Genomic DNA, 54,175 nt, shown 5'->3' on the forward strand with positions numbered 1-54,175 from the left:
GGTTACGGTGAGCTGACCACGGGTCTGAAGCAGGCTGTGGATGGTATCAACGACATGTCGGAGTCGCTGCTGGGCATGATGCGTGCGATCCAGGACCTGGATCAGCAGCTCGCCGGCAGCTGAACCACACGAATGTCGTGAAGGCGTCGCTCACTGCGAGCGACGCCTTCAGCCACTCACATCCACTAGGGGAAGCCGATGGCGGACGGAATCTGGGTCAAGTACACCGAGTTGAGCCATATCAATGATCAGCTGAAGTCGATCGTCTCAGAGCTCGAGGAAGCCGGAGAGCGCACGGACGCCGTCGAGGAAGCGGTCGGCTCGCCGTACGGCCTGACGCGTCTGCGAGACAGGGTTCACGACTTCGAGGGCCGCTGGAATGACAAGCGCAAAGAGCTGATGACCGACATCGACAAGGTTCAGCAGCACGTGCAGGGCGTCCTGGACGGCCTGGAGAAGTGGGACGACGAGACCGCATCCAAGATGGAGATCGACGTCACCGCCGAGAACGCTCCGCGGCGCACGGCCTGATCGGAGGAAGGACCGACATGTACTCTCCGAAAGGCCGATGGGTCGAAGAACTCGAAGGCGATTCCGCAGCCATCCGCCGACGTGGCAACCAGATCACCCGGCTGGGCGGACAGATGTCGCACAGCGCGTCATTCCTGCAGTCACTCGCGGGTCAGGCCGACGGTATGAAGGGCGAAGCTGTCGACAAGCTGCGCGAGGTCGTCGGTGACTCGTACAAGCAACTCGGCCAGGCCGCCGACCTCTACGCGCCAACAGGGCCGATCTTGGTCGACTACGCCGATGAGCTGAGCGGTTTCCAGACCATCATCCGCACTCGCGTACAGGACTGCAACGATGCGAAGTCCGGCTACGACGATGCCCCCGGCTACCGTGAGGGAGCCCGTCCCTTCTGGGCTCAGCCTGCGCCTTGGCGCAGCGACGAGGAGAAGGAGCAGATGGGTGACCAGAACGACGTGGACGACCGGGCGAAGGAGCGGCTGCATGAGGCCTATCAGGATGCGCTGAAGGCCTTCGACCACGATGTCGACTCCTGGGAGGAGGTCTTCGACAGCACGGCCGGCAAGATCGAGGACGGCTTCAAGGGCAAGATCAAGGACGGCTTCTGGGACAACGTCGACGGCGTCGTCTCGGTGATCGTCACGGTGCTGCAGTACGCGGGCATGGTGATTGCGATCGCCGCGATCATCATCGGCGGCCCGATCATCGGTGCGATCGCCGCGGTCGTCGCCGTCGCCACACTCGCACTGGTCGCCTACCAGTTCTTCCGAGGTGATGCGAGCGGTTGGGATCTCGCCCTGGCCGTCGTCGCCGTCATACCGTTCGGCAGCCTCGGGAAGTTCGCGCAGGGCAAGTCGGGTGTGGTGAGCATCCTCGGCGACACGTTCAAGGCGTTCAAGCCGTCCACCTATTCCGCCGCGGCCGGACAGCTGCGGAACATGTCGATGGCGAGCCATTTCGCGGGCGGAGGCTTCAAGGGGTTCCTGCAGGGCGGCCGGACCATGTGGGAACTGAGCAACCCGAAGGGGATCGGTGACATCGTGAGCCGGCTCATGCTCGGCAAGGACACGACGAAGTTGAGCGAGTTGGCGGAGAGCATGGCTGCGGGCGGCCGTGGCTGGCAGGCGTCGTCGATCGTGCCCGGCGCCTGGGAGTTCACGCACACCGTGCTGTACGCCCCGGTCACGACGATCGACAACGTCATGAAGCTGACCGGCAACCAGGACAAGGCACTCACCACGCAGTATCCGTGGCTGAAGGTGTTCAAGTGAGTGCGGCCGCGGGCGAGCGGATGCCGGGGGCCTGGCAGGTCACTGGCACATCGAGCGACGCCGGATGGATGCCGATCCCGACCGGCCTGGATACCGACGGCGCCGAGGCCTGGGTCGCGGCGAACACGGCGGCCATGCGCACCGAGTGGGGCGAGGACTGGTCGCCCGATGCGGAGCAGTTGATCCCCGCGATCATCGAGGCGGCGCCGGCGCGTCGTCGTGAGGAGGACTCACTCGCGTTCCTCCTCTGGGCGGGGCATCGGCCCCTCGGTGTCTTCGTGCACGTCGCCATCGGCACGCGCTCACCGGGAGACGCGCTGCCCGGTCCCGGGGACGGCGTCCTGTTCGAATCCAGCGGCCTCGGGCCAGGCGTCCTGGTTCCACGGACCGAGCAGATCGGCGACGCGTTCGTCGTGGGTTACGACACCGTGTTCGCCTTCGCCGAGGATGTCGTGCTGATCGTGTCGGTCGAGCCGACGTTCCAGGACCTGCTCGGGCTGGTCTCGCCTTCCGTGCAGCTGTTCATGGACTCCCTCGAACTCACCGGGCCGGATGGTACGGCGAGACGAGCGAACACGCCTGCGCTGCTCGAGGCGCAGGCCGTGAACACCTGGGTTGATAGCCTGGCGAGACCATGACTCCGGTTGCACGATGACTCTCGCTCACCCTGATGCGCAGTCCTGGGCGCGCGCTCGTTCCGCGTCGGATCGGCCCCGGCTCGGGATGCTGGAAGCCGTGGCCTTCCAGTCACACCCTGAGACCGTGGCGACGTTCGGCGACGACGGCGCGGCGGTCGCGGAGCTGCTCGGACGCAGGCAGCCCAGTGGCGGGCGCCGTGTGATGACGTGGATCGTCGGCGTCCTCGCCGTGCTCGGGTTCCTCGCGCCGATCTCCGGCGTCGCGGCGATCGGCGCCGACTCCTACTTGATCGAGGGATTTCCGGCATCCGTCTCGGTGCCGATCGCAATGGTGTCGTTCACGTTCGCGGCGATCGCCCAGCTCATCGCGATCGTGGTCTGGTGGCGTGCCGGGGCGTACTGGTCCGGGATGCTGTGCGGCATCGGCGTGGTGTCGGCGATCTGCGCCGGACTTGCACTGATCAGCATGCCGAACGTCGCCCGCCATGACGACTACGAGCTTCCGCCGTTCGCGCTCGGCACGGTCTGGGCGACGATGATCACCAGCATCCTGCTGATCGTATTCGTGCTGCTGCGCTTCCGAGTTCGCGTGCCGGAGCCGACGGATGCCGCCGTGCGTACGGTGCCCACGGTCACGGCCGCGCACTCGGCCGAGCAGGCGGTGCGTGCGCTCCCGGCCGACGAGCGGAACGTGATGGTCGCCGATCGGGACGCGGCCCTGCGCATTCTCGCCGGACGGGGGCTCATCGACGACGCTCTGCTCGGCCGCGCACTCGCCGCAGCCCCGGGAACGCTCTTCACACTCGACGGAGGAACATCCGCATGACCGATTCTCCCACCGAAGGAGCACAGGCCAGGGTCAGCCTGCGCGAAGCACTCGGCGGTGCGCCCGATCCCGACTTCGGGCTGGTGCTGCCCCCCGGGTGGGAGCGGCGGAGTGTCACGGATGCCGAGCAGACGCGCATGCTTTCGCAGATTCGCGGTCGGCTGATGGAGGCGCACCGCCCCGACCTGTACGCCCGGATGAGAGTGCTTGTCGGTGACGCCTTCGCGCAGATGCGCAAGGTGTCGACGGTCGCGATGTTCACCCCGGGGGACGCCCCGGATGCCGTGTTCATACCGGCATCCTTGACCGCATCGATCCAGCACGCCGACCCCGGGGAGAACCTCGACGGCTACGTGCGGTCGGCGATCCAGCGGGATGGAGCGACGCCGCTTCTGGGCGACAAGCGCGTGATGCGGGTCGAGCGCGAGACCACGGACACTCTCGACGGCGAGCAGGTGCTGGTCACGACCGTGGCGTACCTCACGCCGGTGCCCGGGAGCCAGCGGCGGCGCGCGCTGCTGCTGACCCTCGTGATCATGCGGCCCCTCGATGTGCCTGCTGATGACGCTCCCCTTGTGCAGATGAAGGCGCTGTTCGATCTGTGCGTCTCGACGTTGACCTGGTTCCCGCGCGGCTGAAGTGAGTGCCGGCTCGGGTCCGTTGGGCATCCAGGAGGACGACGGCTGGACAGCCAGTTGGAGCACGTCATGACCCCAGGGGACCCGCAGAGCTGGGCGAGAGCAGTCGAGAACCAGTCATTCCGCATCTCCGAGGTGGAGCGCATCGTCTTCCGCGCGCACCCCGAGGTGATACAGGCGATCGACGCCGATGAGGCAGACGATCACGCGCCGCGCCGCGGCAGTACATGGATGTGGATCCGGGTCGGTCTCGTCCCCCTGTTCGCACCGCCCGTAGTGGCGATGAAGGCCCTGTTCGACCTGTGCGTCTCCACGCTGACCTGGGTGCCCGCAGGCGCACGCTGAGGCGGTTCCCGGCATGGGTAGTTGTACCCATCGACTGTTTTTGAGGGTGTCTCGTAGGGTGGTTGTTGTCGGGCCGGTTCGGGTCCGGTCCAACCGTTTTACCGGAGGTGTTGACGATGGCCGATTTCGGTGCGTCTTATGCGGAGATGGAGCAGGTGGCGTCGTCGCTGTCGCAGGCTCGTGATGACATTCAGGGTCAGCTGGACACTCTGAAGGGGCAGGTGGACAACCTGTTGGGTGAGGACTTCAAGACGCAGCACGCGTCGGGCAAGTTCGGTGAGGGTTACGGTGAGCTGACCACGGGTCTGAAGCAGGCTGTGGATGGTATCAACGACATGTCGGAGTCGCTGCTGGGCATGATGCGTGCGATCCAGGATCTGGATCAGCAGCTCGCCGGCAGCTGACAGCCGAAGAGCGTTTCCGCACGGGCGGCCGGTGCCGATGGCGCCGGCCGCCCGTCGCATCCGAGGGGGAATGACATGTCGGACGACAGGGTGAGGGAAGCGCTCGACGGGCTGCGCGTGCGCGTGCCCGAGACTGCGGAGGATGCCGCGGCGCTTCGCGCCGAGGTGCAGGCGGCGGATGCTGCGCTCGGGGAGCTGCTGCGGCGCGCAACGACGCGGGACGGCGGAGCAGCATGACCGACGTCAGGATGGATCTCGACCGCCTGGAGTCCACCGCGCATACGGCCAAGGGGCTGGCGACGACCTTCGACGACGCCGAGGACTTCGCGGACGACATCGGCGGACTCACCGGTCACGGCGGACTCGCGGACAAGATCGAGGACTTCGGCGGCAAATGGGACATCGCCCGCGAGGCGCTGCGCGACAACCTGCGCTCGCAGGCCGACTTCATGCAGGCGATCGTCGACACCTTCCGTGACCTCGACGACAAGATGGCCCAGGACGGGGAGTAGAAGAGCATGAGCGTCCTTCCCGGCCAGCCGGCCGAACTGACCTCCCGTGCGGCGGGGCTCGTGGCATCCGCCGAGGTCATCCTCAGCGTCATCCAGGACCTGCGCGGCATCGTGCAGGACGACGAGGGCAAGGCCGTACGGGCCCTCTACGAGCAGAACGAGCAGATCTCGTCGGATCTCGAGCGGATCCATCCGCGCTACAAGGGCACCGCCGACGCGATCACCGAGTACGCGGTCGCCCTCACGGCGGCCCACGAGGATGCGCATCGCGCGCAGGACGACCTCGACGACGCGCTGGTCGCGCAGAGCCGCGCCGACCGCGCGCTCGAGGACCTCAACGATCGGGTGAACGCCGCGGACGACCCCGCGCCGTCGCTCACCGATCAGGTTCCCGGCGCGCAGCGCGCCGCCGACAACGCCCTCGCCGACGTCGGCTCGGCCTGTGCACGGATCGACGCCGCACGCGAGGCCATGGATGCCGCGGCCGAGGCGGCGATCCGCAAGATCGACGCCGCGATCGACTCCACCAACGAGGGGTTCTGGGACAAGGTCGGCGACTTCTTCTCCGACATCGGGGACTTCCTCTCCGGCATCGCCGACTGGGTCGACGACTTCCTTCAGGACGTCGTCAACCTGCTCAAGAAGATCGCCGACACCATCGTCGCGATCCTCGGGGCGCTCGTCGTGCTGCTCCTCATCGTCGCGATCGGGGCGCTCTTCGGCACGATCGGTCTCATCATCGGTGCGGTGATCGCAGGCGTCCTCGCCGCCTTCCTGATCTGGAGCGTGCTGTCCGACGTGCTGAAGGACACCCCGAAGGTGAGCGAGACGGACCCCTACGCGAACCCGGAGGACAAGCCGAACGATCCGACGCTGGCCACCGTGCTCAACGGCACCGGTGAGGTGGACGGGCTCGGCGGAGAGACCGACACGGTCGTCAAGATCACCAAGGTGCTGGGGCCCGACGGCTGGTACTACACCGTCACCCTGCCGAGCACGCAGGAGTGGCTGTCTCGGTTCGGCGATCAGGGGGCGGTGAACGACCTGGACAGCAACCTTGCGCTCATGCTGACTCCCGCGCTGCAGACGCAGTACGAGCGCGCGGTGCTGGATGCCATGGCGCAGGAGGGGATCGGCCCGGACGACCCGGTCATGCTCGTCGGGTTCAGCCAGGGCGGCATCATGGCCGGCCACCTCGCCGCGTACAACTCGGACTACAACTGGCAGGCAGTCGTCGCCTCCGGCGCGCCGATCGATCACATGCCCATCCCCGACGACATCGATGTGGTGTCGGTGCAGCACAACGGCGACCCGGTGCCTCGCCTTGACGCGATCGCCGGAGACTTCGACAGCGTCGAGCACGGATCGAACTGGACGTCGATCCGCGTCGATCCGCCCGACCCGAACCCCGTGCTCGGGGTGGATGCCGGAGCGCACAACGCGGACGATTATTCGACGACCTATCAGGACCACATCGCCGAGGTGCAGGCGAACCATCCCGACCTCGCGAACTTCTTCAACGAGGATGGGTACGTGGACACCTCCTACTACCACTGGACCGAATGATGGCGAAGAGACTGGGAGCCGCCGGGCGCGGGCTGTTCACCGTCGTGCTGGCAGGATCGCTCATGGGCGGCGCGCTGACCGGGTGCGGCGTCCCCCAGCAGACCCCCGACCATTCAGAGGAGGCGACCGTGGACTTCGGAGACGTGTCGAGCGCGGTGACGGAAGCAGTGCCCAGGGTTGTGGCGGTCCGTGATCCCGCGCGGTCCAAGAACGGCTTCGGATATCGGTTCAGCCTCGGATTGGTGACGGACTCCGCCGACCCGTTCACCCCCGAGGAGCTGGACGCGGTCGTGGAGGCGATCTGGAAGTCGCTGCCGTGGGAGCCGAACACGATAAAGCTCACCGCGGGAGCGGACACGGCCGACGGACACGAGATCGTCGACCTCCGGGCGGCGGCCGCCGAGCTCAGCCCACTCCGTGCCAACGATGCCGGCCAGGCCGGCGTCAGCCTGACCGGCATGAAGTCCCGCTACGGCGCCTGGACGGCGCCGAAGTGACCGCCACTGGATCTCACCTCCGACGCCGCCTCTTCGCTGTCACGTTGATGGGTGCGCTGCTGAGCAGCGCACTCGTGGGGTGCGGCGCCCTGAATGAGGCCATCAAGGCGGAGAAGGGGCCGGCGGACTATGGCGACGTGGCGGCTGCAGTGACGGAGGCGGTGCCGCGGGTCGTGGAGGTGGACGACCTCGGACGTTCGCGCAACGGGTTCGGCTACCGGCTCAGCGTCGGCTTCGTCACGGACTCCGCGGAGCCGTTCACGAGTGACGAGCTCGACGCGGTCGTCGAGACGATCTGGCAGACGCTGCCGTGGGAGCCGAACACGATCGAGCTGATCGCCGGGACGGCTGACGGTGAGGGTGTCGATCTGCGGGCCGCGGCCGAGGAGCTCGGCCCGCTGAGCGCCACCGAAGCGGGCCAGGCCGGTGTCAGTCTGACCGGCATGACCGACCGCTACGGCGACTGGAAGGCCCCCGAATGAGCCGCCCAGAACTGCGCTTCCGCCTGCCGGGGCGGTGGTTCTCGGTCGACCTCTCCAGCGAGGATGCCACTGCGGGATCCATCCGCCGGATCGCGAAGGACGCCGTCGGCGCCGCCGACGACCGCGCCGCCGAGCGTGCGCGGGTGCGTCGCGGGCTGGAGCAGGCCGTCGCGGCCGGTGCGCAGGGCGACGTGCGCGCGATCATGTTCGCGACCGAGATCGCCGCGGGCACACCGCTGCCGGTGACGCTGCTCGTGTTCGAGCCGGCCGACCTGCGGATGAGTCCCGCGATCGGCACCGCATCGCAGACGGTGCTGAAGGTCATGGCCGAGGCGCTGATGAGGATCGACCCGGTCGCGCACGCATCGATGATCGAGGTGCGCGGACCATCCGTCCAGGCGCTGCGCACGCACCGCGTGGAGCCCGTCCAGGACGGCACCGAGGCCGACGGGACCCTGAGGTTGACCGCCGACTACTGGATTCCGGTCCCCGGCACCAAGCAGATGGTGATGGCACGCTTCTCCACGCCGCTGGGCGAGCTGGAGAACATGATGTGCGCGCTGTTCGACGAGTTCGTCGCGGCGTCTTACTTCAATGCGGAGCATCCGCCGTCGCTGCGCGACGAACTGCTCGCCTCGAAGGGCTGACCGCGGTCTCAGCGCCCCGCGTCGGCGAGGTGGCGCGCGTGGTGGTTCAGCACCTTCACCATGATGCCGCGGCGGCGCAGCTCGGCGACGGTGCGGGTCTCCTCATCGATGTCGCGGCCCAGCGCGTGGATCGTCGCGACGACCAGCACGTCGCCGGGGACCAGGGTGTCGATCAGCCGGGCGAGGCGGTCGCCCCAGCTCTCCAGGATCTCAGGAGCCGGATGCCGGAACCCCTCGATCGGCACGCCGAAACGGGTGAGATCGTCACGCTGCTCGACCACGGACGGCATGCCGTCGCGGCTCACGACCAGGCCGACCAGCTTCGCCCCGTCGGGACGAGCGGACCACCAGTTGTCGTTCTGCTGCAGCTCTGTGAAGCACTTCGGGCACTGAGCGGCCGCGTGCGGCAGATTCAGTGGGCTGGTCAGCGCGTCCTCGATCGCCGCCGATCGCCCGGGGCTGCTCGTCACGTCGTCCATCGCCGTACCTCCTCCCCCTATTCTGCCTGACTCGCGGGAGAACGGCCGCCGCTCAGATCAGACCGAGGGCGCGCACCGCCTCGCGCTCGTCTGCGAGCTCTGCGACGGAGGCGTCGATGCGCGTCCTCGAGCGGTGGTCGATCTCCAACCCCTCGATGACCTGCCATCGGCCGCCGACGGAGCGCACCGGGAACGATGACACGAGGCCCTGGGGCACGCCGTACTCGCCACGCGACACGACGGCGGCGCTGGTCCACTCGGTGCCCCGCACCCAGTCGCGCGTGTGATCGATGGTCGCGCTCGCCGCGGAGGCGACCGAGGACGACCCCCTGACCTCGATGATCTCGGCGCCGCGCTTCGCGACTCTGGGGATGAAGGTGTCGTCCAGCCACGCGTCCACGTCGCCCACACGCTCGGCGAGGGCATCCGCCACGGGGCGACCTGCGACGGTCGCATGCGAGACGTCGGGGTACTGGGTCGCCGAGTGGTTGCCCCAGATCGTCACACCCCGAATGCCGGCGACCGGGGCGTCGAGCGCCGCTGCCAGCTGTGCTCTGGCCCGGTTCTCGTCGAGTCGGGTGAGCGCACTGAACTGCTCGGCGGGCACGCCGTCGGCCGCGGCCGCGGCGATCAGGGCGTTCGTGTTGGCGGGGTTGCCCACCACGCTCACGCGCACGTCCGATGCCGCATGCGCCGCGATCGCACGCCCCTGGGGCGCGAAGATGCCGCCGTTCGCCGCCAGCAGGTCGCCGCGCTCCATCCCCGGGCCGCGCGGCCGGGCGCCGACCAGCAGTGCGAGGTTCGCGCCGTCGAAGCCCACCGATGCGTCGTCGGTGACCTCCACGTCGTCGAGCAGCCCGAATGCGGCATCCTGCAGTTCGAGAGCCGCGCCCTCGGCCGCCTTCAGACCCTGCGGGATCTCCAGCAGTCGCAGCCGGACGTGCTCGTCCGGGCCGAGCAGGTCGCCCGCCGCGATGCGGAAGAGCAGTGCATAGCCGATCTGTCCGCCGGCTCCGGTGAGGGTGATGGTGGTCGCCATGGAATGAGCCTATGCCGTATGCGCAGAGCAGGTCCCGCGGTACGTTTTCCCCATGACGTTCAATCCCGATGCCGACATCTCCGGCAACAAGACGCGCCGGCGGGGGCGGACGACGGCGATCGCCGGCGGCGGCGCCGTCGGCATCGTCGCGATCATCGCGCTGCTCGCCGGGCCGCTGTTCGGCATCGACCTGTCCGGTCTGGTCGGCGGCCTCTCCGGCGGGGAGCAGCAGCCTGCGGCATCCGACGGCGGCACGCTGACGGAGTGCAAGACCGGCGAGGACGCGAACACGAACGACGACTGCCGCATGGCCGGCGCCGAGGTCGTGCTGAACGACTACTGGGCGCAGCACGTGAAGGGCTACGTCGCGCCGACGATGAACGTCGTCGACGGGCAGACATCCACCCAGTGCGGCACCGCGTCGAACGCGGTCGGTCCGTTCTACTGCCCGCCCGAGCAGGGCGTGTACCTCGATCCGACCTTCTTCCAACTGATGAGGCAGCAGTTCGGGGCATCCGCCGAGGGCCTCGCGCAGCTGTACATCGTGGGCCACGAGTGGGGGCACCACATCCAGAACATCACCGGCACGATGGACAAGTACCCGAACAACGGCACGGGGCCTTCGAGCAACGGGGTGCGCACCGAACTGCAGGCGGACTGCTACGCCGGAGCCTGGCTCGGCGACGTCACCGAGCAGCGAGACAAGAACGGCAGACCCTACCTCGAGAAGCCGACCGAGACGCAGATCAAGGATGCCCTGAACGCGGCGTTCACCGTCGGTGACGACCACATCCAGGAGCAGTCCGGCTTCGTCAACCCGGAGAGCTTCACGCACGGCACCAGCGCGCAGCGCCAGGCGTGGTTCGCCGACGGGTACAAGAACGGCCTCGGCGTGTGCGACACCTTCTCGGTGCCGGGGAACAAGCTGTAGCCCTCGCGGCACTAGGTTGAAGGGGACGCAGTCCGAACGACCGGGGGGTTGAAGGATGGATCTGGACGCGCTGTATCCGCCGATCGAGCCGTACGGCACCGGCGAGCTCATCGTGGGCGACGGCAATCGCATCTACTGGGAGCAGAGCGGAAATCCCGATGGCAAGCCCGTGGTGTTCCTGCACGGCGGGCCGGGCAGCGGCACCTCGCCGTGGCAGCGCCGGTTCTTCGACCCCGAGGTCTACCGGATCGTGCTCTTCGACCAGCGCGGGTGCGGCCGAAGCACCCCGCACGTCAGCGATCCGGCCGCCGACCTGCGGTTCAACACCACCTGGCACCTCGTCGCCGACATGGAGCTGCTGCGGCGCAACCTCGGCATCAAGGGGTGGCAGGTGTTCGGCGGCTCATGGGGCAGTGCGCTCGCGCTCGCCTACGCGCAGACCCATCCCGATGCGGTGACCGAGCTGGTGCTGCGCGGCATCTTCACCCTGCGCAGGCACGAACTGGAGTGGTTCTACGAGGGCGGGGCATCGGCGATCTTCCCCGACCTCTGGGAGGACTATCTCGCGCAGATCCCGGTGCTCGAGCGCAATCGCCTGATCCAGGCCTATCACCGCCGGCTCAGCGACCCCGACCCCGCGGTGCACGTGCCCGCGGCGGTCGCGTGGACGCGCTGGGAAGCGTCGACGGTCACGCTGCGACCGGATGCCGCGCAGATCGCGTCCGCCACCGAGGCGGAGCACGCGACGGCGTTCGCGCGCATCGAGAACCACTACTTCCTGCACGGCGGATGGATGCGGGAGGGGCAGCTCATCGAGGACGTCGACGTCATCCGTCACATCCCCGCCGTCATCGTGCAGGGCCGGCACGACGTGTGCACGCCGATGATGACGGCCTGGGATCTGCACACCGCTTGGCCTGAAGCGGAGTTCGTGGTCGTGGACGACGCCGGCCACTCGGCATCCGAGCCGGGCAATGCCGCAGCGCTGCGCGCCGCGACGGACCGCTTCCGGCCCTGACACACGTTGAACCCCACCCGGGGTCCTGAGCGAGCGCCCTTCGTCACTTCGTCTCGCTCCGCTCGCTCAGCACGGCGCTCGCTGCGCTCGCTCAGGACCCGAGGAGCTCAGCTTCGCATCCTGAGCGAGGAGCGCAGCGACGAGACGAAGGACGTCGCCCCTGATCTCAGGCGCGGAGCGCCGCGAGCAGCGTCTTCACGAGCGTTCCGACGCCCCCGTTCGCTCGGAAGCGGGTCAGGCCCTCGCTGACGGTCGCGGCGGTGCGGGCCGAGACGAACCACGGCGGCTTCGGCAGGATCGTGACCCGGCCACCGCCGTTCGCGACGGGCAGCGACCGCGGGAAGGGGCGGAACGGTCCTCGGACCACCGAGCGCTCCACGCCGTCGAGCAGCAGCGCGTTGTGCACGACGCCGAGGCCGCTGCCGACGTCCTCGATGCTGTTGCCGGGGAATGCGCCCCAGGTCATCGTCGGGGTGATGAACCCGAACGCCGTCCAGGTGTTCACCGCGATCGAGCCGTAGCGCAGATCGGCGATCGCGCGCCCGAACCCGCTGCCGAGCTTCTTCTCGGTGGCCGGATCGATGATCACGTTGGCGCCGAGCGTTCCCTGCAGCTTGTCGTTCGCGTGCGCGACCGCTCCGTCGAGGAACTCCTGGCCCAGGCCCGGCAGCTCCTCCACACCCAGCACCGGCGCGAAGTACTCGGTGTTCTCCAGCGCCGTCGGTTCGTCGTCGGCGCCGATCTCGACCAGCAGGCGGTCGGCGAGCTGCAGTGCGTCGGGGTAGTCCCCGGCGGCCTGCGACATCCGGGCATCCGAGTTCGGATACCAGATCGGGCGATCAGGAGCCGCGGCGTACGCGCGGCGCAGCGCGGCGCGGAACTGCTCCTTCTGCGGCCAGTCCGCCGACATCAGCACGACCTGACCCGCGATGCAGTTGTGGCCGCAGTTCTGCAGCCGCATGGTCGCGACGTGCTCGGCCTGGAAGGTGAGATCGGCGTCGGACCACTCGCCGGGCACCACGATGATCGGCGAGACGCCACCGAGCTCGGCGGTGATCGGCTTCTTCAGCTGCGGGCGGTTCTCGCGGCGGCGGCGCTTCGCGTCACGCCCCCAGACGATCGCGTCGAAGGTCGCGGCGGAACCGGTGATGTGCACGTGCACCAGGTCGTCGTGACCGGTGAGGTAGGCGCCGGCCGCAGGGCCGCCCTTCACGATGCGCAACAGACCGGGCTCGATGAGCGGCGCGAACGCCCGCTCGTACACCGGCACCAGGGCATCCTGCGTGGGGTTGACCTTCAGCAGCGCGACGCGGTTGTGCGCGAGCATCTCGTACAGCACGTCGAGCACGGGGATCGAGGTGATGTTGCCGGCACCGAGCACCAGGCCGACGCCGCCGTTCTCACCGGGGGAGAGCTGACCGAGACCGGCGTCGCGGCGCGCGGCGTTCGGCGTGATGCCCGGTTCGAGCCAGACCTGCCCGGTGAAGCCCTGCAGCAGGAACTTGTCCATGCCGGTCAGCGGGAACGCGTCGACCGCGACCCGTCCGCCGGGCGCGCGACCCAGACGGATGCCGTCGAGAGCTCCGCGCCCCTCGGCGATCTTCGTGAGCGTGTCGATATAGGCGTCCAGCGCGCCGAGCACGCTGTACGGGCCGCTCAGCCACTCCTCACCGCGCAGCGGATGCGCGGCGTTCAGGCCCTTGGACTCGGCGGCGACGAGTGCCCAGTCCGCGATGTTCGCGGCGGTCGCGGTGCGCACCGCGCGCAGCAGTGTCACACGCTGCGCGACAGTGAGGGCGGCCCAGGTGCGCGATCCCGCCTGCAGGTCGCGGATCGCGACATCGAGTCGCTCGCGCTCGGCGTCGTCGAGGGTGGATGCCGCGGGGGCGGCCTTCTTCGCGGGGGCAGCAGAAGTCATCGTCGTCTCCTTCGGGGGCGTCGTCTCAGCCTACGCCGCAGTCTCGCTCGATGTGAGACCGAGTTTCAGGATCGCGGTCGCCGAGCGTTCTTCGTCTCGTCGCTGCGCTCCTCGCTCAGGATCCGAGTAGCCGAGCCCCGCACCCTGAGCGAGCGAGGCGAGACGAAGGGCGCCACGACTCGCTCAGATCAGGGAGAGCTCGCGCAGCTTCGACTCGACGTCGGCGTTCGAGGGCTCGACGTGGTGCGAGGCATCCGGGTACAGGACCACGGGGATGTTGGTGCGGCCGGAGATCTCCTTGGCGACATCCGCTGCTGCCGGGTCGGCCACCAGGTCGACGTAGGTGTACTCGACACCCAGCTCGTCGAGCTGCTTCTTGGTGCGGATGCAGTCACGGCACCAGTCGGCGCCGAACATCGTGATGCTGTCGGATGCGGGAGTCGTCATGCTTCCAGCGTAAGGCCGCCCAGCTGGGCGGGCGCCGTGCCCGCCCGGGCGTTCAGAGCACCTTGGACAGGAAGTCCCGGGTGCGAGCCTCCTTCGGATCGTCGAACAGCTCGGCCGGTGTCGAGCTCTCCACCACCTTGCCGTCGGCCATGAACACCACTCGGTCGGCGACCTCGCGGGCGAAGCCCATCTCGTGCGTGACGAGCACCATGGTCATGCCCGACGCCGCCAGGTCGCGGATCACCTGCAGCACCTCGCCGACCATCTCGGGGTCCAGCGCACTCGTGGCCTCGTCGAAGAGCATGATCTCGGGGCTCATCGCCAGCGCTCGTGCGATCGCCACACGCTGCTTCTGACCACCGGAGAGGGATGCCGGCCGGGCATCCGCCTTGTCGGCGAGGCCCACCCGGGTGAGCAGCTCGAGGGCGCGCTCGCGCGCCTTCGCCTTGCTGAGGCGGCGCAGCTCGGTCGGGGCGAGCATCACGTTCTCGAGGGCCGTCATGTGCGGGAACAGGTTGAAGTGCTGGAACACCATGCCGACGCGCTGCCGCACGGCATCCAGCTCCTTGCCCTTCGCGGTGGCGATGTTCTCGCCGACGATGAGCACCTCGCCGCTGGTGACCTCCTCGAGGCGGTTCAGGCAGCGCAGCAGCGTCGACTTGCCCGAGCCGGACGGGCCGATCACGGCGATGACCTCACCGTTGGCGACCGTCAGATCGATGCCGAGGAGAACCTCGTTCTTGCCGAACGACTTGTGCAGGTCGCGCACCTCGATCGGGTTGCCGGTGGTGGAGACCGGACGCGTGTATGCGGGTTCGCTGTTCGTCATGGTCATCCCTTACTTGTTGAACTTGCGGTCGAACCAGTTGGACAGCACCGTGAGCAGCCAGATCACGATGAAGTACATCGCGCCGACGACGATCCAGATCTCGAAGGATCGGAAGGTCGAGGCGATCACGATGCGGCCCTGATAGGTCAGCTCCGCGAAACCGAGCACCGACAGCAGCGAGGTGTCCTTCAGGGTGATGATGAACTGGTTGATGAGGTTCGGCGTCATGATCTTGAACGCCTGCGGCATCACCACGCGCCGCATCGACGCGCCCCAGCCGAGGCCGAGCGAGCGCGCGGCCTCCATCTGCCCCGGATCCACCGACTGCACGCCGCCGCGGACGATCTCGGTGATGTAGGCGCCCGCGTTCAGCGAGAGCGTGATCACACCGGCGGTGAGCGCGTCCAGCGGCTGACCGGTGACGGCCGGGACGCCGAAGTAGAAGAAGAACGCCTGCACCAGCACCGGAGTGCCGCGGAAGATGTTCACGTAGGCGCTTGCGAGGAACCGCACGAAGCCGTTCGTGGACAGCTTCATGATGCCGAAGAGGATGCCGAGCACCATCGCGAACACGATCGACAGCGCCGTCGCGAGTAGCGTCAGCAGCAGACCCTGCATCAGCGGCGGGAAGGAAGCCTGCAGCAGCGTCCAGAACGAGTTGTCCGAGGTGTCCGCGTCGTCGATCGCGAGGTAGCGGTCGATGATCTGCTGGTAGGCGCCGGATTCCTTGGCGTTCTTCAGGCCCTCATCGAACATGGCCAGCAGCTCGGCGTTCTCGCCCTTCTTCACGGCGAAGCCGTAGTCGGCGCCGGACTCGGGAGCGGTGACGATCTTCAGCGGGACGTTGCCGGAGGCGATGCCGAACTGCAGCACCGGGGCGTCCTCGAAGGTCGCCGCCGAGTTGCCGGTGGCGACGTCGTTGTACATGTCGGCCGAGTCCTGGAATGCGTTGACCTTGAAGCCGATCTTCGCGCCCAGCTCCTTGGCGAAGTCGTAGCCGACGGTGCCGGTCTTCACAGCGACCCGCTCGCCCTTCAGATCTTCGTACGAGCTGATGTCGCTGTCCTTGGCGACGGCCATCTGCACGCCCGAGGAGTAGTACGGGTCGGAGAAGTCGAAGACCTTCTTGCGCTCGTCGGTGATGCTCATGCCGGCGATCACGCCGTCGGCCTGACCCGCCGTCAGCGCGGCGAGTGCGGCGTCGAAGCCGAGCGTCTTGACCTCGACCTCGAAGCCCTGGTTCGCGGCGATCGCGCGGAGCAGGTCCATGTCGATTCCGACGTTCTTCCCCTCCAGCTGATAGATGAACGGCGCGAAGGTGGTGTCGGTCGCGACGGTGAACGTGCCGTGCGTGACCGGGGTGTCGGTGGCGAAGTTCGGGTTCATCGGAAGGGCGCCGGGCTTGCCCGGGTCGAGCTTCTCGTTGCCGAGGGCGGCCTTGCCGCCGCCGATGGTCGCAGCGTCCGGGGCATCCTCGCCGAGGTAGTCGTCGAGGATCTTCTGGTAGGTGCCGTCGGCGATGACGTTCTTCAGGCCGGCGTTGAAGGCGAGGCGCAGCGCCTCATCGTCCCCCTTCTTCACGGCCATGCCGTAACTGGAGGCCTTCTCCTGGTCGGTGACGGTCTTCAGCGCCACGTTGCCGGTGGCGATGCCGTAGGCGAGGATCGGGTAGTCGTCGAAGGTGGCGACGGAGTTGCCCGAGGTCACGTCGCTGTAGGCGTCGGCCGCGTCCTGGAATCCGGTGACGGTGAAGCCGATCTCCTTGCCGAGCTTCTCCGCGAACGCGTAGCCCTCGGTGCCGGTCTTGGCCGAGACCGTCTTGCCCTTCAGATCGTCGTAGCCCGTGATGGTGTCGTCGTCCGCGGCGACCGCCATCTGGATGCCGGAGTCGAAGTACGGGTTGGAGAAGTCGAAGGTCTTCTCGCGCTCGTCGGTGATCGACATTCCCGCCATGACTGCGTCGGCCTGCCCCGCGGTGACGGCGGCGAGAGCACCGTCGAAGCCGAGTACGTCGACCTTGACGTCGAAGCCCTGATCCTCCGCGACCGCCCTGATGAGGTCGATGTCGATGCCGCGCAGCTCACCGTCGCGCTGGAACTCGAACGGCGCCCAGGTGGTGTCGGTGGCGATCGTGAAGGTCTTGCCCTTCACCGAGGCCGAGTCGTCGGCGGCTTTGGCGGCGCCGACCGCGCCGCCGACAGTGAACACCAGCATGAACAGGGCCATCAGGCCCGCGGCGGCGGCGAGACGGTTCTCCCTCCACCAGTGTGCGGAATGTCTGAGAAGGGTCATCGCGTCCTCGTTCGTCTTCATATGCAGCGTGCGTTCCTTGGCCCGTGCCACCTTACACAGGCGGCCGTGACACCATGGAGTGCCGTATGCCCGCGCGACAGGAGGGGACGCTGGTGGCTGAAGCCGTCACGGTGATCGTGCCGACGTTCAACGAACGCGACAACGTCGCCGAGCTCGTCGAACGCACTGTCCGGGCGCTCGAGGGCAGGGAAGCCGAGATCCTCTTCGTCGACGACAGCTCGGACGACACGATGGCCGAGATCGAGCGGGTCGCGGCCTCCGCGCAGATCCCGGTGCGCGGCATCCATCGCGAGCAGAACACCGGCGGCCTCGGCGGCGCGGTCGTGGTGGGCCTGCAGCAGGCCGCGCACGACGTCTGCATCGTGATGGACGGCGATCTGCAGCATCCGCCCGAACTGCTGCCCGAGCTGGTCGCCCGGCACGAGAAGGGCGACGCCGATGTCGTCGCGGCCTCGCGGTACGTGGGCGGCGGCGACTCAGACGGCCTGGGCACCGCCGTGCGCTTCGGCGTCTCGCGCGGAGCGACCTGGCTGACCAAGGCGATGTTCCCCCGCCGGCTGTGGCGCAGCACCGACCCGATGACCGGGTACTTCCTCGTCGACCGTCGCCGCATCGACGTCGACGAGCTGCGGCCTCAGGGGTTCAAGATCCTGCTCGAGATCCTGGTGCGCTCCGACGTGCGCATCGCCGAGGTGCCGATGTCGTTCGGTGAGCGGCGGCACGGAACATCCAAGGCATCGCTGCGGCAGGGGGCGACGTTCATCGCGCACCTGGCGCGGCTGCGGTTCGGCAAGATGAGCCTGTTCGCGCTGATCGGTCTGCTCGGCGCGGTGGCGAACATCGGCATCATGTGGGTGCTGACCCGGGCCGGGATGCCGTACATCTGGGCGGCGATCATCGGAGCCGAGGCCACGATCATCGGCAACTTCCTGCTGCAGGAGCGGTTCGTGTTCGCCGACCTGCGCGCCGACGCGCGCGGGGTGTGGGTGCGGTTCGCGGCATCCTTCGCCTTCAACAACGTCGAGGCCGCGGTGCGCATCCCGGTGATGGCGCTGATGGTCGAGAGCTGGCACATCTCCAGCGTGCTCGCGACGGCCGTCTCGCTCGTGGTCGCGTTCTTCGCACGCTTCCTGTTCCACGCGCTCGTCGTCTACGCGCCCCGAGGCGCGAAGAAGACGGATGCCGCGACAGCGGAGCCCTCCACCGACACCGCCGGCCAGCGGATCATCCGCGCGATCGACGCCGAGGCGATGCGGCCGGGCGAGCTGTAGCCGCTACTCTGTCGCCGTGAGCGACACCACGACGACCCGGTTCCGGCTGAGCAGGATGCTGCCGCGCGACCCCGATCAGCCGCATCGCGCGGCCAGCTCGCTCGAGCTGTTCTTCGACCTGGTGTTCGTGGTCGCGGTGAGCATCGCCTCGGCCGATCTGCATCACGAGCTCGCTGCCGGGCACCTCGCCAACGGCGTCCTCACCTACGTGCTGGTGTTCTTCGGCATCTGGTGGGCCTGGATGAACTTCACCTGGTTCGCCACCTCGTTCGACAATGACGACTGGTTGTACCGGGTCATGACGATCGTGCAGATGAGCGGCGTGCTCGTGCTGGCGGCGGGCATCGGGCCGGCCTACAAGTCCGGCGATTACGTGGTGCTGGTGCTGGGCTACGTGATCATGCGCGTGGCGATGATCTCGCAGTGGCTGCGCGCAGCGCGCGCGAATCCCGACTACCGGCGCACCGCCCTGTTCTACGCGGTGGGCATCGGCATCGCCCAAGTGCTCTGGCTGCTGTTCCTGCTGCTGCCGTCGGCGTGGCAGATGCCGGTGTTCTTCGTGCTCGCCGGCGCCGAGCTCGCCGTGCCGGTGATCGCGGAGTCGCAGAACAAGACCCCGTGGCATCCGCACCACATCACCGAGCGCTACTCGCTGTTCACGCTGATCGTGCTCGGTGAGACGATCCTCGCGTCGGCGAACGCCGTCATCGGCGCGCTCGACAAGGTCGAGTCGACGTGGTCCCTGATCTCGATCGCCGCGCTGACACTGATCTCGGCGGCGTCGATGTGGTGGATCTACTTCTGGCCGCCCCATCACCGGGCGATCACCACGCTGCGCGGCTCGATCCGCTACGGCTACGTGCACTACTTCGTGCTGGCCGCGGCCGCGGCGTTCTCGGTGGGGATCGAGCTGCAGATCGACATGCTCACCAAGCCCGGAGAGGTGGAACCGCTGGTCGCGGCGTTCGCCGTGGCGATCCCGATCGCGGTGTTTCTGCTGGCGATCTGGTGGATCGCGATCCGCGCGAACGCCGACCGGCTGGTGAACATCGTGGTGCCGGGAGGAGCGGTGCTGGTGCTCGTCGACGCCCTGCTGCCGCTGCCCGTGGCGCTGACCACCGTGATCCTCGTCGCCGTGGTCGTGGTGCTGGTGATCCGGCAGCCCGTGCGGCGGTAGAAGGGCTGCCGGCATCGGTCATCGCTGACCCCCGGTCGCGGACCTGGCGGCGCTCCGTCGGAGCTTCGCCGTCGCCAGCGCGACGACGAGGCACGCCCCGAGGAGACCGAGGCCGAGCGATTGCCAGCCGGAGACGCTCGACATCGCGCCGGCGCTGAAGGACCCGATGACCTGGAACGCGCCGGTGATCGCTTCCGCGATGGGCTGGACCCGGCCGCGTTCTTCGGGGTTGTAGGCGCCGGTGATCATCGCGCTGCCTCCGCTGTAGGCGAGGTTCCACCCCACCCCGATGGCCAGCATCGCCGTCAAGAACGCCCACTCCGCGGTGCTGAAGGCCGCCACAGTACCCGAGACGAGAATCAGTGCGATCCCGATGAAGGTGATCGCACGTTCGCCGGTTCGCTCGATGATCCGCGCCACGACGAATCCGGGCGCGAACATGCCGACCATGTGCAGTTGGACAGCGAACGCCGTCGCCGTCTCACCGTGGCCCATCGCCATCCCCGCAATGGGCCCGGCGGTCATCATCGCGTTCATCGCGACTGCAGAGAATGCCGTCGTCAGCACCCCTGCCAGCAGGAGGGGCTGTCGCCACAGCACTCGCCGGGGTCGAGCGCCCGAGCTCGACGCCGGAACACCTTGGATGCGCCCCAGTTCCGCAGGGAGCATCGCGTTCCACGCGGCGGCGATCGCTCCGAAGAGCGCGACCAGGAGATAGCTCGCCACGTAGGTCACGGGCAGGAGGTTCGCCGTCCAGGTGGCGAGGAACGGTCCGATCAGGGCGGCGACGAGTCCGCCGGCCAGCACGGTCGTGACAGCCGCCGCGCGAGCCCCTTCGGCAGAGTCGGCGGCGGCATAGCGGTAGTACCCCGTCGCCGCACCGTACAGGCCGATGAGGAACGTTCCCGCGCACAACAACCAGAAGGAGCCCCAGTGCACGGCCAGTGCCGAGATCAGCCCGGAAGCCACCGCGGCACCGGAGAACAGCACGAACGTCCTGCGGTAGCCGAGTCGTCCGATCAGCCGCGACACGAGGAAGGTCGACGACAGTGCGCCGACGGCGATCAGACTGAACGGCAGTGTCGCGAGCGTATCCGTCGGGGCGAGGTGATGCCCCACGATCGCGGTGAGGGTGAGATCGATGGAGCTTCCGAAGACGGCAAGCGCCTGTGAAGGTGCCAGCCGTCGCGCGATCCGAAGGTTCGCATGTCGGGTCGGGATCGTCGAAGTGTCGGCCATGCCATCGATGATGCTGAGCGGGTGGCAGATCAACCAGTGGCAAGAACGACCATGTTGATAAGATTCCTGCCATGTCGGCACGTACCACGCCGCGCGGGCCCGCCCGCCACCGGATCGCCGTGCTCGCCTTGGAGCGCGTGCAGCCGATGGAAGTGGGCATCCCGTTCCAGATCTTCGACCGCGAGGAACTCCCCTACGAAGTGGTGCTCTGCGCTCGCGAGGCGGGGCCCGTCAAGACCGCGAACGGGTGGCAGCTGATCGCACCGTCGGGCCTCGACGCCCTGAATGATGCGGACACGGTGATCATTCCGGCGTTCGGGCGGATCGACACGCTCCCCGAGGATGTCGCACGCGCGCTGCGTCGCGCGCATGCTCGAGGGGCACGGTTGGTGTCCATCTGCGCAGGAGCATTCGCTCTCGCGCACGCCGGGGTCCTCGACGGCAGGAGAGCGACCACGCACTGGCGTCACGCCGAGAGGCTCGTGCGACAGCACCCCCGCATCACCGTCGATCCCGATGCTCTCTACGTCGACGAGGGGGATGTCGTCACCTCTGCGGGAGTCTCGAGCGGAATCGACGTCTGCCTGCATCTGCTGCGCCAGGACCACGGGGCGGCCGTGGCGAACGCGATCGCCCGCGAGATCGTCGCGGCACCGCGCCGTGACGGCGGACAGGCCCAGTTCATCCAACGGCCGACCATCGCCGCGGATGAACCGTCGAGCCTCGCCCCGACCCTCGAGTGGGCGCTCCGCCGGCTGGAGCTCCCCCTCACGGTGGCGGGCCTCGCACAGCACGCCAGGATGTCTCCCCGCACCTTCGCGCGCATGTTCGCGACCATGACGGGCACGACACCGCTGAAATGGCTGAACACCGCTCGAGTCGACCGCGCCCGCGAACTGCTCGAGACCAGCGACCTCCCCGTCGAGCAGCTGGCACCGCTCTGCGGCCTCGGCACGCCGACCAACCTCCGAGATCACTTCCGCCGCGTCACGGGCACGACCCCCACTGCATACCGGCGCGCCTTCCGTGCCGACGGGTAGGCAGAACCCCGAGCAGCGTCTGCGGGCTGCGGGCAGGCGTCGATCCTAGGAGGACGAACGCGAGCCGAGCACGCCGGCGACGGCGGCGTGCAGCATCGAGCCGCGGGCCTGGGAGTCGCCCCAGCGCACCAGGCTCTGCGCGTTCAGCCCGTCCACCATGCCCAGGATCTGCCAGGCGGCGGCGGTCGGATCCGGGGTGCGGAACTCGCCGGAGTCGACACCGCGCATGATCACGTCGCGGATCAGGTCGCGCCAGGCATCCATCTCGGTGCGCACCGCCTGCGCGAGCGGCTCGTTGCGCAGGCCGTGCGCCCACGCTTCGACCCACACCAGGGTGACGTCGTCGCGGGTGCCGTCGATCATCGTGTCGAGCAGTGCGTCCATGCTCGCCGCAGCGGTGTCGGGAACGGCGACCAGGGATGCCACCTCACGGCGCTCGTCGGCGACGATGCGCTGGAACACGTCGGCGACGAGCCGGTCCATGCCATCGGAGTAGTGCGCGACGAGCGCGGGGGTGACTCCGGCGCGAGTGGCGACGCCGCGCAGCGTGACGGCGCTGATTCCGGCCTCCAGAGCGAGTGCGCGCGCGGCATCCGAGATCTCGGCGGCGCGCTCCTGGGGCGCCTTGCGTCGGGCGCGGGGGCGTTCGGCGGTTGACATGATGCGGTCAGCCTACTACTGTCGCCTAAAGTTATTGATCGCACGATCAATATGTCGAGGAGGACAGTATGGGTTGGCGGATGCCGCACGAGGGCGACCCGCACGAGCGCACCTGGATGGCCTTCCCGCGCGCCGGCATCACGCTGGGCACGGGGGAGGAGCACCAGGAGAGCGGCTACCGCGCCTGGGCCGAGACGGCCCTCGCCGTCGCCGAGTTCGAACCCGTCACCCTGCTCGTCGACCCGACCGAGACCGCTCGCGCTCGCCGCATGCTCGGCAGTGCCGTCGACATCATCGAGGCCCCGGTCGACGAGTTCTGGCTGCGCGACTCCGGCCCCACATTCGTCGTGGACGCCGAACGCCCGGGTGTGCTCGGCGCCGTCGACTGGATCTTCAACGGCTGGGGCGCACCCGCCTGGGCCGAGTGGCAGAAGTCGGCCGAGCACGCCCGCATCGTCGCCGGCGCAGTCGGCGCCGAGCTCGTCTCCAGCCTGCTCGTGAACGAGGGCGGCGGCATCCACGTGGACGGCGAGGGCACCGTGCTCGCCACCGAGACCGTGCAGCTCGACCCTCGACGCAACCCGCTCGCCGACAGGGCACGCGTCGAGGCGGAGTTCGCCCGCACGATCGGTGCGGAGAAGGTCGTCTGGCTGCCGCGCGGCCTCACCGCCGACTACGAGGAGCTCGGCACCAACGGGCACGTCGACATCGTCGCCACCATCACTTCGCCCGGACGCCTGCTGCTGCACTCCCAGCAGGATGCCGCGCACCCCGACCACGCCGTCACCCGCGAGCTGCGCGAGCACCTCGCCGCCCAGACGGATGCCGCGGGCCGCTTCTTCGAGATCGTCGACCTGCCCGCGCCCGCCGCGCTGCGCGCCGACGGCGAGTTCGTCGACTACAGCTACGTCAACCATCTCGTGGTCAACGGCGGCGTCATCGCCTGCGGCTTCGGCGAGCCGGAGGCGGATGCCCGGGCCCGAGGCATCCTCGAGGACGCCTACCCCGGCCGCCGCGTCGTGACCGTCGACGCCCGCCCGATCTTCGCCCGCGGCGGCGGCATCCACTGCATCACCCAGCAGCAGCCGGCGATGCCCAGCCACCCCCGGGTCCTGAGCGCCCTTCGTCTCGCTCCGCTCGCTCAGGACCCGCTGACTCCGGCGAAGGGCGTGCCCCATGTTTGACGTCGTCGAGGCATCCATCGCCGACCTCCGCGCCGCTCTCGAGAGCGGTGCCGCGACCGCGGTCGAGCTGGTCGACGCCTACCTCGCACGCATCGACGCCTACGACGGCCCCGGGACCGAGACCGCCCTGAACGCGATCGTCGTCCGCAACCCCGCCGCGCGCGCCGAGGCCGCCGCGGCCGACGCCCGGCGCGCCGCCGGCGAGACCAGAGGCCCCTTGGACGGCATCCCGTACACGGCGAAGGACAGCTACCTCGTCACCGGCCTCACGGCGGCATCCGGTTCACCGGCCTTCGCCGACCTGGTCGCCCGGCGCGACGCGTTCACGATCGAGCGGCTGCGCGCCGCCGGCGCGATCTGTCTGGGACTGACGAACATGCCGCCGATGGCCAACGGCGGCATGCAGCGCGGCGTCTACGGCCGCGCCGAGAGCCCCTACAGCGCCGACTGGCTGACCAGCGCCTTCGGCTCAGGGTCGTCGAACGGATCCGGCACCGCGACCGCGGCCAGCTTCGCCGCCTTCGGCCTCGGCGAGGAGACCTGGTCGAGCGGCCGCGCACCCGCCTCGAACAACGCCCTGTGCGCGTACACGCCCTCGCGCGGCGTGATCTCGGTGCGCGGCAACTGGCCCCTCGTGCCGACAATGGACGTCGTCGTGCCGCACACCCGCAGCATGGCCGACCTGTTCGAGGTGCTCGACACGGTCGTCGCCGACGACGCGGACGCGCGCGGCGACTTCTGGCGCGGGCAGCCGTGGGTGCGGATCCCCGCGGCATCCGAGGTGCGGCCGGAGTCTTACGCGGCGCTGGCATCCGGCAGCGGTGCCCTCCGGGGTCGCCGGTTCGGCGTGCCGAGGATGTACATCAACGCCGACCCGGATGCGGGGACGGGGACCACGATCGGCGGTCCGACCGGGCAGCGCATCGAGACCAGGGCCACCGTCATCGCTCTCTGGGAGCAAGCGCGACGCGACCTCGAGGCCGCCGGTGCCGAGGTGATCGAGGTCGATTTCCCCGCGGTGACGAACTACGAGGGCGACCGCGCCGGTGCCCCGACGCTGAAGAACCGCGGCCTGGTCAGCGAGCGGTTCCTGCGCTCCGAGATCGAGGACCTCTCGGCGTGGGCGTGGGACGACTTCCTGCGCGCCAACGGCGACCCGGCGCTCGACCGGCTCGAACTCGTCGACGGCGCCCGCATCTTCCCGCAGCCCGAGGGTGCGCTGCCCGACCGGTACACCGGGTTCGACGACGACATCGCCGAGTACCCCGGTTTCGTGCGGGCGCGCCCGCACGCGTCGTTCACCGGCATTCCGCACCTCGAGGAGGGCGTGCGCGGGCTCGAGGAGACCCGGCGGGTCGACCTCGAGGAGTGGATGGACGGCCTCGGCCTCGACGCCGTCGTGTTCCCCGCCGTCGCCGACATCGGCCCCGCCGACATGGACGTGAACCCGGCATCGGCCGACGCCGGCTGGCGCAACGGCGTCTGGGTCGCCAACGGCAACCTCGCGATCCGCCACCTCGGCATCCCGACGGTCACCGTGCCGATGGGCACCCTCGCCGACATCGGGATGCCGGTGGGCCTGACATTCGCCGGACGCGGCTGGGACGACACCGAACTGCTCCGCCTGGCCGCCGCCTTCGAGGCCACAGGCGACCGCCGCACCTCACCGCCGCGCACGCCTGCTCTTCCTGGAGAGGAACTCTCATGACATCGCCGTTCCCCCGCCCCGATCAGCGACTGCAGATCGTCGCCTCGTCCAAGGATGCCTTCGAGCGCGGCGCCTCCCGCGGCCGGCAGCTGCGAGAGAGCCTGCCCGGCACGATCGAGGCGTACGACGAGCTGTTCCGGCTCGGCGGCATCGACGAGCAGGTCGTGCGCGACGACGCCGAGCGGCTGCTCGACGCGATCGGCGCGCACCGCCCCGGCCTGCGCGCGCAGATCGAGGGCATCGCCTCGGGCTCAGGGTCGGAGCTGTGGCGCATCGCCGCGCTGAACGGCCGCACCGAGATCCTGTCCCGCAGCGTGACCGTGCCGCCGGGGGAGTGCTCGACGATCGTGCGCTCCATCCGTGACGCGGAGGGCCACGCGCACACGATGGGTGTGCAGACCTGGGACTGGCACATGGAGATCGCGCCGTACTGGCACACGATCGTCTCCCGCGGCGGCGTCCACGACTACGCCGGGCTCACCGAGTGCGGCATCCTCGGCAAGATCGGCGTGAACAGCGCCGGCGTCGCGCTGCACTTCAACATCCTCGGGCACCGCGCCGATCGGCCGGAGGGCATGCCGATGCACGTGCTCGCCGCGCTCGTGCTCGAAGAGGCGACCAGCGTCGCGCACGCCGTCGAGCTCGTCCGCGAGGCGCCGGTGACGAGCTCCGGCTCCTTCGCGCTGTTCGACGAGGCCGGCGCGGCGGTGCTGCTCGACATCAGCCCGGAGGGGGTGTTCGAGGCGCCCGCCATCACCGACGGCACCTGGCTGCGCACCAACCACTTCCTCACCGCCGAGCCCGCCGCGGAGGAGAAGACCTGGCTGTACCAACCAGACTCCGGCCAGCGCTGGGACTTCCTGCGCGACCGCCTGACGCAGGGCGCAGCGCCGGCCGACGCCGCGCAGCTGCGCGCCGCCCTCGTCACCGGCGACGGCGAGCCGCCCGTGACCTGCGTGCCCGACCTGGCTCTGCCGATGGGGCAGCGCTGGGCCAGCCTCGCGACCGTCGTGCTCGACCCGGCCGCCCGCCGCGCCGACATCCTCGACGGCACCCCCGCCGAGAACGCCACCCGTCCGCACATCGAGCTCGCGCTCTGACCGTTCGCACCCTGACCGTTCGCACTCTGATCGAAGAGGATCCCGCCATGACCGAGACCACCGTCTACCGCAATGCCGTCGTCTTCGACGGGCTGGCGGATGCTCCGCTCCAGACCGCGTTCGCGGTCCGCGGCGATCGCATCCTCGCTGTCGGCACGGAGGCCGACGTGCGCGCGGCGGCGGGCGCGGATGCCGCGGTCGTCGACCTCGAGGGCGCGTTCGCGATGCCCGGCGTGATCGAGGCGCACGCCCACCTGGCGATGTTCGGCCACGCGCAGGGCAAGGTGCAGCTGCGTGACTGCACCTCGGTCGCGCAGATCCAGCAGCGACTGCGCGAGGCGCGCGAGGCGAACCCGGATGCCACGATCATCGAGGGTGTCAGCTGGCTGTTCGATGCGCTGCCCGAGGGCATCACGCAGCCGACGGCGGCGATGATCGACGCCGTGATCGACGATATCCCGGTGTTCCTCGACGCGAACGATCTGCACAGCACCTGGGTGAACACCGCCGCGCTGCGCGCCGCAGGCATCGACCGCGACACCGTCGACCCGATCGGCGGCGAGGTGGTGCGCGACGAGAACGGCGACGCGACCGGATTCCTGCTCGAGACCGCCGCGATGGACCTGCTCGGCGACTACCTGGACGGCATCCGCACCGACGAGGAGGTGGACGGGCACCTCGATCGCGCCTTCGACGCGTATCTGGCGGCCGGCGTCACCGGTGCCGCCGACATGGGCATGACCGAGCAGTCGATGGCGGCGCTGCGGCGCAGGCTGGACCGCGACGGCCGGCTGCCGTTCCCGGTCACCGCGCACTGGTGGCTGAGCTCCACCGGCGACACCGAGGCCGACCTCGCCCAGGTCGAGCGCGCCGTGGCGCTGCGCGACGAGCTGGCGGCCACCGGCACGCCCTGGTTGAAGGTCGTCGGGGTGAAGTTCATCCTCGACGGCGTGATCGACGCCTGCACCGCCGCCATGGTGCGCCCCTACGCCGACGGCTCGAACGCCGACCCGATCTGGAGCCGCGAGGCCGCGACGCCCGTCGCGATCGCCGCGGACCGCGCAGGTCTGCAGCTCGCGATGCACGCGATCGGCGATGCCGCCAGCGCCCTCGCGGTCGACCTCGTCGAGGCCTGCGAGCAGGCGAACGGCACGGACACCGGGCGACGTCCGCGCATCGAGCACCTCGAGTCGGTCGCCCCCGAGACGGTCGCACGGATGCGGGAGCACGGTGTCGCGGCATCCATGCAGCCCGTGCACTGCGACCCCGCCATCCTGGACAACTGGATGGCGGTGCTCGGCGACCAGCGCGCCGAGGACGGCTTCCCGTGGAACTGGTTCCGCGACGTCGACGTCCCCGTCGCCCTGGGCACCGACGCCCCCACCGCACCCCACGAGGCTCTGCACAACCTGTTCATCGCGATGTCCGGCCGCTCGTCGATCGACTCCGCGCTGCCCGCGTACCACCCCGAGCGCGCGTTCACCGCTGCCCAGGCGCTCGCCGCGGCGACATCCGGTGCGGCGCACGTCGGCGCGATCGACGATGCCTACGGGCGGATCGCCCCCGGCTTCTTCGCGAACGTCGCCGTGCTCGACATCGACCCGCTGTCCGCACCGACCGACGACCTGCTCACCGGCGCCGTGCTCCTCACCCTGGTGCACGGCGAGGCCGCCTACCGGCGGCCGTAGCCCTCAACCCCCTGAAACCCGAACGCCCTCTGCAGCGACGCAGGCGGGTGACTGTCCTGGAAGGACCTCCAATGTCCGAAGCATCCGCCGTTCCCCTCCTGCGCGACGCCGCGCAGGGGCCCGGAACCGAGTTCGTCGACGCGGCGAACACCCCCGAGACCCGCGGCATCGAGCTCATCGACGACGCGCAGCGGCACGGCAGGGCCCGCGATCTGTTCTTCGTGTGGTCGGCGCCGGGCGTCAGTGTGCTGAACATCACCGTCGGCGCATCGCTGACCCTTGTGCTGGGACTCGAGATCTGGCAGGCGCTGCTGGTCGTGCTGGCCTCGAGCGTCCTGGCGATCCTGCCGGGGATCGTCGCGATCTCCGGACCGGCCGCCGGCACCTCGGGGTCTGTGATCCAGCGTGCGATCTACGGCATCCACGGCAACAAGATCGTCATCGCGTTCTACGGGTGGTTCATCTCCGGAGTCTTCCTCGCGCTGAACTGGGTCGCGGCGTCGTTCATCGGCGGTGAGCTGCTCAAGCGCTGGGGCTTCCCCGATCCGGTGCTGGCGCCGATCCTGGTGGCCGTCGTGGTCTCGGCGATCACCGTGGTCGTCGCGGTGTACGGCCACGCGCTGATCCTGAAGGCGTACATGGCGATCTCGATCGGCCTGTTCGTGATCTTCGCGCTGGTGATCGGCTTCATCGCGCCGACGCTGGACTGGGGCTTCGCGCAGCCCGCGCCGCTCGACGGGATGCCGCTGTGGGCGAGCATCACGATCGCGTTCGCCCTGATGGCGTCGTCGCCCCTGTCGTTCAGCAACAGTGCCGACATGGCCCGCTACCTGCCGCGCGAGACCAAGGCGTCCGGCATCATCGGCGCGACCGCGCTGGGGCAGCTCTTCCCCGCGATTCTGATCACGGCGTTCGGCGTCGTGCTGGGCGGCACGGTCGGGCCGGAGACGCTCGCGAACGGCATCGAGTACTCCCTGCTGGAGAACCTGCCGATCTGGCTCGCCCCGCTGTTCGTGCTCGGCGTGCTGGTGAACTGCATCTCGTTGAACGGCATGACCACCTACACGGCCAGCATGGCGCTGCAGTCGATCGGCGTTCCGATCCGCCGCATCCCCTCGGCGATCCTCATCGGCGCACTCGGCTGCGCGTTCACGATCGTTCTCGTGCTGGCATCCGATCTGATCAGCGCCGTCAACCTGATGCTGCAGTTCCTGCTGATCATCTCGGTTCCGACGATAGGCGTCTACGTCGCCGACATCGTGCTGCGCCGCAACCGGTACGACGGCGACGACCTGTTCGACGAGCGACCCGGTGGCATGTTCTGGTACCTCGGCGGATTCGGCGTCGCAGGGCTCGTCTCGGTCGTCGTCGGCGGCTTCGCCACCGCGATGTTCCTGTCCACCACGGTGTGGTCCGGCCCCTGGGGCGCGGCGCTCGGTGGCCTCGACCTGTCGGTGCCGGTCGGACTGCTCGTCTCGATCGGCCTCTACGCCCTGCTCGCCGGACGGAAGGTGCGCGCGCAGATCGGGGCGTGAACCTCCTGCATCCCGCGAGAAACCACTTCCCGCTCGAGAAACCATGTGGCGCATGGTTTCTGCGGCTGGAGGTGGTTTTTCGCTGCGGCGGCTACGGGACGATGACGAGCTTGCCGCGCGTATGACCCGAGGCGCTGGCGCGGAAGGCGTCGGGGACCTCGTCGAGGGAGTACGTGCCGGCGATCTCGACCTGGAGCGCGCCCTGCTCGACCATGGCGGCGAGGCGCGCGGTCTCGGCACCGTCGGGGCGCACCCAGATGTGCCGGCCGCCGTGCGCGACCACACCGGGGTCGGCGACGGACACCTGCGCGCCGCCCTCTCGCAGCACCGCGAGCGTGGTCTCGAGCTGGCCGCCCACGAAGTCGGCGACCGCGTCGACCGGGCCGTCGGCCAGCGCGAGCACGCGCTCGGCGAGGCCGTCGCCGTAGGTGACCGGCTCGGCCCCATAGCTGCGCAGGGTGTCGTGGTTGTGCTCCGATGCCGTGCCGATCACACGCGCGCCGCGCGCGACGGCGATCTGCACGGCGAAGCTGCCCACGCCGCCCGCCGCGCCGTGGATGAGCACCGTGCGACCGTCGAGGTCGCCGAGCGCGTCGACCGAGCGCAGCGCGGTGCCGCCGGCGAGGGGGAGTGCACCGGCCTGCTCCCAGGACAGGGATGCCGGCTTGTGCGCGACCGCGCGGACGGGCACGTCGACCCGCTCGGCGAAGGTGCCGCCGCCGACGACGTCGGGGCGCGCGTAGGCCAGCACCTCGTCGCCGACCTGGAACTCGGGGGTGTCCATGCCGACCGCGACGACCACGCCCGCGACATCCCAGCCGGGGATCACGGGGAACATCGTCGGCATGATCGGATCGAGCCCGCCGGCCATGAGCTTCCAGTCCACCGGGTTCACGCCGGCGGCGCGCACCTCGATGAGGACGGATGCCGGGGTCACCTTCGGTTCCGGGAGTTCCCGCACCTCGAGTGAGTCGAAGTCGCGGGTGAATCGGTCGTAGACGACGGCGCGCATGGGGAACCCTTCGGTCGGAGCTGTCAGACGGTGGCGGTGGTGCCCTGCAGGGCGTGCACGACGGGGGCGAGCTCGGGCTGCTCCTCGGCTTCGCCGAGAACGCGCTCCAGCGTCTCGTCGTGGATCGGATGCGCGCGCTCGTAGAGTTCCTGCCCGGCGGGGGTGAGCTCCGTGTAGATGCCGCGGCGGTCGTCCACGCACAGGATGCGGGTCAGCAGACCACGGTCCTCGAGCCGGGTCACCAGGCGGGTGGTCGCGCTCGGGCTCAGGGCGGTGGCGCGCGCGAGCTGCTGCATGCGCATGTGCCAGCCGTCCTGACGGTTCAGCGCGTCGAGCACGGTGTACTCGACGACCGAGAGTCCCTCGGCGCCCAGCGCCCGCTCCAGCTCGACGTCGATGAGGTTGTGCAGGGCGGCGAGGGTGCGCCAGCCGCGCGCCCGGATCTCGACGGCGTCATCGGCGATGCCCATCATGCCTCCAAAGTAGTTGCTTGCGCGGGATAGTTGCGTGTGCAATGATTGTGTTCATTAACGCAATATCCCGCGTTTGCAACTATCTTAGCAGGAGGCATCGGATGCCACTCGGACTTCTCGCTCTCGCCATCGGAGCGTTCGGCATCGGACTCACTGAGTTCGTCATCATGGGGCTGCTGCCCGAGGTGGCGGCCGACTTCGGAGTCACCGAGGCCACCGCCGGCTGGCTGATCTCGGGCTACGCCCTCGCAGTCGTGGTGGGCGCCCTCGGCATCACCGCCGCCACGGTCCGCCTTCCGCGCAAGCCCGTGCTGCTGGGGCTGGTCGTGCTGTTCATCGTCGGCAACGCGCTCACCGCGGTCGCGCCCGACTACGGCACAGCGCTCTCGGGCCGCATCATCGCGGCACTCTGCCACGGAGCGTTCTTCGGCATCGGCTCGGTGGTCGCGACCGGTCTCGTCGAGCCCGCCAAGAAGGCCCGCGCCATCGCGATCATGTTCACCGGGCTCACCACGGCGAACGTGCTCGGCGTACCGTTCGGCACCTTCCTCGGGCAGCAGCTCGGCTGGCGCTCCACCTTCTGGGCGATCTCGATCATCGGCGTCGTCGCGTTCCTCGGCATCCTCCTCCTGGTGCCGAGCAGCCCTGAGGGCGAGGTGCAGGTCAGCCTGCGTCGCGAGCTGAGCGCGTTCCGCTCCGGTCAGGTCTGGTTTTCGCTGGTCGTCACCGTGCTCGGCTTCGGGGGCATGTTCGGTGCCTTCACCTACATCGCCTACACGCTGACCGGGGTCTCCGGCTTCGCGGCATCCGCCGTTCCGTGGCTGCTCGTGCTGTTCGGTGCGGGACTCGTCGTCGGCAACTGGGCCGGCGGGCGCCTCGCCGACCGGTCGATCGACGGCACGATCGTCGCCTTCCTCGCCGCCCTGACCGTCGTGCTCGTGGCCTTCGGTCTGCTGGCCGGATCGCCGGTCGCGACCGCGATCACCCTGCCGCTCATGGGCGGATTCGGATTCGGCACCGTGCCCGGCCTGCAGAGCCGCATCATGAACTACGCCGGCGGTGCGCCCACGCTCGCCTCCGGCGCGAACATCGGCGCCTTCAACGTCGGCAACGCGCTCGGCGCCTGGGCCGGCGGCCTCGGCATCGCTGCCGGTCTCGGCTACACCTCGCCGATCTGGATCGGCGCCGCTTTCACCGTCGTCGCCCTCGCCGTGATGATCGTCGCCGCCGCCCTCGCCGCCCGCACCCGCACGGATGCCGCAGACGCACCCTCCCTCGACACCGGCGCGCTCGCCGCCGCCCACTGACCCCCACCCCTACCCGCGAGAAACGCCTCCGCGCCCGAGAAACGTCACCTCGCGCCGTTTCTCGCGCCGGCAAGCGTTTCTCACCGATGAAAGAGAGAGCCCATGAACGCTCAGATTCCCCAGATCACCCTCAACAACGGCATCCGGATGCCGCAGCTCGGCTTCGGCGTCTTCCAGGTGCCGGATGCCGAGACCACTGTCGCGGTGGCCGCGGCGCTGCAGGCGGGCTACCGCAGCATCGACACCGCCGCCGTCTACGGCAACGAGGCGGGCGTCGGCCGCGCGATCGCCGAGTCCGGTCTTCCCCGCGAGGAGTTGTTCATCACCTCGAAGGTGTGGGTCAGCGACCACGGCTACGACAACGCGCTGCGCGCCTACGACGAGGCGCTCGAGCGACTCGGACTGGAGTACCTCGACCTGTTCCTGGTGCACTGGCCCACCCCGGCGAGCGGTCTGTACCCCGAGACCTGGCGCGCGCTGGAGAAGCTGTACGCCGACGGACGCGTCCGGGCGATCGGCGTCTCGAACTTCGAGCCGGCGCACCTGGCGCAGATCTCGGGCGAGGGCCGGATGGTCCCGGCCGTGAACCAGGTCGAGCTGCACCCCGCTCTGCAGAACCGGGCCGTCGTCGCGGCGAACGAGGCGCGCGGCATCGTCACCGAGGCGTGGAGCCCGCTCGCCCAGGGAGCCGTCCTCGGCGACGACGCAGTGCTGGCCGCGGCCGCAGCACACGGCAAGAGCCCGGCCCAGGTCGTGCTGCGCTGGCACCTGCAGCAGGGCCGCGTCGTGATCCCCAAGTCGGTGACGCCGTCTCGCATCGCCGAGAACCTCGACGTGTTCGACTTCGAGCTGACCGCCGACGAGCTGGCCGCGATCGACGGCCTCGAGCGCGACGGCCGCACCGGCCCGCACCCGGACAGCTTCAACGGCTGAGGTCTCGAATCGCCTGAATTGCCGCATCCGGGGGTGGAAAACGGCAAGTCGCGCGATTCGAACGGGGGGGAAGGAGGCGCGGCGTCTGCGGATGCCGCGCCTCCTCTGCGTCCGAGCGCGACGCCCGCCCACGCGGTAGCGTCGACCCATGGCATCCGAAGAGCTGGTGACGCTGCTGGACGAGACCGAGGTGGTCGCGATCGTGACCCGCAAGCAGAACGGCGATCCGCTCGTGACGCCGATCTGGTCGATGGTCGTGGACGGCGTGCCCTACATCCGCTCGGCGTACGGGGAAGCCGGGTGGTGGTGCCGTCATGTGCGCGCCGGGCGCCCGGCAGCCTTCGCCATGGGCGACGGCGCCATCGCCGAGGTCGACCGTGCGGCGGCGCTCGAGCTCCCGCGCGTGGAGGTGACGCTGACCCCGATCGCCGCGGACGACGCGGTGCAGCCGGCGATCAGCACCGAGATGGAGCGCAAGTACGCCGGCGCACCGCGCTCCTCGATCGACGTGATGCTGACCGACGGCGCTCTCGGAGCGACGTTCCGCGTGAGTTGAGTCTGGCGAGCGCTCACACCGGCAGCGCGACCTCCGCCAGCCGGCGCGGCCCGGCGTAGGCGTCGATCGCGACCACCCGGTCGTCGAGCACCGAGAACGCCATCAGCGACACCGGCCGTCCGTCGACCGTGACGATCACTCCGGCGCGTCCGTCCACGACGACGGGCACCAGCACGGCGTTCGGCGTTGCGAACATCAGTGCGTTGCCGGCTACGGCCGCAGCGCCTCGGACGATCGTCGTCGCCGAGACACCGGAGTCGGCCCGCAGCACCACGCTGGGATCCAGCACGGCGACCAGCCGGTCGAAGTCGCCGGCGCTCGCCGCCGCGAAGAAGGCGTCGACCACGCGGCGCAGCACATGCGGGTCGGTCGCTCCGCCCGGACGCTCTGCCCGCAGGCGCCGCCGTGCGCGGCTGGCGATCTGCCGCGTGGCATCCGGCGTCCTGTCCAGGATCTCGGCCACCTGTTCGAACGGGATCTCGAACGAATCGTGCAGCACGAAGGCCACCCGTTCGGCCGGCCCGAGGCGGTCGATGACCACGTCGAGCGCGCTGCTCACGGCATCCGTCATCTCGGCCGCGCCGTGCGGCGTGCTCCCGGCGGGCAGCACCTGCGGCTCCGGCAGCCCCTCGTCCAGCGAGCTCTCTCCCCGCGAGGACCGCGAGCGCAGCTCGGTGAGGCAGATCCGCGACGTGATCGTGGTGACCCAGCCCGCGAAGTTCTCGATGTCGTCGTCGCCGGCGCGGGAGACCCGCAGCCAGGCATCCTGCACCGCGTCCTCGGCATCCGCGTGGGATCCGAGCATCCGCTCCGCGATGCGGATCAGGCGCGGTCGCTCGGCATCGAAACGCTCTGCGAGAACTTTCTGCTCGGACATGTCACATTCCTCTCGGTCCCGGAGTCACCTTAGTGAGTGCCGATGACGCGGCGCCCGAACCCACCGAGGAGACATCGTGAACGACATCATCACCACCCCCGCAGACCACGACGAGATCGTCGCGCACAAGGCCCGGATGCCGCACCCGGCCTTCCTGCTGGAAGGCGGGCTGGATGCCCTGACCGGGCTCAACAAGGTCGCCCGCACCGCGGGCGTGCCCGAGCCGCTGCTGCACCTGCTGTGCCTGCGGGCCAGTCAGATCAACGGATGCAGCTGGTGCGCGGTCGACCACACCCGCGAGATGATCGAGGACGGCGCGAGCCCCGAGCGCATCGCCGCCGTCGCGGCATGGCGGGATGCTCCGTACTTCACCGCCCGCGAGCGCGTCGCACTGGAGTTCGCCGAGGCGATCACGCGCCTGGCCGATCACCACGACCCGATCTCGGACGAGCTCTGGGGCCGCATGACCGAGGCGTTCGACAAGCGCCAGATCTCGGCGCTGCTGTTCGAGATCGGCGCGATCAACGTCTGGAACCGCATCAACGCCGCGATCCGCCAGCCCGCCGGCCAGCGCTGAGCGACCGGAGTCGGAGGGCTCGGGCATACTCGTCCTGACCGAGGAGATCTCATGCCCGCCGTCGACCTGAAGAAGCAGATCGAGAGCTACCGCGCCGTGCGCGGTCGGTTCCAGGTGCTCACCGTGCCGGCGATGAGCTTCCTCATGGTCGACGGCCATGGCGATCCGAACACCGCCCCCGAGTACCGCGACGCGGTGGGCGCTCTGTATCCGCTCGCCTACAGCCTGAAGTTCTTCAGCAGGCGCGAGCTCGGCCTCGACCACACGGTCATGCCGCTCGAAGCCCTGTGGTCGGCCGACGACATGGACGCGTTCACGAGCGCCAGGGACAAGAGCCGCTGGGACTGGACGGTGATGATCATGGTGCCGGACTGGATCACCGCCGAGCACGTCGAGATCGCGAGGAATGCTGTGCGCGCCAAGGCCACAGCCGCCCTCGACGCCGTCCGCTTCGAGACCTTCGACGAGGGGCTCAGCGTGCAGACCCTGCACGTCGGTCCCTACGACGCCGAGGGGCCGGTGCTCGACGAGCTGCACAGTCGGTTCATCCCCGAGAACGGCCTGCGTATGACGGGGCGGCATCACGAGATCTATCTCGGCGACCCGCGCCGCGCAGCGCCCGACAAGCTCCGCACGATCCTGCGGCAGCCGGTCGAGCGGATCGGCTGACTACAGCCCCTGCCCGGCCTCCCAGAGCCGCTCGGTCTGGCCCGCCAGCAGTGCGTCGAGCGACCCGGCCTGCGCGTCGGTGAGCGAGGCGACGTAGTCGATGATGCCGCGCCCGCGGGCCAGCCGGTCCATCCCGTCCACGATGCCGAGCCGACCGTAGTCGTCGGTGGCGAGCTCCACCAGGTCGAGCAGTCGGCGGGGAGCACGCCGCGCGTCCCGCGGGTCGTCGAGCCAGGCCGTGAAACCGTCGACCAGGCGCTCGAGCACGGTGGCCTGTCCGCGCTGATAGACCGTGAGGTCGGGGCGCTCCAGGATGAAGCGCTCGTGCAGGAACTTCAGCACCGCGACCTCGTGCCACGCGCTCCGGTCGAGGCTGACGTGCCCCGAGCGGATGTCGGGATGCCGGTGCACCTCGACGGAGGACTGCAGCCGCGCGATCCACTCGGTCGTGAATCGGGCCAGCACCCGCTCGCTTGCGAGCGAGCCGTCGAACGGCTCCGCAAGCAGTCCCTCGATGACATCGGACTTGACCTTCGCCACCGCGTCGCCGAACGCGTCGGCGTCGGCGATCCAGGCATCCTTCTCGCGCAGCCGGCGCCAGAGCAGTTCGAGCGAGTGTCCGGGAGTCCTCGTGTTCGCGGCGAGAGTCTCCGCGGGCAGGGTGCGCAGCGCGGCGAGGTCACGATGCCAGCTGCGGAACTCGGCGGCGAGCGGACCTGCGCTCAGCAGACCCGCTCGGTAGAAGTCGTCGAGATCGTGCAGCGAGTACGCGATGTCGTCCGAGATGTCCATGATCGAGCACTCGACGGTCTGCTGCCCTCGCTCGATCAGCGGGTAGGCGGACAGGGCTGCCCTGGCATCCTGCTCGTCGAGCGCGTAGAAGTTGAACTTGCTCGCACCGCCGCGGCGCGGTCCGCCCTCACCGCGCAGCCACGGGTACTTCAGCACCGCGGCGCGCACCGCGGCTGTGAGATTGAGTCCCCCTCCAGCCCTGTCGTGCTCGTCGAGACGGGTGATGATGCGGAACGTCTGCGCGTTGCCCTCGAAACCCTCGGCGAGGCCGAACCTGTCGCGCGCCAGCCGATCGAGCGTCTGCTCGCCGAGGTGCCCGAAGGGCGGATGCCCGAGGTCGTGCGCCGCGGCAGCCGCCTGCACGACGACGGGGTCGGCCCCGCCGAGTTCCGCGACGACCGCTCCGTCGGCGTCATCACGGGTGGAGAGGTGCATCGCGATGCCGCGCGCGACGGCGGCGACCTTGATCGAATGGGTGAGCCGGTTGTGCACGGCGAGCCCGGCGCCCGCCTGCGAGATCACCTGGGTCACGGCGGACAGTCGCGAGTAGTACGGCGAGAACCGGATGCGCTCCACATCGACCCGGAACTGCGGATGATGCTCCGCGAGCTGGAGCGCGTCGAGCGTCTCGGGCAGGCGTCGCTTTTGGCGCGGATCATCCGTCATCCGCCCAGTGTCGCATGCGCGTGCAGCCGGCTGAGCCGACCAACAATCACCTACGTGATTTCGTGCGCGTGGCCGAGGAACACGCTGTCGTGCGCCGAGCGCAGTCTAATGTCGGTCATGCGAGCTGCCGCGTGGCTCGTAGTGAGAGTGGAGCGTGCATGTCTGAGAGTGCTGTCCGCGGTGAGTCGCTGACGAAGGTCTTCGGAACCCGAGGCGAGGAGACCCACGCGTTGCGGGGCGTCGACGTCGCCTTCGAAGCCGCGACGATGACGGCGCTGATGGGGCCGTCCGGGTCGGGTAAGTCGACGCTCCTGTACGCGCTCGCGGGACTCGACACTCCGACCAGCGGGCGTGCCGTGCTGCTCGGCACCGAGATCGCGCAGCTCAGCCGTGCACAGCTGGCAGAGTTCCGCCGCGACCACGTGGGCTTTGTCTTTCAGCAGTACAACCTGATCCCCTCGATCACCGTGTTCGAGAACGTGGCGCTCCCGCTCCGGCTCGCGAAACGCGATGTCGATGAGGCGCACATCCGCGGTATCCTCGCCGACGTCGGGCTGGAGGGCAAGGAGAACCGCAAGCCCAGCGAGCTCTCGGGTGGCCAGCAGCAGAGAGTGGCTGTCGCCCGCGTCTTCGCCAGCCGGTCGGAGATCCTCTTCGCCGACGAGCCGACCGGCGCCCTGGACACGGCCACCGGAGCCGCCGTTCTCCAGCTGATGCGGAGGGCCGTGACCGAGCACGGTCAGTGCGTGGTCATGGCGACGCATGATCCGACGGTCGCCGCCGCCTGCGACCGGGTCGTCTTCCTGCGGGACGGGCTGATCGCCGGCGATGTGGAGCGCCCGTCCAGCACGTCGATCGCGGCGACGCTCGTCGAGCTGCGAGCGAGTGCGTGACGTGAGGGGCCTCATCGTCGCCGATCTGCGGCACTCCCTGCGCATCTGGGTGGGATCGCTCCTGCTCCTCACTGTCGTGTACCTGTGCTCCATGTGGGTGTGCGGTCTGCTCATGATCGGTGTGACGAACATCTCGATTCCGGCGATCATCGACGCGGTGTCGGGCATGGGCGACGGGGCGCCCAGTCAGGAGTTCATCGACGCCATGGTGCCGGTCGGCATCGTCAGTTCGCTCTCGGTCTGCCTGGTCGTCTTCGCCGGCATCGCCGCGATCACGGTCCGCAACATCGTCAACGCGATCGTCTATCAGCGGCGCCGCACGCTGGCGCTGTGGCAGCTCGCCGGAATGACGGATGCGCAGATGCTGAAGGTCCTTCGCGGGCAGGTCGGACTGCTCTCCGTCGCGGCGGTCGTGATCGCCGCGGTGGTCGCGATCGCCACTGCTCCGGCGATGATCGAGTTCCTGCGCTCCGGCGGCCTGATGACTGCGGAGATGGGCGGCGCCGGCATCTACATCGGCTATGTGCTGGGGGTCGTCGTCGCGGCCGTGGTCAGCGTGATCGCGGTGAACGGCGCGAGTCGCGAACTCAGGGCGATCAGTCCGCTCGAGGCGATCCGCTCCGAGGGTGTGCGGGAGCTTCCCATGACCCGGTCCCGCTGGAGCGTCGCCGGCATCCTCCTCGCCCTCGCCGTGGTCATCGCGGGCGCGGCTCTCGCGACGAAGAAGGTCGATGACGCCTCCGGGCCGGCGATCCTCGCCGGGTTCGCGGCCGTCGCCGCGTGCGCGACGGCCGGCCCTGTCGTCATCGTCGGCCTCATGCGCGCCTGGACCGGTCTGGTGCCGGCGCATCTGTCGGCGTCGTGGTTCCTGGCACGCGAGACGTTGGCGGCGGCCACCGCTCGCACGGTGGCGACGATCTCGTCGGTCGCGATCACCGTGTTCCTGTTCACCGGGATGTTCTCCCTGCTGATGACGGCCCAGCCGGGTACGGGCGGGATCGGCGGCCAGGACGTCTTCGGGTTCACGCTCATCGTCGGGTTCCCCACCCTCGTCGCGGCCACCGGCGCCGTCGTCATCGTCTTCATGGCCGGTCAGCAGCGCGAGCACGAGATCCAGCTCGCCGAACTCGCCGGGGCGACTCCCGCGCAGCAGCTCCGTCAGGCACTCTTCGAAGCCGTCATCGTCGTCGTCACCGGTGTCATCATCGGCGGCGTGCTCGCACTCGTTCCGGGGCTTCTCATCCAGCCGGCCCTGCTCGCGACCTATGGATCGGCCGGATACGCCTTCGCGTGGTTGCCGTTCCTCATCGCCGTGGGCTCGCTCCTCGTGCTGAACGTGCTCGCGACCGTGACCCCCACGCTCATCGCGCAGGGCGCGCGGGATCGCATCGTGCTGACCGCGTGACCAGGGTTCACGGAGCTGAGCGGCTGTACTCCCCATGGAGTAGTGCGGACGCATACCACGGGCGGATGCCACTGCGCAGCCCCCGCGATTAGCATCGGATCATGTCGGATCCCCAGCACGTTCCCGCGTTCGGGGACGGTGCCGCCTGGGGGCCGCCCGCGCCGGTCGCGAGGCGGATGCGGCTGGTCGGCCCGGTGGTGCTGAGCTTCCTGATCCAGGTTCCGGCGGCGGTGTGGATGTCGGTGCGTGCCGGTCACCACGCGGCGCCCGGACTTCTCTCGCTGCATCTGGTGCTCGCGATCGCCGGCCCGCTCGCCCTGCTCGCCGCGCGCAGACTCCCCGGCCCGACCGTGGCCGTCGTCGCGGCCTTCGCCCTGCTCGACGTGCTCACCACGCCCGTTCCCGGACCGCCGTACGTCGCCCTCGCGTTCGCGGTGGTCGGCGCGGTCGCGCGCGGCGCGATCGTCTGGGCGGCGATCGCCGTCGGCACGGGCTGGGCCGCCGCACTGCTGATCGGCGTGCTCATCGACCGGACCTGGTTCCCCGGAGCGATCGTCGGCGTGACCGTCGCCCTGGCGCTGTGCTTCGCGATCGGCACGATGCTGCGCACCCGCGGAGCTCGCCGCGCCGCCATGCAGGCAGAGGCGCTGCGGCGCAGGCAGAGCGCGGAGGAGCAGGAGCGGGTGCGCATCGCGCGCGAGCTGCACGATGTGCTCGGACATGCGCTGTCGCAGATGAATGTGCAGGCAGGGGTCGGGCTGCACCTGTTCGACAAGGACCCGGAGCAGGCGCGCGCCGCGCTGCAGAACGTGAAGGACACCTCGAAGCTCGCGCTGGAGGAGGTCCGCGGCGTGCTGGGCGTGCTGCGCGACGGCGAGGTGCCGCTGGTGCCGCAGGCAGAGCTCGCCGAGCTTCCGCGGCTGATCGCCGGCCTGACCGCACCTGGACTCGATGTCGCCCTCGACGACCGCCTGGGAGCGAGCGCGCCGAGCAGGGCTGCGCAGTTCGCCGCCTACCGCATCGTGCAGGAGGCGCTGACCAACATCGTCCGGCACTCCGGCGCGACGCACGCCCGTGTCGTGCTGGAGCGTCACGGTGAGCGGCTGGTCGTCACGGTCAGCGACGACGGCCGCGGCTTCGGCGGGGCCGACCCGGTGGATGCCGGGCACGGCGGCGCCCTCGGCATGCGCGAGCGCGCGGGGCTGCTGGGCGGCAGCATCCGCTTCGAGGACGGCGCGGACGGCGGCACCGTCGTCACAGCCGAGCTGCCGTGGGGGAGGGCATCATGATCCGCGTCGCGCTGGCCGACGATCAGCTGCTCGTGCGGGCAGGGTTCCGCGCGCTGCTCGACTCGGAGGACGACATCGAGGTCGTGGCCGAGGCATCCGGTGGTGAGGAGCTGCTCGCCCGCATCCGCGAGACGCCCGTGGATGTCGTGCTGATGGACATCCGGATGCCGCAGGGCGACGGCCTCTGGGCGACGGAGCAGATCGCGGCCGATCCTGCGCTCGCCGCGGTGCACGTCGTGATCGTGACGACCTTCGAGCTGGACGAGTACGTCGCCCGCGCGGTGCGCGCGGGCGCGGCGGGGTTCCTGGTGAAGGACACCGAGCCGGCCGACCTGGTGCGCGCGGTGCGGGCCGTCGCCGAGGGCGAGGCGCTGCTCTCGCCCGGTGTCACGCGGCGGCTGCTCGACCGGCTGGCGGTCGGTCTTCGCGAGCCGGATGCCGCGGCGCTGGAGGTGCTCACCGAACGGGAGCGCGAGGTGCTGAGACTGGTCGGCCTCGGTCGCACGAACGACGAGATCGCGGCGGACCTGTTCCTCAGCCCGCTGACGGCGAAGACCCACGTGTCCCGCATCCTGTCGAAGCTGCAGGCGCGCGACCGGGTGCATCTCGTGGTGATCGCCTACGAGACCGGGCTGGTCGCGCCGGGCTGGCAGTAGTACTCCCTGGGGCGTATCAGAGGTGACGCCCGCGGGCGGATTCGCTCCAGGGCCCGGATGGCGAGGCTGGATCCATCGGTCGAGACACGGCCGATGGATCGAAGGAAGGGCATCATGCTCGCAACATCGGCGGCCGTCGCCGCACACGCAGGCGTCTGGGGCGGGGCTCCGTTCTGGCCGTTCTTCTTCATCGGGCCGGTGATGTTCCTCATCATCGTGGGCCTGCTCATCACGCTCATCGTCCGTCGTCGTCGCTACTGGGGCGGCCCCTGGCAGGCCGCGCCCGGCGGGCACGCCCCGTGGGCACAGGCACAGGGGCGCAGCGCAGAGCAGATCCTCGCCGACCGCTTCGCCAAGGGCGACGTCGACGAGACCGAGTACCGCGCCCGGCTCGAGGTGCTGAGGGCCAACCGCCCGGAGGCCTGAGTCGCAGAGACAGGATGCCGCTCCCGAGAGTTCTCGGGAGCGGCATCCGCGCGTCCGGAACTCCCGGCTGATCTGCGGACTCGGGGTCTAGCATCGCGTTCGCTGACACCGGCGTCCGCCGATGCCGAACTTCACTGTCTGGAGAATCCGGATGTCCAAGAAAGTTCTCGGTGTGTCCCTCGCCATCCTCGCGACCGTCGCGACGGTCCTCGGAGGAGCGACAGCGGCAACGGCGGCTCCGCCGCCGACCTCCCCGATCCCGAACTCGTCACCGGGCTGGCTCGCCCACGGCGCCAAGGTGGGGCTCGCCACCGGCGTCGTGCAGGCGCGGGTGTATCTCGCCCCGCAGGGCGGCCTGTCCGCGCTGCAGTCCTTCGCCACATCCGTGTCGACGCCCGGGTCGGCCGCGTACCAGCACTTCCTCACGGCGGCCCAGTACCACGCGCGATTCGATGCGACGGCGACGACCGTGAACGAGGTGACGTCGTGGCTGACCGGCGCGGGCATGAAGGCGTCGGTCGATCCGCAGCACCGCTTCGTCGATGCGTCCGGTGGTGTCGGGGCGGCGAACAAGGCGTTCGGCGTGACCCTGTCGACCTACTCCCACGACGGCGAGACCGTGCGGGCGCCGTCCGGTGCGGCCAGCGTGCCGGCATCCCTGACCGGTGCCGTTATTGCGGTCAGGGGCCTCGACACGACGCCCGCCACCGTCGCGCCGCAGACGAAGAAGCCGGGACCCCCGGATGGCGGGTTCCGAAACGCACCGGTGTGCGGGCAGTGGTACGGCTCGGCGACCCCGGCGAACATGCCGACGCCCGACCACACCGCACTGCCGGCCTTCGAGGGTGCCGACCTCGCGTACTCGCCGTGCGGGTACACCGGCCCGCAGCTGCGCGATGCCTACGAGGCCGGTGCGACCGGTCATGACGGCACCGGGGTGACCGTCGCGATCACCGACGCGTACGCATCGCCGACGATCGAGGCCGACGCGAATCGGTACGCCTCCGACACCGGTGACAAGCCGTTCGCGGCCGGTCAGTTCTCGCAGAGCCTGCCGAACTCGTTCACGAACGTGAACAGCACCAAGTCGGGGCACCAGTGCGGCATGCCGGGCTGGTACGGCGAGGAGACGCTCGACATCGAGGCCGTGCACGCGATGGCACCGGGAGCGAAGGTCCGCTACTACGCCGGCAAGAGCTGCATGGATGCCGATCTGCTCGACACGTTCAACAGGATCAACGACGAGAACGTCGCGAACATCGTGACCAACTCGTGGGGCGGAGTGGGCGACGTCACCCGGCCGGCACTGCTGCTCGCCTATGAGAACGCGTTCCTGCAGGGCGCCGCGCAGGGCATCAGTTATGTGTTCTCCAGCGGCGACAACGGCGACGAGGTGACCTCCCTCGGCACCGCGCAGACCGACTACCCGGCATCCGATCCGCTGGTCACCGCCGTCGGTGGAACCTCCACGGCGGTCACCCCCGACGGGCTGGTCGGCGAGACCGGATGGCAGACGTCGAAGTACGCGCTGACAGGCGGTGCGTGGGCGCAGACCGACGCGTTCCTCTATGGAGGCGGCGGCGGATACTCGTCGAACATTCCCGAGCCGGGCTACCAGAAGGATGCCGGGATCGTCAGCCCGAACGGAGGGCGGGCGGTGCCCGACGTCGCAATGGACGCCGACCCCACCACCGGCATGCTCGTGGGCCAGACGCAGACCTTCACCGGCAAGGCCGCGTACGACACCTACCGGATCGGCGGCACCAGCCTCGCCTCGCCGCTGTTCGCGGGGATGACGGCTCTGAAGATCCAGGCGAACGGCGGCAGGGGGCTCGGCCTGCTGAACCCGCTGATCTACGGCACACAGGGCGACGGTTTCCACGACGTCACCGGTGCAGGGATCGGCACCGGTGCGATCCGGGTCGACTTCGTCAACGGCCTGGATGCCACGGGCGGCTACGCCTACTCGGTGCGCACGTTCGACAAGGCGACCACGACCCTGAAGGTCGGAACCGGCTGGGACGACGAGACCGGCTGGGGCAGCCCGCGCGCAGGCTGGATCGGCTGAGCAGGTCCCGCTGAACGAAGGATGCCGTGTGCCGAGAAGTCTCGGGACACGGCATCCATCTCTTCACGCCCGATTGCGTGCCAGCCAGGGCATGCGGAGGCGGATGACGTCATGCAGCGAGCGTCCCTCCCGCCATTCCCGGACGGTCAGCCAGATGATCACGGCGTCGAGCACGGTGAGCACGAGCACCCCGACCGAGAAGGCGAGCACGAGGTCGACCAGCTGCACGATCAGCAGGATCGTCAGCGCGCCGACGGCCCAGGGGTAGATGCGCTTCGAGCCCAGCAGCAGCGCGACCACGATCGCGACCTTCACCGCGCCGTGCACGATCAGATAGATGCCGCCGATAAGGAGAGTGCCCGTGGCGAGCCTCGCCGACTCGTGCAGGATCAGGTTGGCGATCAGATCGTGCGGGTCCTCAGCCAGCTCGCCCGAGGTCAGCGCGCGCACCAGCGAGGTCAGTTGGACGTGGGTGATGAACAGCGCGGGGATCCCGACCAGCAGTTCGAGGAGCCCGTCGAGAGCCTTGAAGAGCAGACCGATCAGGAAGACCCAGTCCAGGACCAGGTCTCGTCGTGCGCTGGACTCGCGCGATCGCATGCTCTGACTCTGGCATCGTCACGCGGAGAACGCACCGGGTTCAGCGCACCGGCGCCGGTTCGCCGGGGCAGGTCGCGAGTACGCGCGCGATCGCGTCGTGCTCGGCGGGCGTGACCCAGAGGCCGTATCGTGCCTTCACCGCGACCTGACGGGCGACGTACGCGCAGCGGAAGGCCTTGTTCTTCGGCAGCCAGGTCGCCGCATCGCCGTCGCGCTTCTGAGAGTTCGACCCGCCGTCCACGGCGAGCAGGTTCAGCGGATCGTTCGCGAGGGCCGTCCGCAGCTCGGGCGTGAGCGCCTGCGCGCCCTTCTGCCAGGCGTCGCTGAGCGCGACGACGTGATCGATCTGCACCAGTTCCGACGTGCCCTGACCGCGGACGAAGTCGATCGTCGTGCCGATATACGGATCGTGGAGGGTGCCCGCGGTCACCTTGCAGCGGCCGTCGCGGACCGGGCCGGTGAGCTGTGCGCCGAGGATGTCGTTGCGGGTGTCGCACCCGTTGTGGTCGACGTCCTGCCAGCGTGGGCCGTACTGCGCCCGGTCGTAGCCGGTCTTCGAGGCGCGACCCTTGACGGGCAGTGAGGCGAGCAGGTCGAGTGCGGAACGGGGGGTCGGGGCTGCGGAAGGCGCCGGCGGCGTGGGCGTGGGCGTGGCGAGCGGTGCGGTCGGTGCCGTCGGCGCGGGAGCCGCATCCGTCGTCTGGTCGAGGACTCCGGAAGCCAGCCCGACGACGAGAAGAAGCACGGCGACGGCGACGGTCATGACGCCGGCGGTGCGGCGGGAACGGCTTCGTGTCATCGTTCCCTGCTCATCCGGTCCAGCCTATTCGTTCGGCGCCGGCCACTCCTCCGGGAGGGTCAGCCCTGATCGCCCTGGTTCAGGAAGACGACGGATGAGTATGCCCGGCTGTCCGCCCTGGCGGTCGTCCGCGCAGGCGGAATACGATTCAGTCGTTCAACGTTGGTTGACATCGACAAACCGAGTGCAGGAAAGGTTGTGGAGAAGATGCAGAAGGTGGCTGTGCTCGGCACGGGAGTGCTTGGTTCGCAGATCATCATGCAGGCCGCATATCACGGCAAGGATGTGCGCGCGTACGACATCACGGACGAGATCCTCGCCAAGCTGCCGGCGCGGTGGGAATGGATGCGGGGGCATTATCGAACCGATCTCGCCGACTTCACGGATGAGAAGTTCGACGCGGCGATCAGCCGAATCTCCACGACCACCGTGCTCGCTGATGCTGTCGGCGACGCGGGCGTCGTCATCGAGGCCGTGCCCGAGAACCTCGAGCTGAAGAAGAAGGTGTGGGCGCAGGTCGGTGAGGCGGCGCCGGCGGGCGCGATCTTCGCGACCAACACGTCATCGCTGATGCCGAGCGCCTTCGCCGACGCGACCGGCCGCCCGGAGCGACTTGGAACGCTGCACTTCGCGAACATGGTCTGGCGCTTCAACACCGGAGAGATCATGGGGCACCCCGGCACCGACTCGGCCGTTCTCGACGCTCTGGTCGCCTTCGCGACCGAGATCGGCCTCGTGCCCTACCGCGTGCGCAAGGAGTCGCCCGGCTACCTGCTGAACGGCCTGCTCATCCCGTTCCTCGACGCCGGCGCGCGGCTCTACGTGAACGGCATCGGCTCGGTCGCCGACATCGACGGAATCTGGCGCAAGGCGACAGGTTCGCCGCAGGGCCCGTTCGAGATCTACGACGTGGTCGGATTCAACGTCGCCTACAACATCCAGGCGAACAACCCGCAGCCCAGCCCGTTCATCGAGGTGCTCAAGCGCGGCATCGACAACGGCAAGACCGGCATCGCCGACGGCGAGGGTTTCTACACCTACGACGCCGAGGGCAGGAACACCGGCGTCTCGTCGCAGTTCCCCGAGGTGTGGGGCAGCTGAGCGCGCTCTTCACCATGGCGGATGCGGCTCCCGAGAGTTCTCGGGAGCCGCATCTCAGTATTCACTGAGCCCGAGGCGGGCACGATACTGACGCCGGGTGACGGTCGCACCGCCGAGCAGGTGCGTGCCGCCGTCGACGATCAGATCCGCGCCCGTGACGCGGCGCGACGCGGGGCTGAGCAGCCAGGAGACGGCCTGGGCGATGTCGGTCGGCTCCACGAGCTCTCGCAGTGGCGTGGCATCCAGCAGGATGCCCTCGTCCTCGGGGGCGAGCCGGCCCGCGGTGTGCGGCGCCCTCGCGGCACCGTACGCCGGATAGCCGGATAGCCGGATAGCCGGATAGCCGGGTTGCGGATCGGCGGCATGGACGGAGCCGATGACCGAGATGCTGCCGCCACCACGCGGGAGGAGGGCGCGGCACCCCTCGTCGCAGCTCCCCGAGATCTAGGGCCGCACCGGCGACCTCAGTCGCCGCTGCGGGTCTCCTCCCATTCCGTACCGTGGGCGAGGGCGGCCAGCGCATCGCGCGCCATGCCGGCCCGGCTGCGGTGCACCGCCAGAGCGATGAGGTGCTCGGAGTAGACGTCGATGAGGCAGCCCAACTTGGCGAGCCGTTCGGCGACCGCTCGCCATGTCACCACCGACGGATCGGCGTCGCCGAGCCAGACGCGGAACGTGGCGAACTCGCCCGCAGCGACGAGCCGCGTCGCAACGAGGGCGCCCTCTGCTGACTGAATGAACTGGACGCGATCGTCGTATGCGAGATCCTCGGCCAGGACGGGCACGCCGCGGAGTGCGACGACATCGTCCTCGACGCGCTCAGCGTTGAGCGCTTCCCAGACCTGTTCGTCGGAGCCCTCCGAAGGAAGAGCGAACCACACCTCGACCTCATCCACCGTCGGCGGGATCGCGGCCAGCGCGCCGGCGCTCCAGGAGGTGACTCTGCTCGGATGCCGTCGATAGATGTTCACGAGGGCACCTTATCGGCGCGGGGAAGTTCGCAGTCTCGCTATTTAGCTTGAGTGCTATATTGCAAACATGACCGATGAGGTGAACAGCGTCTTCGAGGCGCTCGCGCATCCGACGAGACGGCAGATCCTGCAGGATCTGAAGGACGGCGAACAGGCCGCGGGTGAGATCGCGGCGCGGTTCGCCGTGAGCGGGCCGACGATCTCGCGGCATCTGCGTATCCTCCGCGGCGCGGGCCTCATCGCCGAGCGGCGCGACGCGAATCGCATCCTCTATTCGCTCGCCGAGGAACGCCTCGCGCTGTCGGTCGGAGATTTCCTCTCCACGGTCTGCCCAGAGCAGATCGTGCTGCGCGAGGTGCGGCGCCGGCGAAGCCCGGCATCCGGTGAACCGGCGGCGGTGCAGCCATGACCGTGGTGCGCGGGGTCCGCGCGCACCTGCGCCGCCGGCTGCTGGTCAGTTATCGGATCGACCCGGAGGTCGCGCGGGCGATCGTGCCGGCGCCGTTGCGCCCGCAGCTGGTGGCAGGTCACGCGCTCGGCGGGTTCTGCGTGCTGGGCCTCGACGCGATACGGCCCGCGTGGATGCCGGGGCCGCTCGGCCTGCGCTCGGAGAACACCGCGCACCGCATGGCGGTCGAGTGGGATGAGGACGGCGAGACCCGCACCGGCGTGTACATCCTCGAACGGCACAGTACGGCCTGGCACGCGGTGCTGTTCGGCGGCCGGCTGTTCCCCGGTGTGCACCGGCACGCGCGCTTCACGATCGACGAGAGCGGGGACCGGTACGCGCTGACGATGGATGCCGGTGACGAGATCCTCGAAGCCGACGTCGAGGTCGGAGGGGAGTGGGAGAGCGACTTCTTCCCCACCGTGCAGGCCGCATCGGACTTCTACCACTCCGGACGGATCGGCTGGTCGCGCGGGACGGACGGCAGCACCCTCGAGGCGGTCGCGCTCGCCGCGGACGGCTGGAGCGTCGAGCCGGCACAGGTCCACAGCGTGCACTCCTCGTTCTTCGAGTCTCTGCCGGCAGGATCGGCTGTGTTGGACCACGTGGTGGTCATGCGCGACCTGCCGATCCGGATGGATGCGCCTGGCGGGCCGGCGCTCGCCGCGGTGCTCGCCCCGAGCGCCGGCCGCTGACGCTACCTCCCCTCGTCGTCCGTCCGGGCCCCGGCCTGGGGGCTATCGTGGGCACCGTGACCGCAGACGAGGTGAGGCCGGCGACGCAGCGCGATGTCCGCGACCAGGCGCTGCTGAAGGCCGAGTCTGCGGGGTTGTCGCTGACGGATGCCGAGATCGATGAGTACGCGGCCGCGCTCAGCGGCTGGATCGTCCGGCAGGGAGATGCGCTCGAGGCGCGCGTCGCTGTCGTGGACGACCAGGTCGTGGGAATGGCATGGATGGTCGTCTTCGAGCGCGTGCCCGACTTCGACGATCGGCGCCGGCGGACTGCCGATGTCCAGAGCGTCTTCGTGAAGCCGCAGCATCGCGGTCGGGGTCTCGGCAGGCGCATGGTCGAAGACCTGTGCCTCGCGGCGGATGCCCGTGGCGTGCCGCGGTCGCTGGTCGCTTCAAGCGCCGGTGCGATCACGCTCTACGAGCGGATCGGCTTCGAGCATTCGCCGAAGCTGATGCTGAGACCGGCGGACCGTTCTCACGCCTGAAGGGCGGGCCCGGCGCATCCGTCCGGTGGTGGACTGGAGTCATGGAGGCTCGCGACATCCCGATGGTGCCGGTGTACTTCTCCTCGAGCTCGTCGGGGATGGTGCGCAGCTTCGCCACGCGTCTGCAGCGCCCAGTCTTCGACCTGACGACGCGCGGGATCAGGCAGTCCGTTCCGGATGGGTCGTGGGTACTGCTGACGCCGTCGTACGTCACGGGCAATCCGGCGAACGACACAATTCCCGAGCCGGTTCGGCGATTCCTGTCGAGGCCTCGGACGAGGCGGCTGATGGTGGGCGTGATGGGCTCGGGGAACCGCAACTTCGGCGCGCACTACCAGGCGGCGTGCAGGCACATCGCGCGGGCGTCCGGGCGACCGGTGCTCTTCGAGTTCGAACTGCAGGGCACGCCGGAGGACGTGGCGGAGGCCCGCCGCATCCTTGCGGCGCTGGATCGCCGGATAGCTGGGCTGACGAAGCCCGGGCAAAGCAAAACCCCCGCCATGTAGAAGCTAGGCGAGGGTTTCTGGGGTGATTGTAACGATCACCCGTGTGGCTCCGACCGGCATCGATCCGGTGACCTTTCGATTTTCAGTCGAACGCTCTACCAACTGAGCTACAGAGCCTCACGGCACATCATGATCTGCCGCGTCTTAGACGAAGAGCCTCCTCGAAAGAAGGCTCATCGCTAGGAGCGACCCTGACGGGACTTGAACCCGCGACCTCCGCCGTGACAGGGCGGCACGCTAACCAACTGCGCTACAGGGCCATAACTTTTAAATTGTATCGGATGAGTGACCCCAACGGGATTCGAACCCGTGCTACCGCCGTGAAAGGGCGGCGTCCTAGGCCGCTAAACGATGGGGCCGAAGGTCTGCCGTGGGGGGCGTTCCTTGCCGACGCTCAAGCATAAGCGAACTTCTTCCGAAAATGCGAATCGAGGGCGTGGCCTCTGTCGCTCGGGCGTGTTTCGAGGCACCATGGGAGGTGGTTAGCCGTGCCCGACGGCGTCCGTCGGCTAGCGCGATACCGGTGTGCGCCTGTTGCAGATGTGACGGATGTTGTTAGTGTGGCATCTGTGAAACCGGCGAAAGGAGCCGTGTGAACGACGAGAGATACCCAGCCGACGCCACAGCAGACGCCGACTGCGGATGTGCTCCGACTCCCGATGAGCGCCGCAGTCTCTGGACGCCGAACGGCGTCACTCGACGCAGCGCCCTGACCATCGGCGCGCTCAGCGTCGCGGCCCTCGGCGTCTTCGGCGCCGGTGTCGGCGTGAGTGCCGCACACGCTGCGAGCTACCCGAGCTGGGACGATGTCCAGAAGGCAAAGGCGAGCCAGGCGGCGAAGGGCGCAGAGGTCAAGCGCATCCAGACGTTGATCCAGGGCCTCACCAGCAAGGTCGCGCAGACCAAGGCTGCCGCGGAGAAGGCGGGAGACGAGTTCTTCGACGCCCAGCAGGCGTTCTTCGACGCCGCGCAGGAGGCCGACGACCTGCAGTCGCAGGCCGATGACCAGGCCAAGCTCGCCGACGAGACTTCGGCGAAGGCAGGTCAGGTCGCCACCCAGCTCTACCGCAAGGGCGGCGAGGACTCCGCCCTCGAACTCTTCTTCAGCGGGTCCGCCGCGAACGCCGACGGGCTCCTCTCGCGCCTGGGCACGATGGACAAGCTGCTCGAGTACAACCAGTCGGTGTACGACAATGCCGTCGCTGCCCGCAACTCCGCACAGTCGCTCAGCGACAGGGCGCGCGTCGCACGCGACGAGCGCGACCGACTGCAGAAGGTCGCAGAGCAGAAGATGATCGCCGCGCAGCAGGCGGCGGATGCTGCGCAGGCGGCGCTCGACGAGAGCGAGGCCAACCTCACCACGCTGCAGGCACAGCTCGCAGCCCTGCAGGACCAGACCGCGAAGACGGTCGCCGCCTACGAAGAGGGCGAGCGGATCCGCAAGGCGGCGGAGGAGAAGCGCCGTCGTGAGGAGGCCGCCCGCAGGGCCAAGGAGGAGGCAGCCGGCGGTGGAGGCGGCGGCGGTGGTGGCGGCGGCGGAAGGCCCAGCTCCAGCGGCTGGGTGCGTCCGCACGGCGGTCATCGCGCCTCCGGATTCGGCCCGCGCCCGCGCCCGTGCCCCAGGTGCTCCGCCTACCACTACGGTGTCGACCTCGCCAACGGCTGCGGGGCGCCGATCTACGCCGCCCACTCCGGCACGGTGGACGCCGCGTTCTACAACGGCGGGTACGGCAACTACATCCGCATCCAGCACGGCGGCGGGATCGGCACCGGCTACGGACACATCCGCAACGGAGGCACTGTCGTCAGGCCCGGTCAGCACGTGAGCGCCGGGCAGGTCATCGCGTACGCCGGCACGACCGGTGCATCCACCGGCTGCCACCTGCACTTCGAGGTCTACAAGAACGGCGCCGCCATCAACCCGATCACGTTCATGGCGGCCCGTGGCGTCTCCGTCTGAGCGCCCCTGACATACGAGAGATCCCCCGGCCCTGAGGACCGGGGGATCTCTCGTATGTCAGGACGAGGTGTCAGTGACCCTCGTTGGCGAAGCGCTCGATCGCCTCGTGCAGGATGCGGTCGGCCTCGGCCGCGTTGCCCCACTCGTCGACCTTGACCCACTTGTTGGGCTCGAGGTCCTTGTAGTGCTCGAAGAAGTGCGAGATCTCGGCCTTCGTGTGCTCGGGCAGGTCGTCCACGTCATGGATGTGCGCCCAGCGCGGGTCCTTCGACAGGACGGCGACGAGCTTGTCGTCGCCACCGGCCTCGTCGCTCATCTTCAGCACGGCGACGGGGCGCACGTTCACGACGACGCCCGGGTAGATCGGGTGGTCGAGCAGCACCAGCACGTCCAGCGGGTCGCCGTCCTCGCCGAGGGTGTTGTCGAAGTAGCCGTAGTCGGCCGGGTAGCCGAAGGTCGTGTAGAGCACGCGGTCGAGGTGGACCCGACCGGTCTCGTGGTCGACCTCGTACTTCACGCGGCTGCCGCGCGGGATCTCGATGACGGCGTCGTGTGCGCCCATGCGTTCTCTCCTTGTTATGACGGCACCTGAGGATGCCGGAAGACGGTGGGATGCCGCCGACAAGCCTACTCCGGGCGACCGGGCCGCTACCGTGGGGATGTGGCAGAAGGACCTCTCGACCCCGCCGTCGCCGAAGTGCGCCGGGCGGTGCGCGCCGCACTCCCCGAGAGCGGCGCCGTGATCGTCGCCCTCTCCGGTGGCGCCGACTCGCTCGCGCTCGCCGCCGCGACCGTCTTCGAGGCGCGCCCCCGCGGGCTCGAGGTGGTCAGCGTCACCGTCGACCACGGTCTGCAGCAGGGATCAGCGGATGCCGCGGCCAAGGCCGCCGCCACCGCAGAGGCACTCGGGATCCGCGCGCAGGTCGTCCGCGTGGACGTCGACTCCCCAGGCGGCCCGGAGGCCGCGGCTCGGGATGCCCGGCATGCGGCGCTCCGCGCTGCCGCGGCGCGCGAGGGCGCTCCGGTGCTCGTCGGCCACACTCTCGACGACCAGGCCGAGACCGTGCTGCTGGGCCTGGCCCGCGGCTCCGGCGCGGCCAGTCTGCAGGGGATGTCACCGCGCCGTGAGGACGAGGATGGCACCGTGTGGCTGCGTCCGCTGCTCGGAGTCAGACGGCAGACCACGCGCGCCGCGTGCGCGGCATCCGGCCTGGAGTTCTGGGACGACCCGCACAACCTCGACCCGCGATTCACCCGCGTGCGGGTGCGTGACCGGGTGCTGCCCCTGCTCGAGACGGAGCTCGGGCCCGGCATCGCCGAGGCCCTCGCCCGCACAGCCGAGCAGCTCCGGGAGGACGCGGAGGCGTTCGACGAGATGATCCACGAGACCATCGAGGACATCGTCGAGCACGCCGAGGCGGGCATCTCGGTGAGCGTCGCCGCGCTCGCGGCGAATCCCGCCGCGCTGCGCAACCGCATCATCCGGTTGGTCGTCGGCAGTGAGTTCGGGGTCAGCCTGTCTCGCGTGCAGACCCTCGAGGTCGCGCGCCTGGTGACCGACTGGTCAGGTCAGGGGCCGATCGACCTGCCCGGGTGCACCGCGCTCCGCGCCGGCGGGCGGATCGTCTTCACCGCCCGCTGAGTCCGGATCCTGGCACCCGGATCCTGGCACCCGGATCCTGGCACCTGGATCCTGAGCGAGCGAAGCGAGACGAAGGACGTCCTTCGTCTCGCTCGTTCCTCGCTCGCTCAGGACCCGGTGAGTGGTGAGGCGTTCCTCGCTCGCTCAGGAGCTGGAGGGTGGTTACTTCTTGCCTCCGAACAGGCCGCCGATGATGTCGCCGAGGCCGCCGCCCGAGCCGCCCTGCGAACCTCCGCCGAGCAGGCCGCCGAGGTTGCCCAGGATGTCGCCGAGCCCGCCGCCCGCGCCGCCGCCCTGCTGGTCGCCGCCGCCGAGCAGACCGCCGATGACGTCGCCGATGCCGCCGCCGCCCGCCGCCTTGCCCTTGTTCGCGTTCGCGATCAGGCCCAGCACGATCGGT

General features: G+C 69.4%; 59 protein-coding genes and 3 tRNA genes (1 of these 62 cut by a window edge). 41 read left to right on the top strand and 21 right to left on the bottom strand.

What is annotated here, in order from left to right:
- Positions 1-198: 198 nt before the first annotated feature.
- The 13 genes from ACFVDO_RS10940 to ACFVDO_RS11000 all read left to right on the top strand — a co-directional run bounded on the left by ACFVDO_RS10940 (position 199) and on the right by ACFVDO_RS11000 (position 8,354).
- Positions 199-531, top strand: a complete 333-nt coding sequence (locus ACFVDO_RS10940; protein ID WP_378860122.1) for a hypothetical protein — start codon at positions 199-201, stop codon at positions 529-531.
- Positions 532-548: 17 nt separating this feature from the next.
- The gene (locus ACFVDO_RS10945; protein ID WP_378860123.1) at positions 549-1,799 is read left to right on the top strand and encodes a hypothetical protein; all 1,251 of its coding nucleotides are present in this window, start codon (positions 549-551) and stop codon (positions 1,797-1,799) included.
- Entirely contained in the window at positions 1,796-2,437 is a 642-nt protein-coding gene (locus ACFVDO_RS10950; protein WP_378860124.1) for a hypothetical protein, read from the top strand. Before ACFVDO_RS10945 ends, ACFVDO_RS10950 begins: the two co-directional genes overlap by 4 nt.
- Positions 2,438-2,450: 13 nt before the next feature.
- Entirely contained in the window at positions 2,451-3,263 is an 813-nt protein-coding gene (locus ACFVDO_RS10955) for a hypothetical protein (protein ID WP_378860125.1), read from the top strand.
- Positions 3,260-3,901 carry a hypothetical protein gene (locus tag ACFVDO_RS10960; protein ID WP_378860126.1) on the top strand — a complete coding sequence of 214 codons (642 nt, stop codon included), beginning with the start codon at positions 3,260-3,262 and terminating at the stop codon, positions 3,899-3,901. The genes ACFVDO_RS10955 and ACFVDO_RS10960 overlap by 4 nt, the downstream gene beginning before the upstream one ends.
- A gap of 69 nt (positions 3,902-3,970) precedes the next feature.
- Positions 3,971-4,246: a hypothetical protein gene (locus ACFVDO_RS10965; RefSeq protein ID WP_378860127.1), complete on the top strand. Its 276-nt coding sequence runs from the start codon at positions 3,971-3,973 to the stop codon at positions 4,244-4,246.
- A gap of 116 nt (positions 4,247-4,362) precedes the next feature.
- On the top strand, positions 4,363-4,650 hold the full coding sequence (locus ACFVDO_RS10970; RefSeq protein ID WP_236126519.1) for a WXG100 family type VII secretion target: 288 nt from the start codon (positions 4,363-4,365) through the stop codon (positions 4,648-4,650).
- 75 nt (positions 4,651-4,725) lie between these two features.
- Entirely contained in the window at positions 4,726-4,887 is a 162-nt protein-coding gene (locus tag ACFVDO_RS10975) for a hypothetical protein (protein WP_378886859.1), read from the top strand.
- The gene (locus ACFVDO_RS10980; RefSeq protein ID WP_378858389.1) at positions 4,884-5,162 is read left to right on the top strand and encodes a hypothetical protein; all 279 of its coding nucleotides are present in this window, start codon (positions 4,884-4,886) and stop codon (positions 5,160-5,162) included. Before ACFVDO_RS10975 ends, ACFVDO_RS10980 begins: the two co-directional genes overlap by 4 nt.
- A 6-nt stretch (positions 5,163-5,168) precedes the next feature.
- Positions 5,169-6,728, top strand: coding sequence for a hypothetical protein (locus ACFVDO_RS10985; RefSeq protein ID WP_378858388.1), 1,560 nt, complete (start codon positions 5,169-5,171; stop codon positions 6,726-6,728).
- Positions 6,728-7,225 (top strand): hypothetical protein, encoded by a 498-nt coding sequence (locus ACFVDO_RS10990; protein ID WP_378858387.1) that lies wholly within the window; start codon positions 6,728-6,730, stop codon positions 7,223-7,225. Before ACFVDO_RS10985 ends, ACFVDO_RS10990 begins: the two co-directional genes overlap by 1 nt.
- Before the next feature lie 47 nt (positions 7,226-7,272).
- Complete coding sequence (locus ACFVDO_RS10995; RefSeq protein ID WP_378858386.1) at positions 7,273-7,707, top strand: hypothetical protein; 435 nt, start codon at positions 7,273-7,275, stop codon at positions 7,705-7,707.
- Positions 7,704-8,354, top strand: a complete 651-nt coding sequence (locus tag ACFVDO_RS11000) for a hypothetical protein (protein WP_378858385.1) — start codon at positions 7,704-7,706, stop codon at positions 8,352-8,354. Before ACFVDO_RS10995 ends, ACFVDO_RS11000 begins: the two co-directional genes overlap by 4 nt.
- Before the next feature lie 8 nt (positions 8,355-8,362).
- Here the strand turns inward: ACFVDO_RS11000 and ACFVDO_RS11005 are convergent, their stop codons facing one another.
- Positions 8,363-8,833 (bottom strand): recombinase family protein, encoded by a 471-nt coding sequence (locus ACFVDO_RS11005; protein WP_378858384.1) that lies wholly within the window; start codon positions 8,831-8,833, stop codon positions 8,363-8,365.
- Between the two features lie 52 nt (positions 8,834-8,885).
- Positions 8,886-9,872 carry a malate dehydrogenase gene (locus tag ACFVDO_RS11010; protein ID WP_378858383.1) on the bottom strand — a complete coding sequence of 329 codons (987 nt, stop codon included), beginning with the start codon at positions 9,870-9,872 and terminating at the stop codon, positions 8,886-8,888.
- Positions 9,873-9,924: 52 nt separating this feature from the next.
- On the opposite strand from ACFVDO_RS11010, the gene ACFVDO_RS11015 reads away from it, so the two are divergent.
- Both ACFVDO_RS11015 and pip read left to right on the top strand, forming a co-directional pair.
- Positions 9,925-10,803 carry a neutral zinc metallopeptidase gene (locus ACFVDO_RS11015; protein WP_378858382.1) on the top strand — a complete coding sequence of 293 codons (879 nt, stop codon included), beginning with the start codon at positions 9,925-9,927 and terminating at the stop codon, positions 10,801-10,803.
- Positions 10,804-10,858: 55 nt separating this feature from the next.
- Positions 10,859-11,821: a prolyl aminopeptidase gene (gene pip, locus ACFVDO_RS11020; protein ID WP_378858381.1), complete on the top strand. Its 963-nt coding sequence runs from the start codon at positions 10,859-10,861 to the stop codon at positions 11,819-11,821.
- 166 nt (positions 11,822-11,987) lie between these two features.
- Here pip and ACFVDO_RS11025 read toward each other — a convergent pair whose 3' ends face one another.
- From ACFVDO_RS11025 to ACFVDO_RS11040, 4 genes are all read right to left on the bottom strand, one after another.
- A complete protein-coding gene (locus tag ACFVDO_RS11025) occupies positions 11,988-13,739 on the bottom strand; it encodes an aldehyde dehydrogenase family protein (RefSeq protein ID WP_378858380.1) in 1,752 nt (583 codons plus the stop codon).
- Between the two features lie 183 nt (positions 13,740-13,922).
- Positions 13,923-14,186, bottom strand: a complete 264-nt coding sequence (locus tag ACFVDO_RS11030; protein WP_236126540.1) for a glutaredoxin family protein — start codon at positions 14,184-14,186, stop codon at positions 13,923-13,925.
- Between the two features lie 52 nt (positions 14,187-14,238).
- A complete protein-coding gene (locus ACFVDO_RS11035; RefSeq protein ID WP_378858379.1) occupies positions 14,239-15,021 on the bottom strand; it encodes an amino acid ABC transporter ATP-binding protein in 783 nt (260 codons plus the stop codon).
- Positions 15,022-15,024: 3 nt separating this feature from the next.
- Entirely contained in the window at positions 15,025-17,307 is a 2,283-nt protein-coding gene (locus tag ACFVDO_RS11040; protein ID WP_378858378.1) for an ABC transporter substrate-binding protein/permease, read from the bottom strand.
- A gap of 86 nt (positions 17,308-17,393) precedes the next feature.
- Here ACFVDO_RS11040 and ACFVDO_RS11045 point away from each other — a divergent pair, with 86 nt between their 5' ends.
- The gene (locus ACFVDO_RS11045) at positions 17,394-18,599 is read left to right on the top strand and encodes a glycosyltransferase (protein ID WP_378858377.1); all 1,206 of its coding nucleotides are present in this window, start codon (positions 17,394-17,396) and stop codon (positions 18,597-18,599) included.
- 16 nt (positions 18,600-18,615) lie between these two features.
- Complete coding sequence (locus ACFVDO_RS11050) at positions 18,616-19,776, top strand: low temperature requirement protein A (protein ID WP_378858376.1); 1,161 nt, start codon at positions 18,616-18,618, stop codon at positions 19,774-19,776.
- A gap of 18 nt (positions 19,777-19,794) precedes the next feature.
- Here the strand turns inward: ACFVDO_RS11050 and ACFVDO_RS11055 are convergent, their stop codons facing one another.
- Positions 19,795-21,015, bottom strand: coding sequence for an MFS transporter (locus ACFVDO_RS11055; protein ID WP_378858375.1), 1,221 nt, complete (start codon positions 21,013-21,015; stop codon positions 19,795-19,797).
- Between the two features lie 71 nt (positions 21,016-21,086).
- Here ACFVDO_RS11055 and ACFVDO_RS11060 point away from each other — a divergent pair, with 71 nt between their 5' ends.
- Complete coding sequence (locus tag ACFVDO_RS11060; RefSeq protein ID WP_378858374.1) at positions 21,087-22,055, top strand: GlxA family transcriptional regulator; 969 nt, start codon at positions 21,087-21,089, stop codon at positions 22,053-22,055.
- 45 nt (positions 22,056-22,100) lie between these two features.
- On the opposite strand, the gene ACFVDO_RS11065 is transcribed toward ACFVDO_RS11060, so the two are convergent.
- Positions 22,101-22,715, bottom strand: coding sequence for a TetR/AcrR family transcriptional regulator (locus ACFVDO_RS11065; protein ID WP_378858373.1), 615 nt, complete (start codon positions 22,713-22,715; stop codon positions 22,101-22,103).
- Between the two features lie 68 nt (positions 22,716-22,783).
- On the opposite strand from ACFVDO_RS11065, the gene ACFVDO_RS11070 reads away from it, so the two are divergent.
- The 5 genes from ACFVDO_RS11070 (at position 22,784) to ACFVDO_RS11090 (ending at position 29,930) form a co-directional block, all read left to right on the top strand.
- Positions 22,784-23,899, top strand: coding sequence for an agmatine/peptidylarginine deiminase (locus tag ACFVDO_RS11070; RefSeq protein WP_378858372.1), 1,116 nt, complete (start codon positions 22,784-22,786; stop codon positions 23,897-23,899).
- On the top strand, positions 23,892-25,607 hold the full coding sequence (locus ACFVDO_RS11075) for an amidase (protein ID WP_378858371.1): 1,716 nt from the start codon (positions 23,892-23,894) through the stop codon (positions 25,605-25,607). The genes ACFVDO_RS11070 and ACFVDO_RS11075 overlap by 8 nt, the downstream gene beginning before the upstream one ends.
- Positions 25,604-26,707, top strand: a complete 1,104-nt coding sequence (locus ACFVDO_RS11080; protein WP_378858370.1) for a C45 family autoproteolytic acyltransferase/hydolase — start codon at positions 25,604-25,606, stop codon at positions 26,705-26,707. Before ACFVDO_RS11075 ends, ACFVDO_RS11080 begins: the two co-directional genes overlap by 4 nt.
- A 47-nt stretch (positions 26,708-26,754) precedes the next feature.
- Entirely contained in the window at positions 26,755-28,395 is a 1,641-nt protein-coding gene (locus ACFVDO_RS11085; protein WP_378858369.1) for an amidohydrolase, read from the top strand.
- Positions 28,396-28,466: 71 nt separating this feature from the next.
- Positions 28,467-29,930, top strand: a complete 1,464-nt coding sequence (locus ACFVDO_RS11090; protein WP_378858368.1) for a purine-cytosine permease family protein — start codon at positions 28,467-28,469, stop codon at positions 29,928-29,930.
- Positions 29,931-30,021: 91 nt separating this feature from the next.
- Here ACFVDO_RS11090 and ACFVDO_RS11095 read toward each other — a convergent pair whose 3' ends face one another.
- Together ACFVDO_RS11095 and ACFVDO_RS11100 are read right to left on the bottom strand one after the other, a co-directional pair.
- Positions 30,022-30,942, bottom strand: a complete 921-nt coding sequence (locus ACFVDO_RS11095) for an NADP-dependent oxidoreductase (RefSeq protein ID WP_378858367.1) — start codon at positions 30,940-30,942, stop codon at positions 30,022-30,024.
- A gap of 23 nt (positions 30,943-30,965) precedes the next feature.
- Complete coding sequence (locus ACFVDO_RS11100) at positions 30,966-31,412, bottom strand: MarR family winged helix-turn-helix transcriptional regulator (RefSeq protein ID WP_378858394.1); 447 nt, start codon at positions 31,410-31,412, stop codon at positions 30,966-30,968.
- Between the two features lie 104 nt (positions 31,413-31,516).
- Between ACFVDO_RS11100 and ACFVDO_RS11105 the strand changes: the two genes are divergently transcribed.
- The 3 genes from ACFVDO_RS11105 (at position 31,517) to ACFVDO_RS11115 (ending at position 34,211) form a co-directional block, all read left to right on the top strand.
- Positions 31,517-32,722: an MFS transporter gene (locus ACFVDO_RS11105; RefSeq protein WP_378858366.1), complete on the top strand. Its 1,206-nt coding sequence runs from the start codon at positions 31,517-31,519 to the stop codon at positions 32,720-32,722.
- 102 nt (positions 32,723-32,824) lie between these two features.
- Positions 32,825-33,655, top strand: coding sequence for an aldo/keto reductase (locus ACFVDO_RS11110; protein WP_378858365.1), 831 nt, complete (start codon positions 32,825-32,827; stop codon positions 33,653-33,655).
- Positions 33,656-33,803: 148 nt separating this feature from the next.
- A complete protein-coding gene (locus ACFVDO_RS11115; protein WP_378858364.1) occupies positions 33,804-34,211 on the top strand; it encodes a DUF2255 family protein in 408 nt (135 codons plus the stop codon).
- 13 nt (positions 34,212-34,224) lie between these two features.
- Here ACFVDO_RS11115 and ACFVDO_RS11120 read toward each other — a convergent pair whose 3' ends face one another.
- Entirely contained in the window at positions 34,225-35,088 is an 864-nt protein-coding gene (locus ACFVDO_RS11120) for a sigma-70 family RNA polymerase sigma factor (RefSeq protein WP_378858363.1), read from the bottom strand.
- Positions 35,089-35,164: 76 nt separating this feature from the next.
- Here ACFVDO_RS11120 and ACFVDO_RS11125 point away from each other — a divergent pair, with 76 nt between their 5' ends.
- Together ACFVDO_RS11125 and ACFVDO_RS11130 are read left to right on the top strand one after the other, a co-directional pair.
- Entirely contained in the window at positions 35,165-35,665 is a 501-nt protein-coding gene (locus tag ACFVDO_RS11125; protein WP_378858362.1) for a carboxymuconolactone decarboxylase family protein, read from the top strand.
- 51 nt (positions 35,666-35,716) lie between these two features.
- Positions 35,717-36,334, top strand: coding sequence for a GyrI-like domain-containing protein (locus ACFVDO_RS11130; RefSeq protein ID WP_378858361.1), 618 nt, complete (start codon positions 35,717-35,719; stop codon positions 36,332-36,334).
- On the opposite strand, the gene ACFVDO_RS11135 is transcribed toward ACFVDO_RS11130, so the two are convergent.
- A complete protein-coding gene (locus tag ACFVDO_RS11135; protein WP_378858360.1) occupies positions 36,335-37,792 on the bottom strand; it encodes a deoxyguanosinetriphosphate triphosphohydrolase family protein in 1,458 nt (485 codons plus the stop codon).
- A gap of 158 nt (positions 37,793-37,950) precedes the next feature.
- On the opposite strand from ACFVDO_RS11135, the gene ACFVDO_RS11140 reads away from it, so the two are divergent.
- From ACFVDO_RS11140 to ACFVDO_RS11165, 6 genes are all read left to right on the top strand, one after another.
- Positions 37,951-38,685, top strand: coding sequence for an ABC transporter ATP-binding protein (locus tag ACFVDO_RS11140; RefSeq protein WP_378858359.1), 735 nt, complete (start codon positions 37,951-37,953; stop codon positions 38,683-38,685).
- Complete coding sequence (locus tag ACFVDO_RS11145; RefSeq protein ID WP_378858358.1) at positions 38,678-40,090, top strand: FtsX-like permease family protein; 1,413 nt, start codon at positions 38,678-38,680, stop codon at positions 40,088-40,090. Before ACFVDO_RS11140 ends, ACFVDO_RS11145 begins: the two co-directional genes overlap by 8 nt.
- Before the next feature lie 101 nt (positions 40,091-40,191).
- Positions 40,192-41,379 carry a sensor histidine kinase gene (locus ACFVDO_RS11150; protein WP_378858357.1) on the top strand — a complete coding sequence of 396 codons (1,188 nt, stop codon included), beginning with the start codon at positions 40,192-40,194 and terminating at the stop codon, positions 41,377-41,379.
- Positions 41,376-42,035 carry a response regulator gene (locus ACFVDO_RS11155; protein ID WP_378858356.1) on the top strand — a complete coding sequence of 220 codons (660 nt, stop codon included), beginning with the start codon at positions 41,376-41,378 and terminating at the stop codon, positions 42,033-42,035. The genes ACFVDO_RS11150 and ACFVDO_RS11155 overlap by 4 nt, the downstream gene beginning before the upstream one ends.
- A gap of 114 nt (positions 42,036-42,149) precedes the next feature.
- Positions 42,150-42,461, top strand: coding sequence for an SHOCT domain-containing protein (locus tag ACFVDO_RS11160; RefSeq protein WP_198346557.1), 312 nt, complete (start codon positions 42,150-42,152; stop codon positions 42,459-42,461).
- A gap of 151 nt (positions 42,462-42,612) precedes the next feature.
- Positions 42,613-44,529: a protease pro-enzyme activation domain-containing protein gene (locus ACFVDO_RS11165; protein ID WP_378858355.1), complete on the top strand. Its 1,917-nt coding sequence runs from the start codon at positions 42,613-42,615 to the stop codon at positions 44,527-44,529.
- Between the two features lie 63 nt (positions 44,530-44,592).
- On the opposite strand, the gene ACFVDO_RS11170 is transcribed toward ACFVDO_RS11165, so the two are convergent.
- Both ACFVDO_RS11170 and ACFVDO_RS11175 read right to left on the bottom strand, forming a co-directional pair.
- Positions 44,593-45,129, bottom strand: coding sequence for a DUF2127 domain-containing protein (locus tag ACFVDO_RS11170; RefSeq protein ID WP_378858354.1), 537 nt, complete (start codon positions 45,127-45,129; stop codon positions 44,593-44,595).
- Positions 45,130-45,169: 40 nt separating this feature from the next.
- Complete coding sequence (locus tag ACFVDO_RS11175) at positions 45,170-45,928, bottom strand: HNH endonuclease family protein (RefSeq protein ID WP_378858353.1); 759 nt, start codon at positions 45,926-45,928, stop codon at positions 45,170-45,172.
- Between the two features lie 207 nt (positions 45,929-46,135).
- Here ACFVDO_RS11175 and ACFVDO_RS11180 point away from each other — a divergent pair, with 207 nt between their 5' ends.
- The gene (locus ACFVDO_RS11180; RefSeq protein WP_378858393.1) at positions 46,136-47,029 is read left to right on the top strand and encodes a 3-hydroxyacyl-CoA dehydrogenase; all 894 of its coding nucleotides are present in this window, start codon (positions 46,136-46,138) and stop codon (positions 47,027-47,029) included.
- A gap of 54 nt (positions 47,030-47,083) precedes the next feature.
- On the opposite strand, the gene ACFVDO_RS11185 is transcribed toward ACFVDO_RS11180, so the two are convergent.
- Entirely contained in the window at positions 47,084-47,473 is a 390-nt protein-coding gene (locus tag ACFVDO_RS11185) for an SDR family oxidoreductase (RefSeq protein ID WP_378886865.1), read from the bottom strand.
- A gap of 20 nt (positions 47,474-47,493) precedes the next feature.
- On the bottom strand, positions 47,494-48,000 hold the full coding sequence (locus ACFVDO_RS11190; RefSeq protein WP_378858352.1) for a DUF4265 domain-containing protein: 507 nt from the start codon (positions 47,998-48,000) through the stop codon (positions 47,494-47,496).
- 67 nt (positions 48,001-48,067) lie between these two features.
- On the opposite strand from ACFVDO_RS11190, the gene ACFVDO_RS11195 reads away from it, so the two are divergent.
- Genes ACFVDO_RS11195 through nrdI form a run of 4 tightly spaced genes read left to right on the top strand, consistent with a single transcriptional unit; the run spans position 48,068 to position 50,173 of the window.
- Complete coding sequence (locus ACFVDO_RS11195; RefSeq protein WP_378858351.1) at positions 48,068-48,409, top strand: metalloregulator ArsR/SmtB family transcription factor; 342 nt, start codon at positions 48,068-48,070, stop codon at positions 48,407-48,409.
- Complete coding sequence (locus tag ACFVDO_RS11200) at positions 48,406-49,143, top strand: DUF2071 domain-containing protein (protein ID WP_378858350.1); 738 nt, start codon at positions 48,406-48,408, stop codon at positions 49,141-49,143. The genes ACFVDO_RS11195 and ACFVDO_RS11200 overlap by 4 nt, the downstream gene beginning before the upstream one ends.
- Before the next feature lie 56 nt (positions 49,144-49,199).
- A complete protein-coding gene (locus tag ACFVDO_RS11205) occupies positions 49,200-49,667 on the top strand; it encodes a GNAT family N-acetyltransferase (RefSeq protein WP_378858349.1) in 468 nt (155 codons plus the stop codon).
- A 41-nt stretch (positions 49,668-49,708) separates the two neighbouring features.
- On the top strand, positions 49,709-50,173 hold the full coding sequence (nrdI, locus tag ACFVDO_RS11210; RefSeq protein WP_378858348.1) for a class Ib ribonucleoside-diphosphate reductase assembly flavoprotein NrdI: 465 nt from the start codon (positions 49,709-49,711) through the stop codon (positions 50,171-50,173).
- A gap of 44 nt (positions 50,174-50,217) precedes the next feature.
- Here nrdI and ACFVDO_RS11215 read toward each other — a convergent pair.
- The 3 genes from ACFVDO_RS11215 to ACFVDO_RS11225 form a co-directional block, all read right to left on the bottom strand.
- A tRNA-Phe gene (locus ACFVDO_RS11215) sits at positions 50,218-50,290 on the bottom strand.
- Between the two features lie 69 nt (positions 50,291-50,359).
- Positions 50,360-50,433: transfer RNA gene (locus tag ACFVDO_RS11220), tRNA-Asp, on the bottom strand.
- Between the two features lie 26 nt (positions 50,434-50,459).
- Positions 50,460-50,532 (bottom strand) — tRNA-Glu (locus tag ACFVDO_RS11225).
- Between the two features lie 233 nt (positions 50,533-50,765).
- On the opposite strand from ACFVDO_RS11225, the gene ACFVDO_RS11230 reads away from it, so the two are divergent.
- The gene (locus ACFVDO_RS11230; protein WP_378858347.1) at positions 50,766-52,133 is read left to right on the top strand and encodes a peptidoglycan DD-metalloendopeptidase family protein; all 1,368 of its coding nucleotides are present in this window, start codon (positions 50,766-50,768) and stop codon (positions 52,131-52,133) included.
- A 70-nt stretch (positions 52,134-52,203) separates the two neighbouring features.
- Here the strand turns inward: ACFVDO_RS11230 and ppa are convergent, their stop codons facing one another.
- Complete coding sequence (ppa, locus tag ACFVDO_RS11235; protein ID WP_378858346.1) at positions 52,204-52,695, bottom strand: inorganic diphosphatase; 492 nt, start codon at positions 52,693-52,695, stop codon at positions 52,204-52,206.
- A 99-nt stretch (positions 52,696-52,794) separates the two neighbouring features.
- On the opposite strand from ppa, the gene tilS reads away from it, so the two are divergent.
- Complete coding sequence (gene tilS, locus ACFVDO_RS11240) at positions 52,795-53,775, top strand: tRNA lysidine(34) synthetase TilS (RefSeq protein ID WP_378858345.1); 981 nt, start codon at positions 52,795-52,797, stop codon at positions 53,773-53,775.
- Positions 53,776-53,937: 162 nt separating this feature from the next.
- On the opposite strand, the gene ACFVDO_RS11245 is transcribed toward tilS, so the two are convergent.
- Positions 53,938-54,175, bottom strand: partial view of a DUF937 domain-containing protein gene (locus tag ACFVDO_RS11245; RefSeq protein ID WP_378858344.1) — the final stretch only. It continues 350 nt past the right edge of the window; 238 of the gene's 588 nt are visible here — the last part of the coding sequence; its start codon lies off the right edge, out of view; the stop codon is at positions 53,938-53,940.

The sequence above is a fragment of the Microbacterium sp. NPDC057741 genome, from assembly GCF_042798735.1.
Lineage (GTDB): Bacteria > Actinomycetota > Actinomycetes > Actinomycetales > Microbacteriaceae > Microbacterium.

Coding starts and splice junctions, on each gene's coding strand:
- ACFVDO_RS10940 (WP_378860122.1), top strand. CDS start 199: ATGGCGGACGGAATCTGGGTCAAGTACACCGAGTTGAGCCATATCAAT.
- ACFVDO_RS11135 (WP_378858360.1), bottom strand. CDS start 37,792: ATGACGGATGATCCGCGCCAAAAGCGACGCCTGCCCGAGACGCTCGAC.
- ACFVDO_RS11170 (WP_378858354.1), bottom strand. CDS start 45,129: ATGCGATCGCGCGAGTCCAGCGCACGACGAGACCTGGTCCTGGACTGG.
- ACFVDO_RS11010 (WP_378858383.1), bottom strand. CDS start 9,872: ATGGCGACCACCATCACCCTCACCGGAGCCGGCGGACAGATCGGCTAT.
- ACFVDO_RS10980 (WP_378858389.1), top strand. CDS start 4,884: ATGACCGACGTCAGGATGGATCTCGACCGCCTGGAGTCCACCGCGCAT.
- ACFVDO_RS11155 (WP_378858356.1), top strand. CDS start 41,376: ATGATCCGCGTCGCGCTGGCCGACGATCAGCTGCTCGTGCGGGCAGGG.
- ACFVDO_RS11160 (WP_198346557.1), top strand. CDS start 42,150: ATGCTCGCAACATCGGCGGCCGTCGCCGCACACGCAGGCGTCTGGGGC.
- ACFVDO_RS10955 (WP_378860125.1), top strand. CDS start 2,451: ATGACTCTCGCTCACCCTGATGCGCAGTCCTGGGCGCGCGCTCGTTCC.
- ACFVDO_RS11030 (WP_236126540.1), bottom strand. CDS start 14,186: ATGACGACTCCCGCATCCGACAGCATCACGATGTTCGGCGCCGACTGG.
- ACFVDO_RS11085 (WP_378858369.1), top strand. CDS start 26,755: ATGACCGAGACCACCGTCTACCGCAATGCCGTCGTCTTCGACGGGCTG.
- ACFVDO_RS11040 (WP_378858378.1), bottom strand. CDS start 17,307: ATGACCCTTCTCAGACATTCCGCACACTGGTGGAGGGAGAACCGTCTC.
- ACFVDO_RS11130 (WP_378858361.1), top strand. CDS start 35,717: ATGCCCGCCGTCGACCTGAAGAAGCAGATCGAGAGCTACCGCGCCGTG.
- nrdI (WP_378858348.1), top strand. CDS start 49,709: ATGGAGGCTCGCGACATCCCGATGGTGCCGGTGTACTTCTCCTCGAGC.
- ACFVDO_RS11100 (WP_378858394.1), bottom strand. CDS start 31,412: ATGGGCATCGCCGATGACGCCGTCGAGATCCGGGCGCGCGGCTGGCGC.
- ACFVDO_RS11075 (WP_378858371.1), top strand. CDS start 23,892: ATGTTTGACGTCGTCGAGGCATCCATCGCCGACCTCCGCGCCGCTCTC.
- ACFVDO_RS11060 (WP_378858374.1), top strand. CDS start 21,087: ATGTCGGCACGTACCACGCCGCGCGGGCCCGCCCGCCACCGGATCGCC.
- ACFVDO_RS11045 (WP_378858377.1), top strand. CDS start 17,394: ATGCCCGCGCGACAGGAGGGGACGCTGGTGGCTGAAGCCGTCACGGTG.
- ACFVDO_RS10970 (WP_236126519.1), top strand. CDS start 4,363: ATGGCCGATTTCGGTGCGTCTTATGCGGAGATGGAGCAGGTGGCGTCG.
- ACFVDO_RS11140 (WP_378858359.1), top strand. CDS start 37,951: ATGTCTGAGAGTGCTGTCCGCGGTGAGTCGCTGACGAAGGTCTTCGGA.
- ACFVDO_RS11095 (WP_378858367.1), bottom strand. CDS start 30,942: ATGCGCGCCGTCGTCTACGACCGATTCACCCGCGACTTCGACTCACTC.
- ACFVDO_RS11150 (WP_378858357.1), top strand. CDS start 40,192: ATGTCGGATCCCCAGCACGTTCCCGCGTTCGGGGACGGTGCCGCCTGG.
- ACFVDO_RS11005 (WP_378858384.1), bottom strand. CDS start 8,833: ATGGACGACGTGACGAGCAGCCCCGGGCGATCGGCGGCGATCGAGGAC.
- ACFVDO_RS10990 (WP_378858387.1), top strand. CDS start 6,728: ATGGCGAAGAGACTGGGAGCCGCCGGGCGCGGGCTGTTCACCGTCGTG.
- ACFVDO_RS10960 (WP_378860126.1), top strand. CDS start 3,260: ATGACCGATTCTCCCACCGAAGGAGCACAGGCCAGGGTCAGCCTGCGC.
- ACFVDO_RS11180 (WP_378858393.1), top strand. CDS start 46,136: ATGCAGAAGGTGGCTGTGCTCGGCACGGGAGTGCTTGGTTCGCAGATC.
- ACFVDO_RS11035 (WP_378858379.1), bottom strand. CDS start 15,021: ATGACCATGACGAACAGCGAACCCGCATACACGCGTCCGGTCTCCACC.
- ACFVDO_RS11070 (WP_378858372.1), top strand. CDS start 22,784: ATGGGTTGGCGGATGCCGCACGAGGGCGACCCGCACGAGCGCACCTGG.
- ACFVDO_RS11165 (WP_378858355.1), top strand. CDS start 42,613: ATGTCCAAGAAAGTTCTCGGTGTGTCCCTCGCCATCCTCGCGACCGTC.
- ACFVDO_RS11055 (WP_378858375.1), bottom strand. CDS start 21,015: ATGGCCGACACTTCGACGATCCCGACCCGACATGCGAACCTTCGGATC.
- ACFVDO_RS10945 (WP_378860123.1), top strand. CDS start 549: ATGTACTCTCCGAAAGGCCGATGGGTCGAAGAACTCGAAGGCGATTCC.
- ACFVDO_RS11195 (WP_378858351.1), top strand. CDS start 48,068: ATGACCGATGAGGTGAACAGCGTCTTCGAGGCGCTCGCGCATCCGACG.
- ACFVDO_RS11025 (WP_378858380.1), bottom strand. CDS start 13,739: ATGACTTCTGCTGCCCCCGCGAAGAAGGCCGCCCCCGCGGCATCCACC.
- ACFVDO_RS11015 (WP_378858382.1), top strand. CDS start 9,925: ATGACGTTCAATCCCGATGCCGACATCTCCGGCAACAAGACGCGCCGG.
- ACFVDO_RS11090 (WP_378858368.1), top strand. CDS start 28,467: ATGTCCGAAGCATCCGCCGTTCCCCTCCTGCGCGACGCCGCGCAGGGG.
- ACFVDO_RS10995 (WP_378858386.1), top strand. CDS start 7,273: ATGGGTGCGCTGCTGAGCAGCGCACTCGTGGGGTGCGGCGCCCTGAAT.
- ACFVDO_RS11120 (WP_378858363.1), bottom strand. CDS start 35,088: ATGTCCGAGCAGAAAGTTCTCGCAGAGCGTTTCGATGCCGAGCGACCG.
- ACFVDO_RS11115 (WP_378858364.1), top strand. CDS start 33,804: ATGGCATCCGAAGAGCTGGTGACGCTGCTGGACGAGACCGAGGTGGTC.
- ACFVDO_RS11065 (WP_378858373.1), bottom strand. CDS start 22,715: ATGTCAACCGCCGAACGCCCCCGCGCCCGACGCAAGGCGCCCCAGGAG.
- ACFVDO_RS10965 (WP_378860127.1), top strand. CDS start 3,971: ATGACCCCAGGGGACCCGCAGAGCTGGGCGAGAGCAGTCGAGAACCAG.
- ACFVDO_RS11200 (WP_378858350.1), top strand. CDS start 48,406: ATGACCGTGGTGCGCGGGGTCCGCGCGCACCTGCGCCGCCGGCTGCTG.
- pip (WP_378858381.1), top strand. CDS start 10,859: ATGGATCTGGACGCGCTGTATCCGCCGATCGAGCCGTACGGCACCGGC.
- ACFVDO_RS10985 (WP_378858388.1), top strand. CDS start 5,169: ATGAGCGTCCTTCCCGGCCAGCCGGCCGAACTGACCTCCCGTGCGGCG.
- ACFVDO_RS11080 (WP_378858370.1), top strand. CDS start 25,604: ATGACATCGCCGTTCCCCCGCCCCGATCAGCGACTGCAGATCGTCGCC.
- ACFVDO_RS11175 (WP_378858353.1), bottom strand. CDS start 45,928: ATGACACGAAGCCGTTCCCGCCGCACCGCCGGCGTCATGACCGTCGCC.
- ACFVDO_RS10975 (WP_378886859.1), top strand. CDS start 4,726: ATGTCGGACGACAGGGTGAGGGAAGCGCTCGACGGGCTGCGCGTGCGC.
- ACFVDO_RS11105 (WP_378858366.1), top strand. CDS start 31,517: ATGCCACTCGGACTTCTCGCTCTCGCCATCGGAGCGTTCGGCATCGGA.
- ppa (WP_378858346.1), bottom strand. CDS start 52,695: ATGGGCGCACACGACGCCGTCATCGAGATCCCGCGCGGCAGCCGCGTG.
- ACFVDO_RS11000 (WP_378858385.1), top strand. CDS start 7,704: ATGAGCCGCCCAGAACTGCGCTTCCGCCTGCCGGGGCGGTGGTTCTCG.
- ACFVDO_RS11110 (WP_378858365.1), top strand. CDS start 32,825: ATGAACGCTCAGATTCCCCAGATCACCCTCAACAACGGCATCCGGATG.